Genomic DNA, 54641 nt, shown 5'->3' with positions numbered 1-54641 from the left:
AGCCGGGCGTCGGCGCCGTGACCTGCCTTTACCGCGGGATCGCGGTGCCGGGGATCTGGTCGCGGCTGGCCGTGGGGTGGATCGACCACCACTTCCTGCCCAACGTCGCGGTCGGCATGGCGCTCGGCCTGGCCAAGCCCTGCTTCGGCTCCACCATCGCGCTCCACCGCGACACGCTGGAGCGCATCGGCGGCTTCACCGCCTTCAAGGACCGGCTCGCGGACGATTACGCGGTGGGCGAAGCCGTGCGGGCCCTGGGCCTCGCGGTCGTGGTGCCGCGCGACCTCGTGCTCGGCCACACCTGCACGGCGGCGAGCTTCGGCACGCTGATGCGCCAGGAGCTGCGCTGGTCGCGCACCATCCGCTCGGTCGACCCCGCGGGGTATGTGGGCTCCGTGGTCACCCACCCGATCCCCGTGGCGACGCTGGCGGTGCTGGCCGCCGGGTTCGCGCCCGCCGCGCTGACGATGCTGGCCGCCGCTGTGACATCCCGGCTACTCCTCCAGATTATCGTCAACCGGGCGCTGAAGATGGGAACGAAAGGCCTTATTCTCGGCCCCGTCCGCGATTACGCGGCTTTCCTGGTCTTCCTCCTCGGCTTCTGGCCCGGATCGATCGATTGGCGCGGGCATCGCTTCGCCCTGCAGACCGACGGTTCGATGACGGCGCCCGACAAAGCAGGTTCTTGATGCGCACACTGTTCCTCCAGGCTCCCTCCTTCGACGGCTACGACGGCGGCGCCGGCGCGCGCTACCAGATGAAGCGCGAAGTGAAGTCCTTCTGGTATCCGACCTGGCTGGCCCAGCCGGCGGCGCTGGTCGAGAACTCGAAGCTGATCGACGCGCCCCCGCACAAGCTGAAGTTCTCCGACATCGCGCCCCAGGTGAAGGATTACGACATGGTCGTGATGCACACCTCGACGCCGTCCTTCGATTCGGACATCAGGACCGCGCAGATGCTGCGCGACCTGAAGCCGGACCTGAAGATCGGCCTCGTCGGCGCCAAGGTCGCCGTGGAGCCGATGCAGAGCCTCGAAGCCTGCTCGGCGCTCGACTTCGTGGCGCGCGAAGAGTTCGACTTCACCATCAAGGAAGTGGCGGACGGCCGCGACTGGTCCAAGATCGACGGCATCACCTACCGGAACCGGGAAGGCGTGATCGTCGGCAACGCCGACCGCCGCATCCTCGAGAACATGGACGAGCTGCCCTTCGTCACGCCCGTCTACAAGCGCGACCTGCAGATCGAGAACTACTTCGGCGGGTACCTCAAGCACCCCTACATGTCGTTCTACACGGGCCGCGGCTGCAAGAGCCGCTGCACCTTCTGCCTGTGGCCGCAGACGGTCGGCGGCCACAACTACCGGACCCGCTCCATCGGCCACGTGATGGACGAGCTGCGCTACGCCCGCGCCGCCTTCCCCGAGGTCAAGGAGTTCTTCTTCGACGACGACACGCTGACCGACAACCTGCCCCGCATCGAAGCGCTGGCCAAGGAGATCGGCAAGCTCGGCATCACCTGGTCGTGCAACGCCAAGGCCAACGTGCCGCGCGACACCCTCAAGGTGCTGAAGGACAACGGGCTGCGCCTGCTCCTCGTCGGCTACGAGTCCGGCAACCAGCAGATCCTGCACAACATCAAGAAGGGCCTGCGCACCGACGTGGCGCGCCGCTTCACCAAGGACTGCCACGAGCTCGGCATCGTGATCCACGGCACCTTCATCCTCGGCCTGCCGGGTGAAACCAAGGAAACGATCGAGGAAACGATCAACTTCGCCAAGGAGATCAACCCCCACACCATCCAGATCTCGCTGGCCGCCCCCTACCCCGGCACCTTCCTGTACAAGCAGGCGATGGAGAACGGCTGGCTCTACGACGAGGGGCAGGACCTGCTCACCGCCGGCGGCACCCAGATCGCGCCGCTGTCCTACCCGCACCTCAACCACACCGAAATCTTCACCTCGGTCGAGGACTTCTACCGGCGCTTCTATTTCCGCGCGCCGAAGATCGCCTCCATCGTCGGCGAGATGGTGCGCAGCCCGGAGATGATGAAGCGCCGCCTGCGCGAGGGCGTGGAGTTCTTCCGCTTCCTGCGCGACCGCAAGGAAGCCGCCTGACCTGAAGGCCGCCCTTCCCCGTTCCACGGCGGAAGGGCGGCCCCGCGGCCCATGCCCAAGCGCCTCATCGTCACGGCCGACGATTTCGGCCTCTCGTCCCAGGTCAACGCCGCCGTCGAGCGCGCGCACCGGGACGGCATCCTCACCGCCGCGAGCCTGATGGTGGCGGCCCCCGCCGCCGCCGAAGCGGTCGACCTCGCGCGCCGCCTGCCCCGCCTGCGCGTCGGCCTGCACCTCGCCCTCGTCGAGTGCCGCCCCGCCCTGCCCCCGTCCGAGGTGCCGGACCTCGTCGGGCCGGACGGCTGGTTCCGCCGCGACACGGCGCGCTTCGGCGCCGAGCTGTTCTTCTCGCCCCGCATGCGGCGCCAGCTCGCCCGCGAGGTGGACGCGCAGTTCGCCGCCTACGCCGCCACCGGCCTGCCGCTCGACCACGTCGACGCCCACCAGCACTTCCACCTCCACCCGACGGTGGCGTCGCTGATGATCCGGGTCGGCCGCCGCCACGGCATGCGCTCCGTCCGCATCCCGGCCGAGCCGGCCGGGATCGTGCGCGCCGTCGAGCCGGGCTCGCCCCGCGCGCTGCCGGCCATCACGGCGCCTTGGACCCGGCTGCTCGGGCTGCGCCTGCGCGCCGCCGGCTGCGCCGTGCCGGACCAGGTGTTCGGCCTGAGCTGGACCGGCGCGGTGACGGAGGAGCGGCTCGTCGGCCTGCTCGACCGGCTGCCGGCCGGCACCACCGAAATCTACACCCACCCGGCGCTCGACGGCGCCTATCCGGGCGCCGCGCCGGGCTACCGCTACCGCGACGAGCTCGACGCGCTGGTGTCCCCGCGCGTGATCGCGGCGGCCCGGCGCAGCGGCGCGACGCCCTGCGGCTACGGCGACCTCGTTTGACCCGGCCCTTGCCGGGCGGACCGCGGGCGCTCTATCCGGGGCGACAGCCGTCCAGCTCCGGAGCCCGCCCATGAGCCTCGCCACCGTGTCCGAAACCCGCTGCTTCGGCGGCCGGCAGGTCACCTTCAAGCACGACTCCCGGAGCACCGGGACGGCGATGCGCGTGGCGGTGTTCCTGCCCCCGCAGGCCGAGCGCGGCCCGGTGCCGGCCTTCTGGTTCCTGGCCGGCCTCACCTGCACGGAGGACAACTTCGCCCAGAAGGCCGGAGCGCAGCGCGTCGCGGCCGACCTCGGCCTGGCGTTGATCGCCCCCGACACCAGCCCGCGCGGCGATGGCGTGCCGGACGACGAAGCCTACGACTTCGGGGTGGGGGCCGGCTTCTACCTCGACGCCACGGAGGCGCCCTGGTCGGCGAACTTCCGCATGCGCGCCTACATCGAGGACGAGCTGCCGGCCCTGCTCGCCGCGGAGCTGCCGCTCGACATGGACCGCCAAGGGTTGTCGGGGCATTCGATGGGCGGCCACGGCGCGCTGACCATCGGCCTGCGCAACCCCGGGCGCTTCCGCGCCGTGTCGGCCTTCGCCCCCATCGCGTCGCCGATGAACTGCCCCTGGGGCGAGAAGGCCCTGCCCCGCTACCTCGGCCCGGACCGCGCGGCCTGGCGGGCCTACGACGCCTGTGCGCTCATCGCCGACGGCGCGCGGCTGCCGGAAATCCTGGTCGAACAGGGGACGGCCGACCCGTTCCTGGCCCAGCAGCTCAAGCCGGAGCTGTTGGAAGACGCCTGTCGCGAGGCCGGGATCGGCCTGACGCTGAACAGGCGTGACGGCTACGACCACTCCTACTTCTTCATCGCCAGTTTCATCGCCGATCATCTGAGGTGGCATTCGGCGAGACTGGGGCTGTGATGAACGACCGCGGGTTCCCCTACGGAACCCGCGTCGGCTGATGTCGTTGGGCGTGCACGATCCGCCGGACGACGGCGGAGCACGACATCAGGATCACCCCATGAGAATCGCAACATTGGCCGGCGCGCTCGGCCTCGCCTTCCTGTCCTCGGCGGCCGTCGCGCAGGATCCCGTCCTCGCCTCGCCGTCCGGCGGCGTGGCGTCGCCCCTCGACCGCCAGTTCGCCGGCCGGGCTTCCGCGTCCAACACGTTCGAGATCCGCTCCTCGCGGCTGGCGCTGCGCAAGAGCCGCGACCCGGCGGTCCGCGACATGGCGCGCTGGATGATCGACAGCCACACGATAGCGGAGCGGAAGCTGCAGGGCGCCGCCGCCTACGAGGGATACCAGGGCGGGGCCGACCCGGTGGAAACGCCCGTGACCTCCGCCGCGCTGTCGGACCTCGGCGCGCTCGACGGCGCGGCCTTCGACAAGGCCTACATCGACGCGCAGGTCGAGGCCCACGAGCGCACCGCCCGCCAGATGAGCGATTACGCGGTCCAGGGCAGCTACGCGCCGCTGCTGCGCTACGAGGCCATGACGCTGCCGGAGGTCGACGACCACCTCGCCCATTTCGCGGCCCTTCAGGCCCGCATGCCCCGCGGGTCCTCCGACGGCATGTGAGGGCGCAACTCGGGGCGCGGCGGCCCGCCGCTCCGCCGCCCGGGCCGGCGCCCGTTCTTTGGAACCAATCAAAGCTGCGCCCGGTTTCTCGACCGACGGGGGCAGCGGGTTCCGACGACGAGCCCGGGCGTATGTGACGCTGCGAAGCCTCCCACCACAGCATGATGGACGGCATGAGCTCATCACCCGCACCCCACCCCGTCGGGATGGCGAAGATTCCCGTCAGCTTCAGGCTGAACGGCGCCCCGACGACGATCGAACTCGCCCCCTGGACCACGCTGCTCGACGCGCTGCGCAACCACATGGGCCTCACCGGCACCAAGAAGGGCTGCGACCACGGCCAGTGCGGCGCCTGCACGGTGCTGGTGGACGGCCAGCGCATCAACGCCTGCCTGACCCTCGCGGTGATGAAGGAGGGCGCCGACATCCGCACCGTCGAGGGCTTGGCCGAGCATGGCCACCTCCATCCCGTGCAGGACGCCTTCATCGAATACGACGCCTTCCAGTGCGGCTATTGCACGCCGGGCCAGATCTGCTCGGCCGTCGGCCTCATCGCCGAGGGTCACGCCCACTCGGCCGAGGAGATCCGCGAAGCGATGAGCGGCAACATCTGCCGTTGCGGCGCCTATCCCAACATCGTCGAAGCCGTGAAGCACGTCATCGACGCCAAGGCCGCCCGTCGCCTGGAGGCCGCGAAATGAACCGTTTCGATTACGTCCGCGCCACGACGGTCGCCGATGCCCTCCGCGCCAAGGCGTCGGATTCCCGCTCCCGTTTCATCGCCGGCGGCACCAACCTGCTCGACCTGATGAAATACGACGTCGAGCGGCCCACCACGGTCGTCGACATCACCCACCTGCCGCTCACCGACATCGAGGACGGGCCGGACGGCTCCCTGCGCATCGGCGCCCTGGTGTCGAACAGCCGGCTCGCCTACGACGCGCGGGTGCAGGAGCGCTTCCCGCTGCTGTCGTCCGCCATCCTGGCCGGGGCTTCGGCGCAGCTCCGCAATGCCGCCTCGACCGGCGGCAACCTTCTGCAGCGCACGCGCTGCTATTATTTCTACGATACCGGCACGCCCTGCAACAAGCGCGAGCCCGGCACCGGGTGCCCCGCCATCGAGGGCGTGAACCGCATCCACGCCATCCTCGGCACCAGCGACAAGTGCATCGCCACCCATCCGTCCGACATGTGCGTCGCCTTGGCGGCGCTCGGCGCGACGGTTCGGGTCGAGGGCCCGTCGGGCGAGCGGTCCATCGCCTTCGCGGATTTCCACCGCCTGCCCGGCGACACGCCGCAGGTCGAAAGCACGCTGAAGCCGGACGAGATCATCGTCTCGGTCGACCTTCCGGCGGCTGACTACGGCCCGCACCATACCTACCTGAAGCTGCGCGACCGCCAGTCCTACGCCTTCGCCCTGGTGTCGGTGGCGGCGGCGCTGAAGATGGACGGCGGCACCGTGGCGGAAGCCCGCATTGCGCTCGGCGGCGTGGCCCACAAGCCGTGGCGCGACGAGAGCGCGGAAGCGCTGCTGGTCGGCCGCGCGGCCGGCGTCGACGCCTTCGCGGCGGTGGCCGACCACATCCTCGCGCCGGCGGTGGGCCGGAGCGAGAACGCCTTCAAGATCGGCCTCGCCCGCAAGGCCATCATCCGCGCCCTGTCCCAGGCGGCTGCCGGCACTCCGCAGTCCCAGGTCGACAAGCGCGTGCAGTGAGATCCGCACCATGAGCATGACCCAGAAATACGTCGGGACCGCCCAGCGGCGCGTCGACGGCCACGCCAAGGTGACGGGCGGCGCGCGCTACGCAGCCGAGTTCGCCGCCGCCGACCTCCTGCACGGCGCCGTCGTGTCGGGCGCCATCGCGCGGGGCACGATCACCAAGATCGACACCGCGGCCGCCGAAGCGGTCCCCGGCGTCGTCAAGGTGTACACGCACGAGAACCGGCCGCGCACCGCATGGCTCGACTCGTCCTACCGCGACGACGTGGCGCCGCCCGGCCATCCCTTCCGCGCGCTCCATTCCGCGAAGATCATGTTCTCGGGCCAGCCGGTCGCCCTGGTGGTGGCCGACGATTTCGAGACCGCCACCTACGCGGCCTCGCTCGTCGAGGTTTCCTACGACGCCGAGGTGCCGAAGACCGACCTCGACGCGCAGAAGGGGCAGAGCTACGACCCGCCGAAGAAGCGCTCGGGCGTCGAGCCCCCGCCGAAGCCCCGCGGCCATGCCGAGAAGGCCTATGCGGCGGCGCCGGTGAAGGTGCAGCAGGAGTATCGGGTCGCGGTCGAGCACCACAACCCGATGGAGCCCCACGCCACCACGGTGGTGTGGGACGGCGACGGCGCCATCACGGTGCACGACAAGATCCAGGGCGTCACCAACACGCAGGGCTACGTCACCGGGGTGTTCGGCCTGTCGAAGGACAAGGTGCGCTGCATCTCGCCCTTCATGGGCGGCGGGTTCGGCTCGGGGCTACGCCCGCAGTACCAGCTCTTCCTGGCCGTGCTGGCCTCGCTCGACCTCGAGCGGTCCGTCAGGGTCGTGCTGACGCGCGACCAGATGTTCACCTTCGGCCATCGGCCGCTGACGATCCAGACGCTGTCGCTCGGCGCCGAGCCGGACGGCCGGCTGACCAGCATCATCCACGATGCCGTGCAGGAAACCTCGCACTTCGAGGACTACCAGGAGAACACGGTCAACTGGTCCGGCCTCCTCTACAAGTGCGACAACACGAAGTTCTCCTACGAGCTGGCCAAGCTCGACACCTACACGCCCGCCGACATGAGGGCGCCGGGCGCGGTGCTGGGCCTCTACGCGCTCGAAGCCGCGATGGACGAGCTCGCCTCGGCCACGGGGGTGGACCCGGTGGAGCTGCGCCTGCGCAACTACATCGCCGACACCGACCAGAACACAGACAAGAAGCTGACCAGCAAGGCGCTGCGCGAGTGCTACACGCAGGGTGCCGAGCGCTTCGGATGGTCGAAGCGGGACGCGCGCCCGCGTTCCATGACGGATGGGCGTGAGCTCGTCGGCTGGGGCATGGCGACCGGCGTGTGGGAAGCCATGATGCAGAAGACGTCGGCGCGCGCCACGCTGACGGGGGACGGCAGGCTCGAGGTGGCCACCGCTTCGGCCGACATCGGCACCGGCACCTACACGATCCTGACGCAGCTCGGCGCCGACGCGCTCGGCCTGCGGATGGAGGACGTCACGGCGCGGCTGGGCGACTCGTCGCTGCCCTATTCACCGATCGAGGGCGGCTCGTGGACGGCCGCTTCGGCCGGCACCGCCGTGCAGATGGCCTGCGAAACCGTGCGCGAGAAGGTGTTCAAGCTCGCACGCCAGCTCGACGGCTCGCCGCTGGCCAACCAGGACCTCGACCACGTCACCTTCCGCGACGGGCGCATCGTCGTCACCAACGACCCGTCCCGCTCGGTGTCGCTGATCGATGCCATCAAGTCCTCCAACGAGGGCAAGGTGGAAGCCGAGGAGACGGCGGCGCCGTCGACCATCCAGGCGCGGCGCTTCGTGTCCTACACGCACAGCGCCGTCTTCGTGGAGGTCAAGGTCGACGAGGAGCTGGGCGTCGTGCGCGTCACCCGCGTGGTCAGCGCGGTGGCGGCCGGCAAGATCCTCAACCTCAAGACCGCGCGCAGCCAGATCCTCGGCGGCGTGGTGATGGGGATCGGCTCGGCCCTGCACGAGGAATCGATGCTGGACCACAACATCGGCCGCTTCATGAACCACAACCTCGGCGAGTACCATGTGCCGGTGAACGCCGACATCGGGCCCATCGAGGTGATCTTCGTCGACGAGCCGGACGACAAGGCCAGCCCCATCGGGGTGAAGGGCCTGGGCGAGATCGGCATCGTCGGGACGGGTGCCGCCATCGCCAACGCGGTCTATCACGCCACCGGGGTGCGCGTCCGCGACCTGCCGATCACCATCGACAAGCTGCAGGGCGCCTGAACGCGCGGAGGGGGCGGCCGTCGGGCCGCCCCCGTCCCCTCAGTCCACGCGCTTGAGCTCGGCGCGGAAGCGGCGGAGGTTGTCGACGTAGGTTTGGGCGGAGCGGCACAGCCCCTCGATCGCGGCCTCGTCGAGCTGCCGGACGGCCCTGGCGGGGCTTCCGACGATCAGGCTGCCGTCCGGGAACACCTTGCCTTCGGTGACGAGGGCGCCGGCGCCGACGAGGCAGTTCGAACCGATCCGGGCGCCGTTGAGCACCACGGCCCCCATGCCGATCAGGCTGCCGTCCCCCACCGTGCAGCCGTGGACGATGGCGCGGTGGCCCACCGTGACGCCCTCGCCGACCGTGAGCGGGAAGCCGGGGTCGGCGTGCAGCACCGCCCCTTCCTGCACGTTGCTCCGGGCGCCGATGCTGATCGGTGCCCGGTCGCCGCGGATCGACGCGTTGAACCAGACGCCGACGTCCTCGCCGAGCGAGACGTCGCCGACCACATGGGCGCCGGGCGCGATCCAGAACCGGCCCTCGAACGGCAGGCGGGGGGTGTGGGGCCCCAGCGCGTAGATCGCCATGCGGCCGCCCTCCCCGCCGTGCCGCCCTGTCAGGCCATGTTGGCCGGCGGGGGGGCGCCCTCGCCCATGCGCTGGCGGTACAGGCCGGCGAAGTCGATCGGGTCGATGTAGAGGGGCGGGAAGCCGCCGTTGCGGACCGAATCGGCGACGATCTGGCGCGCGAAGGGGAACAGAAGGCGCGGGCACTCGATCATGACGACGGGGTGGACCTGGTCGTTCGGGATGCCGGCGACGCGGAACACGCCCGCGTAGTCGAGCTCGAACTTGAACAGCGTGCCGGCGCCCTCGCCCGCCGAACCTTCGAGCGACAGGCTGACCTCGAAGTCGGTCTCGCTCAACTGCTTGGCGTTGACGTTGACCTGGATCGAGATGTTGGGGCCGTTCTCCTGCGGGCCCAGCGAGTTCGGCGCATTGGGGTTCTCGAAGGACAGGTCCTTGATGTATTGCGCGAGGGCGTTGAGCTGCGGGCCACCGGCGCCTGTGCCGTTCCCATTCCCGTTCTGTTCGGCCATCGCTGTCATCCTCCGCGGCCGCGCGGGCCGGTTTCGCGCCGCGGGTAACACGCTTTCACCCGCCCCGACAAGCGAGCGCGACCGTGCCGCTCAGGACGCCGACAGCCAGTCCATCACGTCGGGGGCGCCCCTGTCCGGTGGGAACACGGGGTAGAAGACACGGACGATGCGGCCTCGCTCCTCACTTCGGCCGCGAGCGGTCGAGCCGCGTCCAGTCCTGGGCTTCGAGGTCGATGGTGCGCGGGCCGCCGGCGGGCCGGCGCGCGGTCGGCGACAGGGCGGTCACGCCGATGCGCCCCATCACCCATTCGCGCGCGGTCGGCGCCATCAGGGCCAGCCCGATCGCGTCGGTGATGAAGCCGGGCAGGATCAACAGCGCCGCCCCGGCGGTGCTGAGCGCGCCGTCGGCGAACCCGTCCTCCCGCGGCGGGCGACCGGCCGCGGCGGCGCGCAGCCCCGCCATCGACGACAGGCCGACCTGCCGGAGGCGGGCGAGCCCGAGCAGGGTCGAGCCGATGCCGAGCAGGACCGCGGGGCCGGCGCCGATCCAATCCACCACGGCGACGAAGGCCACCACTTCGGCGACGAGGCCCAGCAGCAGCAGGGTTCCGATGTTCTGGCGGCGCAGCATGGCGGGAAGCCTTCGGAAAGGGGGGCGAAGCCGCGCCGTCCACACATCTCCGCGGGGGCAGGCGTGGACATCGGGGGCGGCACACCCACATTCGGAGGTGAATATGGGCGCGCCGTCGCGCCTGCGCAACGCGCGTCCCGACCCGCCGGCAAGGCCCGAACCCATGCACCAGTCCTTCGACCCGTCGATCGTCATCTTCGCCGTGCTGGCGATCTTCGTCGTCTGGAAGCTCCGCTCGGTGCTGGGCACCCGCACCGGCGCCGAGCGGCCCCCCTTCGACCCGTTCGAAGCGCGCCGCAAGCTGCGGGAAGGCAAGCCGGGCCGCGACGCCGCGCCGCCTGAGCCCGGCCGCGGGGCCGGCCGACGGACCGGCGAGGTGATCCCGCTGCAGCGCGGGGAAGCCCGCGCGGCGGACGCCACCGCTTCCGCGGCCGACCCCGCCGCGGCGTGGCGCGACCTCGTGGAGCCGGGCTCCCGGGCGCTCGACGGCCTCGGCCGCATCGCCGCGGCCGACGGCGGCTTCGAGCCGAACGGCTTCATGCAGGGCGCCCGCGGCGCCTATGAGATGATCGTCACGGGGTTCGCCGCCGGCGACCGCGCGGCGCTGAAGCCGCTGCTCGCCAAGGATGTCTACGACGGGTTCGACGCCGCCATCTCGGCCCGGGAAGAACGGGGCGAGAAGAACGAGACCACCTTCGTGTCCACGGAGAAGTCCCTGGTGCACGACGCCCAGCTCCGCGGCCGCACCGCCCAGGTGACGATCCGTTTCCAGTCCAAGATGATCACCGTGACGCGGGGCCGCGACGGCGCCGTGGTCGACGGCGCGCCCGACCAGGTGGCCGACGTGTTCGACCTGTGGACCTTCGCGCGCGAAACCGACGCGCGGGACCCGAACTGGCGCCTCGTCGCCACCGAAGCCGGCGCCTGAACCCCCGTCGGCCGGCGCCATGCGCATCCGCCGCCTGTCCGGGGCCGAAATCGAGATCTGGCGCCGCGTCGCCGCGACCGTGACGCCCCGCGACGGCTCGGCCCTGCCCGAGCCGCCCCTCGGCCGGCCCGACGCCGCGCCGCCACCGCCGCCCGCCGCCGATGCGGCGCCCCGGCCCAAGCCGCGCGTGTTCCACGCGCCGAGCTACGTGCCGCCGGTGTCGGTGCCGAAGCCGCCCCCGATCGGGCTCGAGCGGCGCTACAAGCGCAAGGTCGCGATCGGCCGCGTGCCGGTCGAAGGGGTGCTCGACCTGCACGGGATGACGCAGGCCCAGGCCCATGGCGCGCTGAACCGCTTCCTCGTGACGGCGCAGCGCGACGGGTCTCGCCTGGTGATCGTGGTGACCGGCAAGGGCATGCGCGAGCGCTACCACCGCACCGATGCGGTCGAGCCCGGGGTGCTCCGCCGCGCCGTGCCGTCCTGGCTGCGCGATGGCATCCTGCGCCAGATCGTGATCGGCTTCGAGGAAGCCTCGATCGGCCACGGCGGTGCGGGCGCGCTCTACGTCCGCCTGCGGCGCCCGTCCGCCACCGAATAGCCCACCGCGACCACCACGCCCGTCGCCAGGATCAGGCAGGCCAGGGCGACCCGGAGCCCGGCCGCCCCGGACAGGAAGCCGATGACGGGCGGGCCGAGCAGCAGGCCCGCGTAGCCGACCGTCGCCACGGGCGCCACGCCGGCGGCCGGATCGGCGCCGCCCCGCGCCGCCGCGCTGAACGCCACCGGCGCGACGTTGCCGAGCCCCAGCCCCACGAAGGCGAAGCCGATGGCGGCCGCGAGCGGCAGCGGCACCAGCACGGCCAGCGCCAGGCCGGCGGCCGCCACGGCGCCCCCGCCGCACAGCACGGCCCGCGCCCCCACCGCCGCGACGGCGCCGTCGCCGGCGAAGCGGACCGCCGCCATGGCGATCGAGAACCCGGCATAGCCCGCCGACGCCAGGGCGAGGCCGCTCCCCGCGACCGTGTCGAGGTAGATGGCGCTCCAATCGCCGACTGCGCCCTCGATCACGAAACAGGATGCCGCCACGACGCCGAGCCCGAGCATCCGCCGGCTCGGGAGGGCGAGGGCGGGGCCGCGTCCGGGAACGGCCGGCGCGTCGGGTCCCAGGAACGGCATGGCGGCGACGCCGACCGACCCCGCCAGGGCGGCGGCGACGGTGAGCTGGCCCGCCGCGCCGAAGCCGGCCCCCGCCAAGGCGCCTCCCAGGGCGGCTCCGCCGAGCCCGCCGAGGCTGAACGCGCCGTGGAACGAGGACATCAGCGGCGCGCCCCAGCGCTCCTCGAGGGCGCCCGCGGCGCCGTTCATCGACACGTCCAGCAGCCCCATGGCGACGCCCATCGCGGCGGCCGCCAGGGCGAGTTCCGGCAGGGTGTGGGCCAGGGGCGGCAGGAGCAGCGTCGCCGCCGTGGCGAGGACGCCGATGCAGATGGCCCGGCGCGTCCCGAGCCGCGCCGTCACCGCCCCCATGGCCAGCGTGGAAGCGATGGAGCCGCCGGCGAAGCTCAGCAGCGCCAGCCCGAGCGCGCGGTCCGACAGCGCCAGGCCCGACTTCACCGCCGGCAGAGCCGCCGCCCAGGCCCCGGCGAAGACGCCGAGCTGCAGGAAGACGGCCAGGATGGCGGCGCGCTCGCTGGCCCGCACCGCGTTGGAGGACAGGGCTGTCATGGGCGAACCTCAGGCGGCGTCGGCGCGGTGGACCCGCGATCGCGGCCCGGCGAGGCCGTCGAGCGCGGCGTCGGGCGTGCCCGCCTCGACGACGATGTGGTGCAGCGCCGCCGCGGGGCCGACCACGAAGGGCGCCGCGGTGCCGAGCTTTTCGGCCGTCACCGCCACGGCGGCGCGGGCGCTGACGACGAGCAGGCGCCGCTTGAACTCGGCTTCCTCCGGATCGAACACGGTGAGGCCGGGCCCGGCGGCGAGGCCGCAGGCGCCGATGAAGGCAAGGTCGGCCCAGATCCCGTCGAGGTCCCGCAGGGTGCGCGGCCCGAAGGCGGCGCCGACCGTGGGGTGCACGCGGCCGCCGAGGACCACCAGGGTGCAGCGGGGGCGCCCGGCGAGGGCCGCCGCCACCGCCGGCGCGTTGGTCACGACCGTCACGTCCCGGTCGGCCGGCAGCGCTTCGGCGATGCGCAGGTTGGTCGAACCCGAATCGATCAGCACCGTCCAGCCGGGCGCGACCAGCGCCGCGGCGGCATGGCCGAGCGCCCGCTTGGCGTCGCGCGCGACCCCGTTCCGGCGCGACACCGGGCCGATGTCCGGCGCGGGCGGCAAGGCGCCGCCGTAGACGCGGCGGCAGCGTCCCGCGGCGGCGAGGTCGCGCAGGTCGCGACGGATCGTGTCCTCCGAGGTGTCGAACTCCGCCGCGAGGTCGGCGGCGAGGACGCGGCCGTCGCGCAGCAGGCGATCCAGGATGGCGGCGTGGCGTTCGTCGGGGAGGATGGGCATGGCGGGGCTCCGATCGCGCTGAAACATGCACGATCGGGCAGCATCAGGCAAGGACGCGAGTTCCGGTCAGCGCCGGATCACGGCTTCCGCGGGCGGGCGGCGGTGCTCCCAATCCGAGCGTTCGAGTTCGGGCGTGTCCGATTCGCGCTCCGGGAAGCCGATGCACAGGTGGCCGATGAAGCGCCAATGGCTCGGCACGTCGAGGATGCCCGCCACGGCGGCGGGCTCGAGGATCGACACCCAACCGAGCCCGATGCCTTCGGCGCGCGCGGCGAGCCACAGCGTGTGGATCGCCGTGACGACGGAGAAGTCGGCCATCTCCGGCATGGTGCGCCGCCCGAGCCCGTGACCGACCGCGGTGGACCGGTCCGCGAAGACCGCCACCTGCGCCGGCGCATCGTCGAGCCCGGCGAGCTTCAGGGCGGCGTAGCGCTCCGCCCGCTCGTCCGTGTAGCCGGAAGCCGCCTCGGCGTTGCACCGCGCGAAAAGGTTTCGCAGGGCGGTGCGGCGGCCAGGGTCGTCGACGACGACGAAGCGCCAGGGCTGGCTCAGCCCCACGGAAGGCGCCAGGCAGGCCGTGGCGAGCAGCCGGTCCAGCGCGCCATCGGGCAGGGTTTCGCGTCGAAAGCGGCGCACGTCGCGCCGCCAGCGCAGGAGCGCCCGCAGATCGTCACGGAAGGCGTCGTCGAAGGGCAAGCGGGGAAGTCCGGCGCGTCGTGGAACTTGCGCTCCCCTATGCCCGAGCGGGGCCGCGGCGGCCAGCGGGCGACGGCGCCGGGTTCACCGCGGCGCGATGTGCCACGTCACCGTCACGTTCCCCGAAAACGCCAGCGCCCGCGGGGCGACGATGCCGACCGAGGCCGTGCGGGCCATGCGGACCGGCAGGTCGAAGGCGCCGTCGCCGCGCGATGCCGCCTGGCCGTCGACGATGTGGTCGATGCCGTCGAGGCGGAGCTCGCCGGCGTCGGCGTAGACCTTGGCCTGCCGCAGGGCATCCGCCATCGCGGCACGGCGGGCGTCGTCGAGCGCGGCGCGCTCGTCCGCGACGGAAAAGCGGATCGACCCGATCTCGAACAGCCCCGCGGCGGCGATGTCGGCCACGACGGCGTCGACCCTGTCGACGGGGCGGAGCGTGAGCCCGTAGATGGTGTCGGCGCGGTAGGTCGGCGGGTCGGCGGCGGGACGGGTGCCGACCGCCACGGGCGCGCGCTCCTCCGTCAGGCTGAAGCTGCCGTCGTCGACCGCGGCGCCCGCCGCCCTGAGCCGCTCCAGCACCGGCGCCGCGCGGGCGACACGCTGGCGGTGGTCCCGCGACGTGCCGTCAAGCGTCGGGCCGCGCGTCTGGATCGAGATCGAGATCCGCGCCGTGTCGGGCGGACGCGACACCTCCCCGGCGCCCGCCACCACGAGCGTCGCGCGCTCCGCCGCCGGCCCCGGGCATTGGGCCGCGGCAGGCCGGGCGGCGACAGTCAGGGCCGCAAGGGCCAGGGCGAAGGTGGCGCGCATCGATCTCATCCTCCAGGTCGCGGGAGCACGGGCCGGGCCCCGGGCGAGCGACGGTTCAGCGGCGGCCGGGGGGCCGCCTTCATCCGGCGCCGGGCGGCGCCGGCCAGGGCGGCATCTCCACCACGCGGTAGGGCACGGACGCGACCCGGATGCCGGCGCGGTCCAGCCCGTCGAGCACGTCGCGCGCGATCAGGTCCTTGATGGCGCGGGTGCCGTGGTCGCGCGACATGAAGCGCAGGTTCATTTCCAGCCAGTTCGACGTCAGCCGGTAGAAGACGCGCGGCTCAAAATCGAGGCGCTGCAGCTCGAAGCGCCGCTCCAGCGTGCGGGCGGCCTCGGCCGAGATCTCGGCGGGGTCGACGGCGTGGCGGCGCGCCGCGTCCATCACGATGCGCTCGACGGCGGCGCGGTCGTCCTCGTAGCGCACCGTCACGCTCATCTCTTCCCAGATGAAGGGGAAGTCCCGCGTGTAGTTGTAGACGGGCTCCTCGAAGATCTTGCTGTTGGACACGGTGACGATGCGCCCGGTGAACTGGCGGCTCTTCACCCACACGGAGGGGCCGGCGTCGCTGCCGGGCGCCACGCCCATCTCCATCAGGGTCGTCTGGATGAAGCCCAGCGCCAGGACGTCCCCCCGCACGCCGCCCATGGAGATGCGGTCACCCACGGTGAAGTTGTTGCCGCGCAGGATCACGATGTAGCCCGCGAAGGCGGTGACGACGCGCTGCAGCGCGAAAGCCAGGCCGGCGCTGAACAGGCCGATGGCGGTGGCGAGCCGGGCGGGGTCGTCGAACCAGATCGACATCAGCCCGAAGACGACCACGAGCGAGGCCAGGAGGTTGAGCCCCTGGTGGGTCCAGAACCGCGCCTGGCGGGCGCCCTCGCCCGTCACGAGGCGACGCACGCCGCGGCGCAGCGCGGCGCGGACCGCGAGCACGGCGGCGACGAACAGGATCGACAGAACGAGGCGCTTGCCGTTCTCCGCCGTCACCCCGACCCAATGCACGCCCAGGAAATCCACCGCCGCCCCGCCGTCCGCCCGAACCGCCCGTGTATAGCATCCGGCACCGGCGATGGCGCGCCGCCGTCGGGCCGCGCCGGGACGGCGGTCATCGCGGTGCCGCTTCGAACTCCGTCCCCGCCGCGCTTCCGGCCTCGTAGGCGCCTTCGGCGATGAAACGGCGCGGGCCGCCCTGCCCTTCCACCATCGTGAGCCCGAGCCTGTCGAAGGCCTCGTCGACGGCCGACGACTTGACCACGGCGAGGTCGCGACCCGTGCCGCGGTGGCGGGCGTCGCGCGCCGCCTTGAGGGCGTCGAGCTTGTCGGCGATGCCCGTCACCATGCCGAGCACGAAGGACGCGTTGACCATGTGCCGGTCGCGCGTGTCGAATCGCGCGTAGTCGCGGCTCGTCTTGTAGCGGCCGAGCTCGGCCCGCACGGCGCCGTCGACCGTATCGGCGAGGTCGCGTGCCGCCGCCGCGTCCTCCGGCAGGCCGAAGAAGACGTGGGTCGCGGCGCCGTCGGTGCCCTTCTGGCGCCACACCCGGCAGTCGCAGAAGGCCGCGATCGCGCCGATGCAGGAGTCCAGCGGGACGCGCTTCCTGTGGCGGGACGCGAAGGCGCGTTCCTCGCAGGGGGAATCGCGGATCTCCACGTCGGTCAGCGACAGCGCGTGACGGTCGAGCAGTTCCGCCACCTTGGCGGCAGCCGACAGCGCTTCGCCTTCGGTGCAGCCGTTCTGGACGGTTTTGGCCAGCAGCGCCGCGATGCGGGCCCTGAGGCGGTCTCGGTCGTTCGACATCGGGACTCCGGCGGAGGTGCGCGGCGCGCGGCGGCCCCGGCCCGGACGGCGGACAGGATGCCAGAATTGCACAACCCACACGTAACTTCGTGTCGCAAACTTGCGAAGGGAGGGGTGCGTCTTTAACGTAAAGTCATGCGAAGAAGCGCTGAGATCATCGACGCGCCCCACGGCAATCGCCGCTGGCCAGCGATCGCACGTGAATGGAAGGGACAAGGCGAACATGATGGAAGATAGCGACGGGACCCGCCTGATCGAGCTCGCGACGGATATCGTGGCGGCCTATGTGGCCCACAATGCCGTCCCGGTGGCCGACCTTCCGTCGCTCATCAAGGCTATTCATGGCTCGCTGGACCGGATGCAGTCGGGCCCCGCGCCCGAACCTGTGGTGGAAGCTCAACAACCGGCAGTTTCGGTGAAGAAGTCGATCACCGACGACTACATCGTGTGCCTGGAGGACGGCCGCAAGTTCAAGTCTTTGAAGCGGCACCTGCAGTCGGCCTATGGCCTGTCGCCCGAACAGTATCGGGCCAAATGGAGCCTGCCGCGCGATTATCCGATGGTGGCGCCCGCCTACGCAACCAAGCGCTCCGAACTCGCCCGCCGCATCGGCCTCGGCCGCAAAGCCGAGGGCTGATCGCGGCCCACCCTGGAAAGCCGGCGCGGGCGAAGGCGCGCCGTCAGCGCGGACCCGCGAAGTGCCGCGCCAGCGCGGTCGCGGCGGCCCCGAGGCCGCCGGCGCGGTGCGGCACGCCGAGCGCCGCCAGGGCCACCTCGGTGGCGCCCAACGTGCCCATCACCATGGGGGCGTTGGCGTAGCCCATGTGGGCGATGCGGAACGCCTTGCCGGTCAGGTCGCCGATGCCCGAGCCGAGGACCAGCCCCAGCTGTTCGCGGGCGAAGGCCCGGAGCCGCTGCGGGTCGAAGCCGGGCGTTAGGATGGTGGTGACGGAGGCCGCGCGCTGGGCGGGGTCGAGGATGTTGAATTCCATCGCGCCGCCTTCCGCCCAGACCGCGACGGCGGCCTGCACGGCGTCCGCCAGCGCGGCGTGGCGGGCCCAGGCGTTCTCCAACCCTTCCGCGAAGAGCAGCCCCAGCGAGGCCTGCAGTCCGAACAGCATGTGCTCGGGCGCGGTGCCGCAGAACTTGCGGTAGTTCTCCGGCATGTCGCGGGACGTCCAGTCCCAGTAGGCGGTGCGCAGCCCCGCCGTGGCGTGGGCCGCCATGGCCTTCGCGGACGCCGCCGCGAAGGACAGGCCCGGCGTCATCATCAGGCCCTTCTGCGAACAGGTGAGCGCCACGTCGACCGACCAGGCGTCCATCTCGAACGGCATGCAGCCGATCGACGCGATGCCGTCGACCATGAAGAGCGCCGGGTGGCGGGCCGCGTCGATCGCCGCGCGGATGGCCGGAATGTCGTTGACGACGCCGGACGCCGTGTCGATCTGCACCACCAGCACGGCCCTGATCTCGTGGGCCCGGTCGGCCCTGAGCCGCGCTTCGACGGCCGCGGGGTCCACGGCGCACCGCCAGCCGCCGGGCAGCACCTCGACGGCGAGCCCCAGCATGTCGCCCTGGTCGCCCCAGCCCTTGGCGAAGCGGCCGCTTTCCAGCACCAGCACGCGGTCGCCGCGCGACAGGGTGTTGGTGAGGGCCGCTTCCCAGGCGCCGTGGCCGTTGGCGATGTAGATGTAGGTCGAGCCTTCGGTGCGGAACACGGCCTTCAGGTCCTGAAGGGACCGGCGCGTCGTGTCGAGGAGGTCGTCGTCGTAGATGTCGACGGCGGGCCGGTGCATGGCGCCCAGCACGGATTCGGGCACGTTGGTGGGCCCGGGGATCGACAGGAACTCGCGCCCCCGCGCCAGCGATGCCGGGCCGGCGGCGGGCCGGGCCGGCGATGGGGTGCGGGGCTGCGAAGCGTCATCCTGGAACATCGGACGGGGTGCTTTCGGTTCGGGACGGGCGGCGGGCGGGTTCCGCGTCACGGTATGCCGAGAACGGCCCGGCGCGACAAGCGCCCCGCGTCCCGTCGAGCGAAGGGGTCCGCGCGCCCACCGCGCGGGGTGGGGGCGTCCCCCCGCCCGGGGCTCGCACCGCGCCCGGCGTGGTGACATGGTGCGGGCTCCACCACGGAGCCGTGCCATGACCGAACCCTGCGATCTTTCGGCCGTCGACCTCGTCGACGCCATCGCGCGGAAGCGCGTGTCGCCGGTGGAAGCGCTCGAGTCGTGCCTCGCCCGCATCGCCGCGGTGGATCCGGCCGTCAACGCCGTGCCGCTGGTCGACGCCGAAGGCGCGCGCCGCGCGGCGCGGGACGCCGAAGCCGCGGTGATGCGCGGCGACGCGCTCGGGGCGCTTCACGGCGTGCCGGTCGCCATCAAGGACACGCAGGACACGGCGGGGCTGCGCACGACCTACGGCAGCCCCCTCTTCGCCGACCACGTGCCGGCCGCGGACGCCGGCTGCGTGGCGCGGCTGCGCGCCGCCGGCGCCGTGATCGTCGGCAAGACCAACACGCCGGAATTCGCCGCCGGCGCCAACACCCGCAACAAGGTCTACGGCGCGACCGGCAACGCCTTCGACCCGTCGCGCTCGGCGGCGGGCTCGTCCGGCGGTTCGGCGGTGGCGTTGAGCTGCGGCATGGTCCCCCTCGCGTCGGGGTCGGACACCGGGGGCAGCCTGCGCAACCCCGCCGCCTATGCGGGCATCGTGGGCATGCGCCCGTCTCCCGGCCTCGTGGCGAGCGAAGGGCGCGGCCTCGGCTGGAGCGCGCTGCCGGTCGACGGCCCCATGGCGCGGGGCGTGGCCGATGCGGCGCTGATGCTGTCCGTGCTGGCCAGCGACGACGCCCGCGACCCCCTGGCCTACACGCTGCCGGGCGAGGCCGTGCGGGGACGGGCCGCGCGTTGGTGTCCCCCGCGCGCGCCGGCGCTGAAGGACCTGCGGCTCGCCTTCACCGAGGATTTCGGCTTCGCCCCGACGGAGCGGCACGTGCGGCGCGTGTTCCGCAGCCGCGTCGAGGCGATCGGCCCGCTGTTCGCCCGGGCCGAGGAGGCGACCCCGGATTGTTCGGGCGCCGACGACGCCTTCGCGGTGCTGCGCGCCTCGCATTTCCTCGCGCAGCACGGCGAAGCCTACCGGGCACGGCCGGCGATGCTGGGATCCAACGTGCGCGCCAACGTCGAGGAGGGGCTCGGCTACGGCCTCGCCGACTACGCCCGCGCGGCGACGGCGCAGACGCGCATCTACCGCGCGTGGCAGACCTTCTTCGCCGACCACGACGTGCTGGTCAGCCCCGCCGTGACGCTGAGCCCGCGCCCGTGGGCCGAACCCTTCCCGACCGCGATCGACGGCACCCCCACCCGCTCGTACTTCCATTGGCTGGCGCTCGCCTATGCGGTGACGCTGGCGGGACACCCGGCGCTGAGCCTGCCGCTCGGCCTCGACGAGGCGGGGATGCCGTTCGGGCTGCAGATCGTCGGCCCGCGCGGGGGCGATGCCCTGGTGCTCGGCACCGCCGCGGCGCTGGAACGCGCGGTCGCGGGCGACGCCGCACTCGGCCGGCCGGCGCCCGACCTCGCGCGCTTGGCCGCCGCCCGGCCCATCGCCGAAGCGCCGGGATTCCTCGATTGGGAGTGACGGCGTCCCGCCCCGCCCGTCACCGGTAGCCGGCCGCCTGCAGCTCGAACAGGGCGGCATAGCGGCCGCCTCGCGCCAGGAGTTCGGCGTGGGAGCCCGCCTCGGCGACGCGGCCGTCCTCCAGCACGAGGATGCGGTCCGCCATGCGCACCGTCGAGAAGCGGTGCGAGATGATGAGGCAGGCCCGCCCGAGGCTGAGGTCCCGGAACCTGCGGAACACGTCGTATTCGGCGCGGGCGTCGAGCGCCGCCGTGGGCTCGTCGAGCACCAGCACGGCGCCGTCGCGCATGTAGGCGCGCGCGATGGCGACCTTCTGCCATTCGCCGCCCGACAGCTCGACGCCGTCCTTGAAGCGCCGGCCGAGCGGCTGTTCGTAGCGGAGCGGCAGCCGGGCGATCACCCTGTCGGCGAGCGCACGCTCGGCCGCGTCCACCACACGGTCCCGCTCGCCGGCGCGGCCGATCAGCCCCACCTCGATGTTCTCCGCCGCCGTGAAGGAATAGCGCACGAAGTCCTGCAGGATGAGGGCGATCCGCGTCCTGAGGTCGTCCAGCGCGAAACGGCGCAGGTCGATGCCGTCGACGGTGATGCGCCCCTCGGTCGGGTCGTAGAGGCGCGACAGGAGCTTGACGATCGTGGTCTTGCCGGCGCCGTTCTCGCCCACCAGGGCCACGACTTCCGCGCCGCCGATCTCGAAGTCGAGCCCCCGCACGGCCCAGCGCTCGGCTTCGGGGTAGCGGAACCCGACGTTCTCGAAGCGGATGCCGGTGCGGATCGGCGACGGGAAGGGCACGGGGTCGGGCGGCGTCGCCACCTGCGGGACGATGTCGAAGAAGGAGAACAGGTCGTCGAGGTAGGCGGCCTGGGAGGCGAGCTGCGACAGCCCGAGCAGCAGCCCTTCCAGCAGGGAGCGCAGCCGGAGCAGCGAGCCGGCGAGGAAGCCGAGGTCGCCGATCGTCACCTGCCCGTCGAGCGCCCGCCACAGGATCACGGCGTAGCCGGCGTAATAGGACAGCGCGCTCAGCGTGGCGAAGGACCCGCCCCACAGCGCGCGCCGCGTCGCGAGCCGGCGCGTGTCGCCGTACATCAGCTCGGACAAGGCGGCGAAGCGGGCGGCGAGGAAGCCCTCGAGCCCGAAGAGCTTGACCTCCTTCGCGGTTTCCACGCTGGCACCGAGGTAGCGGAGATAGTCGACCTGCCGGCGTTCGGGCGTGCGGGAAAAGTTGAGCCGGTAGCCTTCGCGGTTGAAGTGCAGCTCGCCGTAGGCCGCCGGCACGAGGGCGAGGGCGAGCAGCAGCAGGAGCCACGGCGCATAGGCGGCGAAGCCGAGCGCCAGGGCGACGACCGTGACGAGGTCCTGCGCCTGGCCGAAGACGAGCTGCAGGACCGACGACCGGCCCGTCACCTGCCGGCGGGCGCGGTCGAGCCGGTCCTGCTGGTCGGAGGACTCGAACTGTTCGAGGTCGAGCGTCGCGGCGTGGCGCATCAGCCTCAGGCTGGCCGAATCGCTGTAGCGCTGGCCGAGCAGGTCGCCGACGAGCGAGGACGCGCGGCCGAGCAGGTCCGACAGGATGCCGAGCCCCGCCTCGGCCAGCACCAGCAGCGCCACGTGGGTCAGGCGGCCCGCCGCGATCCAGTCGCTCAAGGCCGGGCCGGGATGCGGCAGCCGGGCTTCGGCCACAACGGCGTCGACGATCAGCTTGCCCACATAGAGCGCGGCGGTGGGCAGCAGCGCGCGGAGGAGCCGAAGCGCGACCGTGAGCAGCGCCAGGGCGGGGCTCGTGCCCCACACGAGGCCGAACAGGCGCGGTAGGTTGCGCAGCGTGCCGAGGCGGTCGCGGAGGGGTGCGAGGTCAATCAGCAGCCGCTTCCAGATCATGGGACTTGAATTACCTTGCGAGGATCCCCGGGTCTCCCCACGGGGCCACGGATTCATTCACGACTGGACAGCTTATCAAAGCGGCGTTCCCGGCGTCATGGCACGGTGCCTTTACCTTAAACCCTCCCATATTGCATGACGTTCCAGCTCACAACGATTTCGAAAGAGGTCGTCGTCAAAGGTCGGTGACATTCTAAGCCCTTAGCCCGATGATGTCAGTGTCCGCCTCTCCCACCTCGCCCCGCGCATCCCTCCTGCGGCGCCTCCTCGACGACGCGGGCGGCGCGACCGCGGTCGAGTTCGGACTGGTCGCCCTGCCCTTCCTGGCCTTGCTGGGCGCCATCATCCAGTTGGCATTCATGATCTGGGCTGCCCAGAATTTCGACTTCGTCTTTCAAACGGCCACGCGATCGCTGTTTACCGGATCGTTCCAGCAGAACAACGACCAGACCGCTCAACCATCTGTCATCCTTGCAGCGCTGCAGAAGAAAATGTGCGGATCGGGCACCACCGCAACGGTGACGATCTTCAATTGCTCGGGCGTCAAGATCGACATCTCGCTCGGCACCAACTTTTCTTCGAGCAAGGCCGCCGTGCCGATCGATCCGACAACCCGGAACTGGTCATCGAGCTTCGGAACGCATTATGCCTGCGCAGCCCCGGGCTCTATTGTCATCGCCACGGCGGCCGTGAAGTTTCCAGTGTTTTTCGGTCTCCTCGACGCAGGCCTCGCCAACTTCGCCGATGGGTCGACCCTGCTCGAGAGTACGGCGGTTTTCCGCACGGAGCCCTATTCTTCGTCTCAGAACTCTCCATGCCCGAATTGAGCTTCGTGGAAATGCGTCGACGAGCCCACCCGGCGATGACCTTCGTGGGGAGCACGGCCGGCGCCTCTGCCGTGGAATTTGCCCTGGTCCTGCCCGTCATGCTCACGCTTCTGGTCGGCATGAGCGAGATGGCTCATGCCATAGACAATTGGAGAAAGGTGACCCTGCTCGGGCGCACGGTGGCGGACCTCACTTCGCAGGGGGACTCGAGCGACCCGATCGCATCGACGACGATGACCGACATCATGGGCGCGTCGTCGGCCGTGCTGAGACCCTTCGGCACCGCCAACGTCAAGATCGTGGTAAGCGCACTCGGCGTCGATACCACGGCGTCGGTGACCAGCCCTCGCGTGTGTTCGAGCATCGCCACGAGCAACGCCAAGGCCAGGGTTACAGGTATCGCGTCCGACCTCACCATACCGGTCGGCTTCAACACCAACGGCAACCGATACGTCATTGCCGAGGTCACCATGCCCTACTCGCCGATGGTGGGCGCTTCGCTAGTCAAATTCGCCACCGGCAGCGGCACCATTACGGTGAGCAGCGTCTTTCCGTGGCCCGTCCGCAACGGCGCCATCCACAACAGCAAGACCAGCACGCCGGAGGTCACGATGCCCGGCGGCGCGCCCTGCCCTTGATGTTTGGCTTTCCTCCTTCCTCCGACGATCGGAACGCGACGATGACCTGGGCTGGATCGCTCTCTCGTTTCGCGGGGTCGAAGGGCGGCAACGTCGCCATTACCTTTGCTCTGGCGAGCCTGCCGTTGCTGGCCTTCACAGGCGCTGCGATCGACTACGGTATGGCTACCCGTATGCAGGCCAAGCTCCAGGCCTCTGCCGACGCCACTGCTCTCGCCCTCTGCCAGACGCCCCTGAGCACTACGAATGTGGTGCTGCAGGCGCAGGCGAGTACACTGTCGCTGGACTACATGGGCAAAACCTCGGGCGTGATTGTCGACGCGCTGGGCATTACCAGCAATCCGCGCAAGATCACTTTGACGACGCATATCAATTCCAAGACTTTCTTCCCTAGGTTCACCGGCGTGAGCTCCCCCCTCGTATCCGCCTCCTCGCAATGCGCGACGCCACTGCCCAAAACGTTCGAGATCGCCATGGTGCTCGACAACACGGGCTCGATGTCGGAGTCGAGCGGCTCGCAGACCAAGCTGCAGGCCGTGCAGCAAGCGGCATCGAACTTCGTCGACTACGTTCAGACCAACGGCGCTTTTTCGTCGTCGAGCCGCATCTCCATCGTGCCTTTCGCGGCCGCTGTGGCGATCGACCCCGTCGTGTCAGGAACCGCGACGGCGAGTTGGGTCGACACCAAGGGCCTGTCGGCCTACCACTGGACTAACGTCGACCAGTCCTCTGCACGCGCCCTCGGCTTCACGAGCCGCTTGTCGATCTTCAACGCCCTAAAGCTCGTCAACTCAAGCTGGGGATGGGCAGGATGTTTTGAGGCACAGCCTTATCCGGAAAGCGTGCAGGATGGAGCACCGAGCAGCGCGTCTACGCAGGCTGGCTTCAACTCGCTCTATGTACCGCTCTTTGCCCCAGATGAGCCGGGCAGCGGGTCGACAGGCTACGCCGCGTGGAACCCAAGCAACAATAATTCAAATGCCGCTACTAACTACAGCTTCAACAGTTACATTAACGACTCCAACGGATTTAATTCCTGCTCAAACTCAGCGACGAGCTTCGCCACCGTCGAGAAGCAAGCTTGCAAATACTATAACGCAAGCGGCGCTCAATCAACGGCGTACAATCAGTACACAGGCTTGCCAAATGGGCCCAACTTCCAGTGCGTCAGCAAGCCGTTGCAGCGGCTTACCACCAGCGGGACGACGTTGAAGGCGCTGATCAACAGCCTGACGGCAGCGGGATCGACTAACATCCACGACGGTATCCTGTGGGGTTGGCGCACCCTGTCACCACTCAGCGTCTTCGCTGACGGTGCGGCCTACTCCCCCGCGAATTCGACTAGTTCGACCGCCACCACCAAGGTCATCATCTTGATGACAGACGGCACCAACAGTTGGCCGGACAATCCGTACACGAACTACAATCAAACTCTCTACTTCTCGCACGGGTACCTAACCAACGCGGATGGCAGCGACCCGACTCCCACGATGCCGACCAGTTACCAGACGATCTCCAGCATTTCGACCACCGCGCAACAAAGGAACGCTTTGGACGAATTAACGCTCGAAACATGCACGAACGCCAAGACGGCTGGCGTGTCGATCTACACCATAGGGTTCAGCGTGCCATCGGATCCGATCGACAGCCAGGGTGTAACGCTGCTGAAGAATTGCGCAACATCGAGCAGCCAAGCCTTCATAGCCAACGACTCGAACAGCCTTATCGCAGCGTTTGGTCAGATCGCAGCCAGCATCGGAGCATTGCGCATCAGTCAGTGATGCACAGCGCTTCGACGCTGTCAGCGCGCCGCCGTCGCCGTTCGGACCGGGGCATCTCCCAAGGGAATGTTCTCCAGCAAGCGATGTGCGAACGTTCCAAATCCCAGGCCGATCGTGCTCCAAATAACGGCCTGAATGCCCAGCGCCGTCATGCGGAACTGCCACAGCAGCACCGCCGAGAAGTGCTCCGGCACTTCGTCGACCGCCGGCATGAACCACAAGGCGGCGGCGACCAGCGCGGCGAAGAGCGCGATGCCGGCCAGGTTGGCGTCGAACACGCCCCGGGCGGACGCCAGGAGACGCGCCAACGCCGTCCCCAGCGCGCCCGCGGCGAGCGAAAGGGCGATCAGTTCGAAATACAGCGCCGTGCGCAGGCCGATGGTGTCGGGATCGCCGATCGAGGGCGGGTTCGCGGGGTATTTGATCAACGGCACGACGGCCAGGACCACGAAGCCCGCCAGGGCCAACAGCGCCGCCGTTTCGCGGGCGTTCGACGAGCCCAGGCGCCCGTGCAGGAGGGCGAAGGCGAGGGCGAACAGGCCGCCCAGCGCCGTGCCGACCACGACCGTGCCCGTGAGCAGGCCCAGGCCCGCCTGGGTTTCGCGGCTGACGACCTCGTGTTCGGGGGCTTCGCCCTTGGCCTGGTCCATCGCGGTCTCGAAAGCGATGGCCCGCTCGACGAGGGGTTCGCCGAACAGCCGCGCGAAACCGAAGGCGAGGAGGCCGGCGACCAGCCCGCAGAGCAGGCCTCGCAGGATCAAGCGTCCGACCATGATGGATGTCCTGAAGACGGCGCGAGCGACGGCGTTCGCGCGGCGCGGAGGCACATGCGCGGCCGGGCGGCCGGGGATGGGAAGCGGAGGGGCCGGCGCCGCGGCGCCGGCGTCAGCGAATCAGTGGCAGGGGAAGCCGAGCAGGTGGCGCCCATCGTGCACGAACTCGTGCACGGACGTGCCGGAGATCAACGACGTCGCGCCCTCTTCGGCGCCGACGAAATAGATAGCGATCAGGCACAGCAGCCCGCACAGCACCGCCCAGGGCAGGATCTCGCGGACCGGGATCGCGCGGGGCGCGCGGGCGGGATGAAGGACGGCATCGGACATGGAAGGACCTCCCGGGATCACGCGTCCCGTGCGGGGTTGAACCGAGGGGGCCAGGGTCTGGCTCGCCGGACGTGACCGTCCGGACCACAGTGGCGCGACCGCGCCGGTGTCGCACCGGCTTCCCGTCCCCGCGTCGGACCTTAGACGGCACCGGGTCCGTGTCAACGCTCCCTCCGAGTTCGGCCGGGCCGTGATAAACGTCCCGGCGGGCCGGATGCGGCGTTCCGGAGGATCGAACGGATCTCGCATGACCGCCCGCCTCACCCTGATCTGCCACGCCCCGACGGCGTCGACGCGCGTCGCGCGGTTCCCGCTCGACGAGCCGCCCGATGCGGACTGGGCCGCCGCGCTGGCGCATGCGGAGCCTGGGCTCGCCGCCGCGACGCTCCTGACCGCCCCCGAGCAGCGCGCGCGGGCGACCGCGGCGGCGCTCGACCCCGCCTTCGCGGTCGACGCGGCCCTGCGCGACCAGGATTTCGGGCGATGGGCCGGGCGAAGCCTCGCCGACCTGGCCGCGGAGGAGCCGGACGCCGTGGCGGCCTGGATGGGCGACCCTGCCGCGGCCCCGCACGGCGGGGAAAGCCTGCTCGGCCTGCTGGCGCGGGTGGCGGCTTGGATGGAGGCCTGGGCGGCCACGGGCGGCCGCGTCGCGGCCGTCACGCACCCGGCCTGGGTGCGGGCCGCAGTCGTGACGGCGCTGGGGGCCGGGGCGGCAAGTTTCTGGCGCGTCGAGGCGCCTCCCCTGGCGCGGGCGGCGCTCAGCCACGACGGCCGGCGCTGGACGCTCGCCGGGCTGGTGTCGCCGCCCCGGAGCTAGGCACTGCGGCGCGAGATCGGGCCGGCCGGTCAGCCCTGCCGCCCCGGCCCGTCCCAATCCACGGCGGGGCCGAGAGGCACGATCCCGGTCGGGTTGATGCCGCGATGGCTGCCGTAATAGTGCCCCTTGATGTGCCGGACATCGACGGTGTCCGACACGCCCGGCCAGCGGTACAGGCGGCGTGCGTAGTCCCACAGCGCCGGATAGTCGACGAGCCGCCGCAGGTTGCACTTGAAGTGCCCGTGGTACACGGCGTCGAAGCGCACCAGCGTGGTGAAGAGGCGCCAGTCGGCTTCCGTGACGGCGTTGCCGCACAGGTAGTCCTGGTGCGCCAACAGCCGCTCGAGCCAGTCCATCGTGTCGAACAGCGGCCGGACCGCGGCCTCGTGGGCCTCCTGGGTGGTGGCGAAGCCGGCGCGGTACACGCCGTCGTTCAGCGTGTCGTAGATGCGCGCGTTCACGGCGTCGATCTCCGGCCTCAGCGCTTCGGGGTAGAGGTCGCCCGGCAGCGCCCCGACGGCGTCGAACCCCGCGTTGAACATGCGCATCACGTCGGCGGACTCGTTGTTGACGATCGTCCCCGCTTCGCAGTCCCACAGGACCGGCACCGTGACGCGCCCGGTGTAGTGCGGGTCGGCACGGCGATACACCTCGTGCAGGAACCGCGCGCCACCGGGATCCGGCACCACGCCGGGGCCGTCCGCGAAGGTCCAGCCCTCCTCCCGCATCAGCCAATGCGTGACGGACAGCCCGACGATGCGCTCCAAGCCTTTCAGCCGGCGGACGATGAGGGCCCGATGAGCCCAGGGGCACGCGAGCGACACGTAGAGACGGTAGCGCCCGGCCGCCGGGGGATGCGGGCCGCCGGCCGCGATCGTGCCGCGGAACCGCGTAGGCGGCCGCTGGAACCGCCCGTCCTCCGCATGGGCGAGGTCCTCGTCGCGGCGCCAAACGCCGTCCACCATTTGGCCCATGGAAGCTCCCTTCGCGACAGGTCCCGCCCCCTCAGGGGATCTCGCCGAGCGCCGTCTCGGCGGTGAGCGGCATCTCGATCCCGCACACGAGCCGACCAGGCTCGATACGGATCCGCGTGGTCGCGCCCAGGTCGTAGGGCAGGCCCCGCTCGATCAGCTCGGTGCCGAAGCCGCTGCGGCGCGGCGCGAGGCTCACCGCCACGATGCCGGTCTCGCACCAGGTCAGGTGCAGCCTCGGTCCGGGCCCCACGGTCCACAGCACGGATACGGCCCCGCGCGGCGACGAGAAGGCGCCGAACTTCACGGCGTTGATCACGAGCTCGTGCACGGCGAGGCCGAGCGACTCCGCCGCCCGCGCCTTCAGGGTCACGGCCGGGCCCTCGACCACGACGTCGCGGACGCGATGGGCCAGCAGCTCCTCGCCGATCAGGCTTTCGAGGTCGACGCCGCCCCACGGGCTGCGGATCACGGCGACCTGGACGCGCGCCAGCGCGTCGATGCGGCCTTCGAAATGGGTGGCGTAATGTTCGACGCTGTCGCTGGTCAGCGCGGTGCGCCGCGCCACGGAGCGGATGACCGACAGGGCGTTGCGCAGGTAGTGCTGCAGCTCCCCGTCCGGGCGACGCGGCTCGGGGGGCGAGGCCGGGCCGAGCGTGCCGATCCATTCCCGGAGGCCGCCAGCGGGGTCCCGGGCCGATGCCGCGACGGGCTGCACCGGATGATATCGCCCGTCGCCCCGGCTCCGGATGCGCAGCCGCGCCCGCCGGCAGCCGGCATCGTCCCGATCCCCCCAGGGCGCGAGGGCGAGGGCGCGGTCCTCGGGATGGACGGCGTCGACCCAGCCGTCGCCGGCGCTCGCCGTCCCGGACAGGCCCGTGCGGGACGTCCATGCGGCGCAGCACCAGACCCATCCACCTGAGGCGTCGGCGCGCCAGAAGAGCGGCAGCGCGAGCGGGCCGCCGGGGGCCGGCGTCACGCCGGCCACGGCGGTGTTCCGCGAACCGCCGCCCAGGGCGCCGGCGCGCGCACCGCGCCCCTGTCCCGTCCCGCGCCCCGCATCCTCGGCCCCGTCAGGCCAGGGCCGGCGCGCGGCGGCCCACCATGCCGCGACCGCCGCCGCCGCCCGTCTCGGCGAAGAGTTCGGCCAGCTTCTCCGTCATGGCGCCGCCGAGCTCCTCGGCGTCCACGATGGTGACGGCGCGGCGGTAGTAGCGCGTCACGTCGTGGCCGATGCCGATGGCGATGAGCTCGACGGGCGAGCGCGTCTCGATCTCCTCGATCATCGCCCGCAGGTGCTTCTCCAGGTAGTTGCCGGCGTTGACCGACAGGGTGGAATCGTCGACCGGCGCGCCGTCCGAGATCATCATCAGGATCTTGCGCTGCTCCGGCCGGCCGAGCAGGCGCTTGTGCGCCCAATCGAGCGCTTCGCCGTCGATGTTCTCCTTCAGCAACCCTTCGCGCATCATCAGGCCGAGGTTGCGGCGTGCACGGCGCCAGGGCGCGTCCGCCGACTTGTAGATGACGTGGCGCAGGTCGTTGAGGCGGCCGGGGGTGGCGGGCTTGCCCGATTGCAGCCACGCTTCGCGCGACTGGCCCCCCTTCCACGCCTTGGTGGTGAAGCCCAGGATCTCGACCTTGACGCCGCAGCGCTCCAGGGTGCGGGCCAGGATGTCGGCGCAGGTCGCCGCCACCGTGATGGGGCGACCGCGCATCGAGCCCGAATTGTCGAGCAGGAGCGTCACCACCGTGTCGCGGAAGTCCGTGTCCTTCTCGCGCTTGAAGGAGAGGGGCTGCTGCGGGTCGATCACCACGCGCGACAGGCGCGCGGGGTCGAGCATGCCTTCCTCCAGGTCGAACTCCCAGGCGCGGCTCTGCTGCGCCATCAGGCGCCGCTGCAGCCGGTTGGCGAGGCGGGCCACAACGCTCGACAGGTTGTTCAGCTGCTTGTCGAGGTAGGCGCGCAGCCGCTCCAGCTCCTCCGCGTCGCAGAGCTGCTCGGCCGGCACCACCTCGTCGAACTTCGCCGTGAAGGCCTTGTAGTCCTGGCCCCGGGTGTCGGTGACGGGGGGCTGGGGGCGGCGGCTTTCCGCGGCCTCCTCGGCTTCCCCGTCGTCCTGCTCCTCGAGGGTCTCGCCGGCGGGAGCGTCGGGGCTTTCCATCGCCCCCTCCTCCATGTCGTCGGCGGACGATTCGGCGGTGTCCATCTCCAGCGTTTGGCCGGTTTCGGATTCCTGCCCCTCGCCTTCCGACTGGTCGGCGTCGTCCTGCGCCTGGCTTTCGTCGTCCTCGTCGCTCTCCTCCTCGCGGTCGAAGGAGGACGGATCGGCCATCTCCAGCGACTGCAGGAGCTTGTGGATCGAGCGGCCGAAGGCGCGCTGGTCTTCGAGCAGCACGTCCAGTCGGTCGAGGTCGGGGCCGGCGCGCTCCTCGATCCAGGGGCGCCACAGGTCGACGATGGTTTGGGCGTTCGGCGGCGGGGCGCGCCCGGTCAGGCGTTCGCGCACCATCAGCGCCACGGCGTCCTCGATGGGGGCGTCGGCGCGGTCGGTGATCTCGGCGTAGTTGCCGCGGTGGTAGCGGTCTTCCAGCATGGCGGACAGGTTGATGCCCACGCCCTCCATGCGGCGCGCGCCGATCGATTCCACCCGCACCTGCTCGACGGCCTCGAACACCGTGCGGGCCGCCTGGGCTTCGGGCAGCAGGCGCCGGTGGGTGGCGGCGTCGTGGCAGGCGAGCTTCAGCGCCATGGAATCGGCGTGGCCGCGCACGATGGCGGCCTCGCGCGGGCTGAGCTTGCGGGCGGGCTCCGGCAGGCGCGCCTTAGCGCCCTCGCCGTGGCCGATCACGCTCGGCTTGTCGGGGGCATAGGTCACCTCCAGCTCGGGCGTGCGCGACATGGCCCGCATGCAGGCGGCGACGGAGCGCTTGAACGGCTCCTGCGGGCTCTCGGCCGGGGCGCCGGGCTTGCGATTGGACAGCGGGCTCATGGGATCTCGGAACGTTTCAGGCGGCGGGGCGGATCGTCAAAGTTCAGGCCAGGCGATGGGGCGGGACATCGCATCGTCCCAGGAATAGGGGTTGGCACCCGGGATGGCTTCATCCGGCAGGCCGGTCTCGTTCAAGGCCGAGACGCGGCCCTGTCGATAGGCCGTCTCGCTCAGCTCATCCAGCTGCTGGCGGAGGCTTCGATTGTCGCCGAGGACCTCACCGACCTGCGTCCGCTGTTCTCGGATCGTGCGCGCCCAACTCGCGCTGCGGCGAGCTTCCTGAAAATCCCACTTGAGCAGATGCTGGTAGACGAGGTCGAGCCGGCTGATCAGCTCCCTCCGTTCCCGGCGCGCCACGTCCTCGACCTCGTCGGCTAGGTTCTCGATGTCCAGTTCATGGAACCGGCCCCGTCGGATGAGTTCGGCCTGCTCCATCGCCCAGGCGTGGGCATCGTCCTCGTAGCGGATGAGGGGACGCCCCGCCCGTTCGTCCCGGCTTCGGGTCGAAACGAAGGTCGCGTGGTCCAAGGCGCGTCTCCTTTCCGAAAGCCGGGCCGTCGGGCGGGGCGGCGCTTCAGCTCAGCGCGACGTTGACGGCGCTTTCCGGCAGCTCCTTGCCGAAGCTCCGCTGGTAGAACTCGGCCACCAGCGAGCGCTCCAGCTCGTCGCACTTGTTCAGGAACGTCAGGCGGAAGGCGAAGCCGATGTCGCCGAAGATGTCGGCGTTCTCGGCCCAGGTGATCACCGTGCGGGGGCTCATCACGGTCGACAGGTCGCCGGCCGTGAAGGCGTTGCGGGTGAGGTCGGCCACGCGCACCATCTTGTTGACGATGTCGCGACCCTCCTTCGATCCCTGGTAGTGGGGTGCCTTGGCCTGGACGATGTCGACCTCGCGGTCGTGCGGCAGGTAGTTCAGGGTGGTGACGATGGACCAGCGGTCCATCTGGCCCTGGTTGATCTGCTGCGTGCCGTGATACAGGCCCGACGTGTCGCCGAGCCCCACGGTGTTGGCGGTGGCGAAGAGCCGGAAGGCGGGGTGCGGCTTGATCACGCGCTTCTGGTCGAGCAGCGTGAGCCGGCCGGACAGCTCCAACACCCGCTGGATCACGAACATGACGTCGGGTCGCCCCGCGTCGTATTCGTCGAAGCACAGCGCCACATTGTTCTGCAGCGCCCAGGGCAGCATGCCGTCGCGGAATTCGGTGACCTGCTTGCCATCCTGCAGCACGATCGCGTCTTTGCCGACGAGGTCGACGCGGGACACGTGGCTGTCGAGGTTGATGCGGATGCACGGCCAGTTCAGCCGCGACGCCACCTGCTCGACGTGGCTCGACTTGCCGGTGCCGTGGTAGCCGGTGATCATCACGCGGCGGTTGCGGGCGAAGCCGGCGAGGATGGCCAGCGTGGTGTCGCGGTCGAACAGGTAGTCGGAGTCGCGGTCCGGGACGTGCTCGCCGGCCTGCGAATAGGCCGGCACGTGAAGGTCGGAGTCGATGCCGAAGACGTCCCGCACGGAGATGCGCGTGTCGGGAAGGGACTGCGTGTCTGACATGGGGTTCTGCATCGATCCTCCGGGTCCGCCCCGGGGATCGAGGCGGCGCCCGCTCCTGGGCTCTCGTGGCTGCGTCTGGCCGCGATGCGGCCGGGGTGTCTCGTCAGGCCGCGAAACGGCCGTTGTGTGTCACCGGGCCGCGCCGGCGGCCGGGGGCGACAACTTGATGGTCTTGAGGAAGTTATAGGCGCGGATGATGTCGCGCAATTTGTCCTCGTTCGACCGGTCGCCGCCGTTGGCGTCCGGATGCAATTGCTTGACCAGCTGCTTGTAGCGCGCCTTCACGGCCGCGGCATCCGCCATCTCGTCGAGACCCATGGCGGTCAACGCCTTGGTGGTGGCGATGGAATAATAGGGCCGGCGCGGCGCATCGGCGCGGCCCTGCCGGGCCCGGGCCTTGAAGATGCCGAGCGAGTCGGGATGGAGGTCGTCGGGCGCGGACGGCTCGCCGGCGGCGCGGTTGACGCCCATGTTCCAGGTCGGCCGGTGGCCGACCAGCGCTTCCTTCTGGTATTTCTGCACGGCATCGTCGCTCATGCCGCTGAAATAATCATACGTGGCGTTGTATTCCCGCACGTGGTCGATGCAGAAGCAGAAATACTGCCCTTCCCGGTCGCGGCCCTGAGGGGCGCGGTAATCGCCGGCCTCGGTGCACCCCGGGTGATCGCACGGCGTCTTCGACGGCACGGCGGCCGCCTTGCCGCTCTTGCCCGCGCTTTTGGAGCGGATGCGATCGAAATGGTGCGAGTTCAGGTTCATCACCGGCCTATTATGGGGGAGTTCGCGGGCGTCGCAAGGCGGCCCGCGGCGCATCCCTGCCCCGCCGGGGTGCCCGGCCGGGACGGCGTTCCCGTCCGGCCGACCCGGGCCCCCTTGCCTGCCGAGGAGATCGTATCATGAGCGTTAAGGACAGAATCGTGGCCGCCCTGACGCAGGGGCTGCAGCCGCAGGCGCTCGACGTCATCGACGAGTCCCACCAGCACGCCGGCCATATGGGCTCGCGCGCCGGAGGCGAGACGCATTTCCGCGTCCGCATCACCGCGGACGCCTTCGCGAACCGCAGCCGCGTCGACCGCCACCGCGCCGTCAACGCGCTGCTGGCCGACGAGCTGCGGCCGGACGGCGTCCACGCCCTCGCCATCGAGGCGCGGGCGCCGGGCGAAGCCGGGCGGTGACGCCGCGCCGCCGCGACCAGGCGCGCGCGCCGCGGCGGGGCGGCGGCCGGTAGCCTTCGGCGTTCCTAAATCCCGCGGAGCCGGCTACGAGGGGCGCCACGGGCCCGCGGGGCGGGGCAGCGGAGGAGCGAAGCGATGTCGGACATGAAGCTCGTCGTGACCGGCGCCGGCGGGCGCATGGGCCGCATGCTCGTCGCCGCCGTCCACGCCACCCCCGGCGTGGTGCTGTCCGCCGCGCTGGAGCGGGCGGGCGCGGCGGCGATCGGCGCGGACGCCGGCACGCTGGCGGGCCTCGGGCCCATCGGCGTGCCCGTCACCGAGGACGCGCTCGAAGCCTTCGTGGGCGCCGACGGCGTGCTCGACTTCACGGGCCCGGCGGCCACCACCCATTTCGCCATGCTGGCCGCCCAGGCGCGCATCGCCCATGTGGTCGGCACGACGGGGCTCGACGAGCAGGACCTGGCCAAGCTCGACGCCGCGTCCCGCCACGCGCCGATCGTGCGGTCGGGCAACATGAGCCTCGGCGTCAACCTGCTGGCCGCCCTGGTGCGCCGCGCCGCCCGCGCGCTCGGGACCGAGTGGGACATCGAGATCGTCGAAACCCACCACCGCATGAAGGTGGACGCGCCGTCCGGCACCGCGCTGCTCCTCGGCGAAGCCGCCGCCGAGGGACGGGGCGTCGGGCTCGGGCAGAGCGCCGTCCGGGGGCGCGACGGCGTCACGGGCGCGCGGGAGCCCGGCACCATCGGCTTCGCCAGCCTGCGCGGCGGCACGGTGATCGGCGACCATTCGGTGATCTTCGCCGGCGCCGGCGAGCGCATCGAGCTCGGCCACCGCGCCGAAGATCGCTCGCTCTTCGCCCGCGGGGCCGTGACGGCGGCGCTGTGGGCGCGCGGGCGCCGGCCCGGCCTTTACAGCATGGCCGACGTGCTCGACCTTTCCGATTCCTGAACCCCCGTCCCGAGGAGCCCCCATGGACCGCCTGCTCGTCCTGATCCGCCACGGCCAGTCCGACTGGAACCTGAAGAACCTGTTCACCGGCTGGAAGGACCCCGAACTGTCGCCGAAGGGCGTCGAGGAGGCCAAGGCGGCCGGGCGGGCGCTGAAGGGCGTCGGGCCCTTCGACGTGGCCTTCACCTCGGCGCTCACCCGGGCGCAGCACACCTGCAGCCTGGTCCTCGGCGAGGTCGGCCAGGACGGCCTGGAAACCATCCGCGACGAGGCCCTGAACGAGCGCGATTACGGCGACCTGTCGGGGCTCAACAAGGACGAGGCGCGCGAACGGTGGGGCGCCGACCAGGTCCACACCTGGCGCCGCTCCTACGCGGTGAACCCGCCCGGCGGCGAAAGCCTGCGCGACACCGTCGCGCGCGCCCTGCCCTTCTACAACCAAAGGATCCTGCCCCGCGTGCTCGGCGGCCAGCGGGTGCTGGTGGCGGCGCACGGCAACTCGCTGCGCTCGCTCATCATGGTCCTCGACGGCCTGTCGCCCGACGGCATCGTCGGCGTGGAGCTCGAAACCGGCGTGCCGATCGTGTACCGGCTCAAGGCGGATTCCACGGTGGACAGCAAGGAGGTCCTCAAGCCTTGACGCCACGTCAGGTCTGCCATGCCGACGCGGGCGCCGCCTGATCTGGTATCGCTCCGTGCGGGTGGCGGGTGACCCTTCGCCCCCGCCACGGGAGCACCGCACTTGGCCGACCTCTTCGAACCGCTCACCCTCGGCGACCTCACGCTGCCGAACCGCATCTTCATGGCGCCGCTCACGCGGTGCCGCGCGGACGGCGGCGGGCGCGTGCCCAACGCCCTCATGGCGGAATACTACCGCCAGCGCGCCAGCGCCGGCCTCATCCTGAGCGAGGCCACCAGCGTCACCGACGAGGGCGTGGGCTACCCAGACACGCCCGGCATCTGGTCGGACGAGCAGGTGGAGGGCTGGAAGCTCGTCACCGACGCCGTCCACGCGGCGGGCGGGCACATCTTCATGCAGCTCTGGCACGTCGGCCGCATCTCGGACCCGAGCTACCTCGGCGGCCGCCTGCCGGTGGCGCCGAGCGCCATCAAGCCCGCCGGCCACGTCAGCCTCGTCCGTCCCACGAAGGACTACGAAACGCCGCGCGCCCTGGAGATCACGGAGATCCCCGGCATCGTGTCCGCCTACCGGCGCGGCGCCGAGAACGCCAAGCGCGCGGGCTTCGACGGGGTCGAGGTCCACGGCGCGAACGGCTACCTGCTCGACCAGTTCCTGCAGGACAAGACCAACCGCCGCGAGGACGACTACGGCGGCCCGGTCGAGAACCGCGCCCGCCTGATGCTGGAAGTCACGGACGCCTGCATCGCGGTCTGGGGCGCGTCGCGCGTCGGCATGCATCTCGCCCCCCGGCGCGACGCCCACGACATGGGGGATTCCGACCCCGAGGGCACCTTCGGCTACGTGGCGCGCGCGCTCGCCGACCGGAAGATCGGCTTCATCTGCTCGCGCGAGAAGGTCGGCGACGACAGCCTCGCGGCCCACATCAAGCGCGAGTTCGGCGGCCTCTACGTCGAGAACGAGCTGTTCTCTAAGGCCGACGCCGTGCGGGTGCTGGAGAACAACGAGGCCGACGCCGTGGCGTTCGGCAAGCTGTACATCGCCAACCCGGACCTCGTGCGCCGCTTCCGCGAGGACGCGCCGCTGAACGCGCCGCGGCCGGAGCTGTTCTACGCGCCGGGCCCCGAAGGCTACACCGACTATCCGTCGCTCGACGCCGCGTGACCGACGGCGCGACGGGAAGGGGTTGATCGCGGGCGCCCGATGGGGCATAGGACGCTCCGACGCGGCGGGCCTTCCCGCCGCCTTTCTTTTTGATCGGGTGCAGTGATGAAGGTCCGCAATTCCTTGAAGTCGCTCCGCGGACGTCACCGCGACAACCAGCTCGTGCGCCGCAAGGGCCGGGTCTACATCATCAACAAGACGCAGAAGCGCTACAAGGCCCGCCAGGGCTGAACGCCGCCGTCCGCGTGAAAAGCCCCGGGACCCAGTCCCGGGGCTTTTGTCGTCGGGTCCTGCTTTGACGGGGTGCCGAGGCGCCGCTATCCTGCGGCCATGCGGAACCGTCCATCCTGCGCCGCCGCCCTGGCGGCGCTCGCTTTCTTCGGGGTGCCTCTGCACGGGGCCATTCCGGCCGCCTCCGCGGCGACCAGCCTCGACGGCGTGCCGCCCGATGGCGAACCCCGATCGCCCGTGCCCCTGCCCTTCTTCCATCGCAGCCCCGACGGCGTCGACCCGTTTCCGGGCTTCCCGGGCCTGAAGGGGCCCGCCGTGCCGCTCCGCCCCGGCCCCGACGGGTCGCGCGCCGACCAGCCCGCCGCCGACGCACCGCCGGCACCGCCGCCGAAACCCCCGACCCGCGCCGAAACGCTCGACCGCCTGATGGACCGGCTCGCCAAGGCCCAGGATCCCGACGAGGCCACGGGGATCGCCGCGCTGGTCGAGCGCCTGTGGCTCGACTCCGGCTCCGATACGGCGGACCTCCTCATGACGCGGGCGGTGGCCGCCATGGGCGACAAGCGCGAGGACGTCGCCGCGGCCCTGCTCGACAAGCTCATCGAGCTCAGGCCCGGCTGGGCCGAGGCCTGGAACAAGCGCGCCACGCTGCGCTTCCTCGACGGCGACGACGCGGGCGCGATGGAGGACATCAGCCACGTCCTGGCGCTGGAGCCGCGCCACTTCGGGGCGCTGAGCGGCATGGGCTTCATCCTGGCGCGGCACGGCGAGGAGGCCGCGGCGCTCCGGGCCCTGCGCCGCGCCCTGTCGGTCTATCCGGGGAACGCCGACGTGAGGAAAGCGGTCGACAAGCTGGCCCCCTCGGTGGAAGGACGGGATCTTTGACGGCTGGGGGAGCGGGCGGCGGGCGCGGGACCGCGGAGGCTTGAGGTACGCCTGGGGATCGGCCGCGGGCGTCGCCGTGCTGGTGGCGGCCCTGGCGCTCGGCGGCTGGCTCTACACGCTGTGGCAGACCGGCGTCATCTCGCGCCGCTTTCCGCCGGGCGGGGCCTTCGTGGAAATCGGCGGCGGCGCCCGGCTCCACTACACCGAGCGGACACCGCAGGGCCGGCCGCGCGGCACCGTGGTGCTGCTGCACGGCGCCAGCGGCAACCAGGCCGACATGATGGTGCCCCTGGGCGCCCCGCTCGCCGAGCGGGGGTTCCGCGTGCTGGCCTTCGACCGTCCGGGCCACGGATGGAGCGACCGGCCCGACGGCGAGGAGGGCGACGCGTCGCCCGCCCGGCAGGCCGCGCTCATCGCCGACGGGCTGCACCGCCTGGGGGTGGCGGATGCGGTGGTGGTGGGGCACAGCTGGAGCGGCGCCCTGGCGGCGGTCTTCGCGCTCGACCATCGCGACGTCACCGGGGGCGTCGTGCTGCTGTCGCCGGTCGTCTACCCCTGGCCGACCGGCATCGAATGGTACTACGCCCCGGCGGCGTCGCGCTGGCTCGGGCCGGCCTTCACCCACATCGTCACGCTCCCCGTCGGGCAACTCCTGTTGCCGGCCGGCATCGCGTCCGTCTTCGCCCCCGAGCCCGTGCCGCCGCGTTTCGCCGAGCGGACGGGCGTGGAACTGGTGCTGCGGCCGGACGAGTTCGAAAACAACGCCACCGACGTGTTCCACCTCCATGCCTTCGTGACGGGGCTCGGGCCGCGGCTGCCGGACATCGCCATCCCGACCGCGATCGTGGCGGGCGACAGCGACACGATCGCGCCGGCCTTTTTCCACGGCGAGCGCATGGCCCGCGAATTGCCGGGCGCCACGATCGCGCTGCTGAAGGGGCGCGGGCACTCGCCGCAATGGTCGGACCCGGACGTCGTCGTCGCGGCGATCGGCTCCGTGGCCGACCGCATGGGCCTGAAGGGCACCGTGGCCCCGTCGCCGGTGGCGGCGCAGTGACCCGCCGCCCGGCGTCGGACCGTCATTCGATCGCGGCGGTCCCCAGCGGGCACAGGGCGCCGTCGGCCAGTTCGGCATAGGCCTGCAAGGCGCTCCCCGGCCCCCCCGTGCCGTAGGCGGACCACAGGCGGGACGGCCGGGACGGCAGGGAAGCCGAGCCGAAGCCGACGACCGTGCCGGTGCCGTCCGTCACCACGATGCGACGCGGGGCGCCGCGGGTGCCACCGTCCCGCGCCGTCCCGTCGAGCCTGACGCCGCCCGGGCCGAGCGCCGGATCGGCGCGGGCCGCGACGGTCCCCTCGCAGGCGTCCCGCGGGGCGATCCGCCCGAGCGTCGCCACCGGCTGGCCGAGCGCCGCGACGGTCGGATCCGCGAAGGCAGCGAGGCGGTGCTGGCGCAGGAAGGGGACCACCGGGCGGATGTCGTCCCACGGCGTGGTCTCGTAGACGCCCGCGGCGGCGCCGTCGTAGAGGCCGGAAACGAGGCTGTCCGACACGCGGCGCAACGCGGCCGAGCGCTCCGCCAGCGCCGGCCAGGCCGTCGCTTCGGCGGCGAGCGCCGCGACGGCGAGCAGCGCCACCAGCGCGCCCAGCGCGAAGGCGCCGGCCGGGCGGCGGCCCGGGCGGACCGCGACGGGAAACCAGAACAGCACCAGCGCGCACCAGAACAGCAGCGACGGCGTGGCATAGCGGCTTTCCGAAGCCTGTTCGACGCCGAGCGCGATGCGGCCGTAGGCGGTCGCGGCGGCGCTCGCCAGCACGAAGCCCGCGAGGATCAGGAGCTTGAGGCTGGCGGGGTCGCGCGCCGCGCCGTCGCGGACCCGCCACGCCGCACCCGCCGCGAGGGCCAGCCCCACCGACCCCAGGGCGGTGGCGGCCGGGCTCCCGAGGTCAAGGGGATTGCCGAGATAGGCGGCGACGTAGACGGCGTAGGGCAGCGGGTGCGTCAGGGCCTGCGACAGCGGCTGCCCGTCGCCGCCGGGCGCGTATCCGTGGACGAACAGCGCCGCGAGGCTGACGGAGGCCGCCGCCGTGGCGGCCGAAACCCACCACGGGGCGCGCCGCAACACGGCCGCGACGGCCAGGACGGGCCCCACCAGCAGGCCGTTGGCCATGGTGTAGGTCGACACCGCGCAACCGAGCGCCGCCAGGGCGAAGAAGGGTGCGCTGCCCCGGCGCGCGTCCCGCAGGCGATCGAGCGCGGCGACGTAGGCCGAGCCCGCCAGCGCCGCAGCGGTGAAGACGCCGACGAACTGGAGCTGGAAACCGTTGGTGAAGTTCTGCTCCTGCCGCAGCGTGAAGAGCAGCACCACCACGAGCCCCGCCAGCAGGGCCCGATGGGCGGCCCGAGCGACGAGGCACCTCATCCAGGCGATCAGCAGGGCGGCGTTGACGGCCTGGAGGACCAGGGTCACGGTGGCGTCGAGGACGCCCGAAAACCCGAACAGCACCTCGTCGGCGAAGAAGAACAGCCGCGGAAACAGGAGCCTGTGCTCGTTGTGCTGCGCGGCGAGGTCGGCGATCCCGTAGCCGCCCTCGGCGAAGTGGCGGAAATGCGCGATCGTGTACCACTCGTCCCAGTAGGGCAGCGGCACGTGGAGGCGGTACACCGCCGCGACCGTGACGGCGGCCGTGCCGGCCGCCCCCGCGCAGAGCAGAGCGGCGGCGGCAGCGGGCCAGGCCGCCCCCACGCGCCGCGGCAGCCCCGGCCGGACCCGCACGGCCGCGGCGCTCAGCCGGCCATGTGACGCGCGAAGGCGTCCTTGAAATCCGGGTGCCAGCGCGACAGGGCCGGGCGGTTCTCGATCACGTCGCCCATGGCCCAGGCCATGCGCTTCTCGTCGGTGGCGCGATCGACATCGTTGTCGGGGCACAGGATGTAGAAGTCGCCGCTCGCCATGGCGTCGAGCATGAAGGCGACGACCTGCTCGGCCGTCCAGGCCGCGGCGGGCTTCTCGGACGCGTTGGTCAGGCCCGTGAAGGTGAAACCGGGGATGAGCAGGTGTGCCGTCACGGCGCAGTTCGGCGTTTCCCGCAGCTCGTAGGCGGTGGCCTCGGTGAAGGCCTTCACGCCCGCCTTGCTGACGTTGTAGGCGGCATTGCCGGGCGGCGTGGTGATGCCCTGCTTCGAGCCCGTGTTGACGATGGCGGCGGGCTTGCCGGCCTCCAACAAAGCCGGCGCGAAGGCCTGCACGCCGTTGATGACGCCCCACAGGTTGGTGGCCAGCAGCCGCTGCCAGTCGCCGTAGGCGTCCCACGGCTTGCCGACGGGGCTGATGGCCGCGTTGTTCATCAGCACCGCCACGTCGCCGAAGGCCTCGTAGGCGGTCTCCTTCAGGACGCGCATGTCGTCCATGCGGCCCACGTCGGTGGGCACGGCGCGCACCGCCGCCGACGGATCCGTCGCCCCCGCGGCCGACGCCGCCATCATCACCGCGGCGCGCGCGGCGTCGAGGGCGTCGCCGGCGAGGTCGGCCAGCACGACGTTGAGGCCGAGCGACGCGAACCGCTTGCCGGCCGCGAGGCCGATGCCGCTGGCGCCGCCCGTGACGACGGCGGTGCGGCCGGGGGCGATGGCGGGATGGTGCTGCATGGTGGGCTCCTCGAAGGTCGACATCGCTTCGTCCTCGGTTTGCGAAGCGGCCCGCGCCGCGTCAAGGGCCGCGTCGCCCGGCGGGGACGGGCGGCGGCGGGCACGGATCCTTCAAGCTTCGCGCCCAGGATGGCGTCGCGCAGGGGCTCGTCGGGCGCGGGGCAGCCCCGACCGCGGCGCGGGACGGGCAACCACCTTCCGATCGGTGCATTGCAATATGGACGTTGCATATCCATTGTGCAGCGCAACAAAAGCCGCGGCGGCCATCGCCGTGGAAGGGGGCGGCGTCGCGTCGCCCTCGACAGACGGGCCGCTCCAGGTCCGCATCACCGGGACGGCCGGCGGGCCGCGCCCCGCCTCCCTCCGTCGCGACGGACCAGCAGGACACGACGCCATGACGCAGCTGTTTCGAGCCGGGATGATCGGCGCCTCCAGGATGCCGCGGGCCGGCCGCGGCGGCGACGCGGGGACCTTCGTCCAGCGGACCCTCAAGGGCGACACCGCCGACGTGGTTCCCCGCCGCCCGCCCCCGTCGAGCCTCTTCGACGGCATGATGTCGGACTTCCAGGACGCCTTCGACAGCTTCCAATATTTCAACCCGTTCACGGTCGCCCAGCCCGTGCCGGCCGCGGCGGCACGCGGGACCTTCACGGAGGTGCCCTTCGCCGACGGGGCCGGCCGGCGCGCCTACAAGCTCTACGTGCCGGCTTGCGCCGAGGCGGGCGTCGCCCTGCCGCTGGTCGTCATGCTGCACGGCTGCACCCAGTCCCCCGACGACTTCGCGGCCGGCACCCGCATGAACGACTGGGCGGAGCGCGACGGCTTCCTCGTCTGCTACCCGGCGCAGACGTCCGCCGCCAACGGGCAAAGGTGCTGGAACTGGTTCAAGGGGACCGACCAGAAGCGGGACAGCGGCGAGCCGGCGCTGATCGCCGGCATCACGCGCGACGTGATGGCGCGCCGGCTGGTCGACCCCGCCCGCGTCTACGTGGCCGGCCTGTCCGCCGGCGGCGCGCTCGCCGCCACGATGGGACAGCGCTACCCGGACCTTTACGCCGCCGTGGGGGTGCATTCGGGCCTGGCCTGCGGCGCCGCCCACGACGTCAACTCCGCCTTCGCGGCGATGCGCGCCGGCGCGGGCCCGCATGTGTCCGACACCGGCGCGGCGGCGGTGCCCGCCATCGTGTTCCACGGCGACCGGGACTCCACCGTGCATCCCGTCAACGCCGACGAGGTCGCCGCCCAGGCCGTCCGGGCCGCGGCGGTCGACACCACCAGCGAGGACGGCGCCGTGCCCGGCGGGCGGGCGTACCGCCGGACGCGCCGCGTCGACGCCGCGGGGCGGACCGTCGTCGAGCAATGGATCGTCCACGGTTCCGGCCACGCCTGGTCGGGCGGCAGCACCGCGGGATCCTACACCGACCCGCAGGGGCCGGATGCGTCGGGCGAGATGCTGCGCTTCTTCGCCGAACACGTCGGCGTGGCGCCGCTCGCCTCGTCTTGAAGCCGCGGACCCACAAGTCACCGCGGCGTGATGTCGCAAAAAGCGTCCCCGGGGAACTGTGCTTCATCGGTGGTTCGTCGCCCGCCGGGGCGGACTATTCTCCCGCGATCTGCATTTGACCTATCCCATGTGAATGCCGTCCGCCGCTGCCCTTGCTCCTATGCGGTCAGCGGGGCGGCCTCGTCGCGGCCCCGCGTCGCCGCGGGCGCGGCAGGCTGCGCGGCCCCGGCCGGATCAGGCCCGGCGGCCGCGATGGACGAGGGTAGGATCGATGCCGACCTGTGAGAAAACGAGGCGCCACTTCACCGAAGCGGCGCGGGAAGCCGCCGCCCTGGCGCGGCAACGCAAGCGGGACCACAAGACGCAGTTTCCCGAGGAGCATCAGCTCGTGATGGTGGTGGTGCGGGCCGCCGACCGTCCCCGGGGCTTCGCGTGGCAGATCCGCCGGTTCGGCCACATGGAACCCGTGGCGCAGAGCGCCGACACGTTCGTCGACCCCGCCGATGCGGGGCGCTCGGGCCAAGCGGTGCTCGACGGCATGCGGGGCCGGCTCGCCGCCGCGGAGTGACGCGACCGCGGATCGCTGGAACACCGGAGTGGGCCGCCGCCGGGGTGGAACCGAGCTCCGCGTCGCGGAGCGATGGACCGCAGGCCGCCCTTGACCGGTCCGCCGTCAGCCGTCGGAAACCTCGGACGGGCGGACGCGCCGCACCTCGATCTCCTCGGCGGCGACGAGCGACAGAACGAGCAGCACCGAGAAGCCGATCGCCAGCATGGATGGCGACGCCTGCAGGGACAGGTGGGGGACGAGGCCGGCGGGCACGAAGCCGGCTGGGATGAAGCTCATGGGCGCGATCTCCTGGCCACGAGAGTGCGACGGGGATCTGAACGAACCCTTGCCGTCGGCCCGCCCCACCGCTGAAGCGTTGGGGATGCCCGGCTCCGCCCCCTGCCCCGCGGCCCCGTTTCGCGCTAGGGTGGGACCGATGAAGATCGAAATCGACATGGGGGCCACGGCCGCGTCGGGCGCCGTCCCCGGACCCGCCATGCTCGACCTCGAGGAGCTGCTGGCCACGCGCCTCCTCGTCCAGGGCAATTCCGGCTCGGGCAAGTCGCACCTTCTGCGCCGCCTGCTGGAACAGAGCGCCCCCCACGTGCAACAGGTCGTGATCGACCCCGAGGGCGACTTCGTGGGCCTGGCCGAGCGCTTCGGCCACGTCGTGGTCGACGGCGACAGATCCGTGGCCGAGCTCGAAACCATCGCGGCGCGGGTGCGCCAGCATCGCATCTCCGCCGTGCTGACGCTGGAGAAGCTCGACGCCGAGATGCAGATGCGCGCCGCCGCGGTCTTCCTCAACGCGCTGTTCGACGCCGACCGCGACCACTGGTTCCCGGCGCTGATCATCGTCGACGAGGCCCAGCTCTTCGCCCCCGCGGTGTCGGGCGACGTCAGCGAGGAAGCGCGCAAGCTGTCCCTCGGCGCCATGACGAACCTCATGTGCCGCGGGCGGAAGCGCGGCCTCGCCGGCGTCATCGCGACGCAGCGCCTGGCCAAGCTCGCTAAGAACGTCGCGGCCGAAGCCACCAACTTCCTCATGGGCCGCACCTTCCTCGACATCGACATGGCGCGCGCCGCGGACCTGCTCGGGCTCGAGCGCCGGCAGGCGGAAGTGTTCCGCGAGCTGCAGCGCGGCCATTTCGTGGCGCTCGGCCCCGCCCTGTCGCGCCGCCCGCTGCCCATCAGGGTCGGCAGCGTCGAAACGGCGCCGCGCGGCGGCACCCCGAAGCTGACGCCCCTGCCCGAGCCCGCGGGCGCCGACGCCCGGGACCTCATCCTGGCCCCCGTGCCCCTGGGACCGGCGCGCGCCAGCGCGGCGGAGCGCCGCGCCGCCGCGCCGCCGGCGCCCTCCGTCAACCAGCTCCTGGAGGAGATCGTGCGCAACCGGCCGACCGCGGTGCCGGCCGAGGAAGCGCCGGCCCTGCCGCCGGAGGAACGCGAACGGGCGTTGAGGGCGATCGCCCGCGAGATCATGGCGGACCCGGACAGCTTCTTCCGGCCCGAGCCGGTGCTGTTCGGCGATTTTCAGGTGCGGTGCCGCATCGGCAAGGTCGGCGCGGTGGCGCCGGCGGAGTTCCGGCTCCACATCAACGCCGCGCGATCCGGGCTCGACCCCGAACTCGCCTCGGGTGCCGACTGGGACCGGGCGCTCGGCGTCGCCCGCGCGATCCCCGACGACCTGCAGGCCGTCTACCTCATCGTCGCCGCGGCGGCTTTGGCGGGCGCTCCCTGCCCGTCCGACAGCGAGGTGGCGCGGCGCTGCGGCATGCATTCGGCCGGCCGGGCCCGCTCGCGCGTCAAGCACCTCGACAAGGGCGACCTCGTGGTCACGCGCTCCGACATGTCCGGCAACCGCGTCGCCGCCGTGCCCGAGCTGGGATGGGAAACGGCGCCCGGCGACCCGAACGCCCCCGCGCGGATACCCGACGAAGCGCCCCGACCGGAAACTCTCGACCTTTTCGGCACGCCCGAGCGCTCCGCGGCCGAGTAGGACCACGCCATGACGGAAACCCGCCCGACCGACCGTCCCAAAGGCCCCCCGGTCGACCCTGCGCCCGCGCCCCGACCCGAGCGGAAGGTGCTCGACGGGCGCTTCGTGCGGCTGGAGCCGCTCGACGCCGCCCGCCACGGCCCGGCACTGTGGCGAAGCGTCGCCGGCGCCGACGCGGTCTGGGACTACCTGTTCGACGGGCCCTACGCCGATGAAGCCGGCTTGGCCGCCGACCTCGCCGCCAAGGCGGCCTCGTCCGATCCCCTGTTCTGGGCCATCGTCGACGCGGCGTCGGGACACGCCGTGGGCTATGCCGCGCTGATGCGGCAGGAGCCGGCCCATCGGGCGATCGAGGTCGGCAACGTCCTGTTCACGCCGGCGCTGCAGCGGCGGCCGGCCGCCACGGAAGCCATGGCGCTGCTCGCCGGATACGTGTTCGACGGCCTCGGCTACCGCCGCTACGAGTGGAAATGCAACGCGCTGAACGCGCCGTCCCGCGCCGCCGCTGAGCGGCTCGGCTTCACCTTCGAGGGCGTGTTCCGCCAGCACATGATCGTGAAGGGCCGAAGCCGCGACACGGCCTGGTACGCGATGACGGACCGGGACTGGCCGGCGGCGCGGCGCGCCTTCGACCTGTGGCTGGCGCCGGACAATTTCGACGAGAACGGGCGGCAGCGCCGCGGGTTGGCGGCGCTGCGGACGCCGGCCCCCTGACGGCTGGCGCATCGCGGATCAGCCTGCAGCTCCCGCGCGACGGGTTCCCGATCGCGCTCCGTGCGGCCGGGCGCCGGGCCGCCCGGGCCGGCGCGTCGCCGCGGCGGCGCTTGACGAGCGACCCCCGGCCTGAAATCTGACAAGCATGCTGACACAGTCTGCCGCGCGGGGGCCGTCCCTTGGCTGAGCCGAAGGTCGTGGGACAAGTGCCGTCGGGCGCGGCGGTGGCCGCGCCGCCGCCGCTGTACGACCTGATCGAGCTCTTCTTCTTCGCTTATCGCGATTTCACCGCCGACGCCGACCGGCAGCTCGCGGGGCTCGGCTTCGGGCGCGCGCACCATCGCGTGCTCCATTTCGTCGACCGCCATCCCGGCCTCACGGTCGCGTCGCTGCTCGACATCCTCAAGATCACCAAGCAGAGCCTGAACCGCGTCATGAAGGACTTGACCGACGGCGCCTTCATCGAAGTGCGGACGGGCACGAGCGACCGCCGACGCCGCACGCTCCACGTCACCCCGACGGGGGGCCGGCTCGCCGTCGACCTCGCCTATCTCCATTCCGCCCGGTTCGAGCGGGCCTTGTCGCCCCTGCCTCCCGAAGTGCGGCGCCAAGCGGTGGAGTTCCTGCTCGGCATGATCGATGCCGGCGAGCGCGACCGCGTGGTCGACCTCGTGTTCGGCGAGCCGGCGCTTCCCGCCGCCGAGGCGGCGGTCCGGCGGGACGACGCGTCGCGGGAGCACGCCGCGTGAACGGCGCTTCCCTCGACGAGCGCCCGGCGCCGCTGGCGGACGACGCCGCCCACCTCCTCCTGGTCGACGACGACCGGCGCATCCGCGAACTGCTGTCGCGCGTGCTCGGCAAGAACGGCTACCGCGTGACCCTGGCCGCCACGGCCGCCGAAGCGCGGGGGCACCTGCGCTCGCTCGCCTTCGACCTGCTGATCCTCGACGTGATGATGCCGGGTGAGACGGGCGTGGATTTCGCCGCCGACGTGCGGCGCACGTCCGAAGTGCCGATCCTGATGCTCACCGCGCTCGACGGGGCCGACGACCGCGTGCGCGGGCTCGAAGCGGGGGCGGACGACTATCTCGCCAAGCCCTACGAGCCGCGCGAGCTGCTGCTGCGCATCGCCTCCATCCTGCGCCGCGCCGCGCCCCGCGCGCCGAAGCCGGACGGCGTGGCGCGCTTCGGGCCCTTCGCCTTCCATCCCGAGCGCGGCGAGTTGCGCCAGGGCGACGAGCCGATCCGCATCACCGAGCGCGAGCGCGACATGCTGTGCCTGCTCAGCTCGGCCGCCGGCGCCACGGTGTCGCGCGAGGAGTTGGCGGGGCTCGCCGCAGCCGAAGGCGGCAACGAGCGCACGGTGGACGTCCAGGTCAACCGGCTGCGGCGCAAGATCGAGAGCGACCCCGCCAACCCCGCCTACCTCCAGACCGTGAGAGGGCTCGGCTATCGCCTCCTCCTCGATCCGTGACCTGACGGCCGCTCGCTTCTCGGACGGGGACGCGGCGCCGACCGCTCCCGCCCCGGAAGCCGCCCCCGCTTCGCCGACCCCGGCCGGCGCCGCGCGGGGGCGCCGCCGCTGGGGCTTCCGCGTGATGCGCGCCGTCGCCGACGCCCTGCCGAAGCGGCTCTATTCCCGCGCGCTGCTGATCCTCATCGTGCCGATGCTGCTGCTGCAGTGCGTGATGAGCTACTTCTTCCTGGAGCGGCACTGGCAGTCGGTGACGTTTCGCCTCAGCCAGGCGCTGGTGCAGGACGTCGCCGCCACCATCGACCTGTACCGCGCCCTGCCGGCCGGCGAGGGCACGGAAGCCCTGGAGCGCATCGCGTCGAACCGGCTCGGGCTCGACATCGACTTCCTGCCGCCCCAGCCCCTGCCGCCGGCGCTGCCGAAGCCCTTCCTTCAGCTCCTCGACCGTTCGCTGTCGGGCGAGATCCGCAAGCAGGTCGGCCTGCCGTTCTGGATCGACACGGTGGGGCGCTCGAACTTCATCGAGATCCGCATCCAGCTCGACACCGCGGTGCTGCGCGTCATCGCGCGGCGCTCGGCCGCCTACGCGTCGAACTCCTACATCTTCATCCTGTGGATGGTGGGCACCTCGGCGGTGCTGATCATCGTGGCCACGGCCTTCCTGCGCAATCAGATCCGCCCGATCCTGCGGCTCGCCATCGCGGCCGAGAACCTCGGCAAGGGCCGCCTCATCGAATACCGGCCCAACGGCGCCACGGAAGTGCGCCGGGCGGGCTACGCCTTCCTGGAGATGCGGCGGCGCATCGAGCGCGCCGTGGAACAGCGCACCACCATGCTGAACGGCGTCAGCCACGACCTCAGGACCGTGCTGACGCGCTTCAAGCTCAGCCTCGAACTCTTCGACGACGGGCCGGACGCGGAAGCCATGCACCGCGACATCGACGAGATGGGGCGCATGCTCGAAGCCTACCTCGCTTTCGCGCGGGGGGACGCCGGCGAAACCTCCGTGATGATGGACATGCGGGCCCTGCTCGAGGAGCTCCGCTCGGATGCCGAGCGCCACGGCCACGCCACGGGCATCGCCGTCACGGGCGAAACGGGGGTGATCGTGCGGCCGGACAGCTTCAAGCGCTGCCTCGCCAACCTCGTCGGCAATGCCGGGCGCTACGGGAACAGGATCGAGATCGTGGCGCGGCGCGACGACCGCTTCTTCACCGTCCACGTCGACGACGACGGGCCGGGCATCCCGGCCGACAAGCGGGAAGACGTGTTCCGCCCCTTCTTCCGCCTGGACCCCGCGCGCAACCAGGACCAGGGCGGCACGGGGCTCGGCCTCGCCATCGCGCGCGACATCGCACGCTCGCACGGCGGCGACATCCAGCTCAGCGAGAGTCCCCTGGGCGGGCTTCGCGCGACGGTGCGCGTGCCGGTCTAGACCTCCACCCGCAGAAGCCCGTTCACGCCGCAACGGGGCCGGGCCGGGCCGTCACAGCGCCGCCGGCGGCTCGTTGGCGAGGATCGAGCGCGCCATCTGCTCGAGGACGGGGGTCGGCAGGTCGAGCCCACCGAGCTTCCAGGTGAGGCCCACGAGGTGCATGTGGACGCCGTAAAGGTCGTCGGGTCCGTGGCCTCCGTCGACCGGGATGACGAAGTCCTTGAGCTGGTCGAAGTAGGATCCCGTCACGGCGGACAGGAGGTGCTCGTCGAGCAGCCGCGAAAACTCGGGCAGGTCGGCCTTCACCGCCACCGGGCGGCCGTCGAGGGTCACCTGGTTCACGTGCCCGCTGGACAGCAGCGCCATGACGTTGTCGGGCGTGAGGAGCTGCGCCACGTAGGGGTCGGCCACCGTGGTCACGGCCGCGCCCGCGAGGCTTCGGCCGAAGGCGCCCATCTTCTTGCCCTTGCCGGACACGTCGAGATAGGCGCCGGCGATCTGCCGGGCGAGGGAGCGCCGCAAGCTGTCAACGTCGACGCGATCGAACACCTGGCCGGCATCGCCGCCCCGCGCCGTGCTGGCGAGCTGTGCCGCGCCCGCGAGAGGCCAGGCCCAGTAGGCCGCACCCAGCACGACGACCGCGCCGACGATCCACAACCAACGCCGCATCGGGCCACCCTCCTGAACGAGGACGGTTCCCTGGGCGACCGGTGTGGAGGAAACAAGGCTGGTGGGGCGAAAGCTTCCCGCCGTGCGGCTTTCGCCGGCCGTCCGCTCCGCCCGTCGGGCCAGGGCTCAGCCCTGGCCCGCGCCCTCTTCGAGTTGCTTCATCAGGGCGAGGAAGCGATCGGGGATCGGCTGCTTGACCACGTCGTCGTAGACGGCCCGCAGCTGGCGGCCGATGTAGGCCTGGACGTCGGTGACGCCCGGCCGGGCAGCGTCCTCGGACCCCGAAGTCTCGCCGCCAGCGTCAGCCGATCCGCTCGTGTCCTGCTTCGACGGCATGGCGCGTTCGTTCTCTTCTTCTGGGTTCATCGTCGATTCACTCGCCCCGGCCCACTCTAGTTCCACGGCTTGCGGTCCAGCAGGCCGGGGATTAATCTCCGGACAACCGCATGGGGGTATCACCCGAGGGTCCGCAACGGCCGTCGCGGTTCGAGAACGCCGCGGTAAAATTAATGTTCCAGCTCCCGAAACTATTTTCGGATTCGCGCGTTTTCCTGCGCAGCGCTGTGCGCTTCGCGACGTTGGACTGAGGTTAGAATGTCGATTTCACAGGCGATCGCTCCGCACCTGCCGCAGCTGCGGCGCTTCGCGCGGGCCCTGACGGGAAGCCAGAAGGGTGGCGATGCCTACGTGGTCGAGACGCTCGAAGCCATCGTGGCGGACCCGAGCAACCTCGATGCCGGCGCCGACGTGCGCTGCAGCCTGTACAAGCTGTTCCTGAACCTGTGGCGCTCGGTGTCGGTCAACACCGTGACGGACGGCTCCGCGTCGTCGACCGACGAGGTCGGCACCGTCCGGCGCCTCGAAGCCATCTCCATCATGCCGCGCGTGGCCCTGCTCCTGACCGCGCTCGAAGGCTTCGACATCGGTGAAGTGGCACGAACCATCGACTGCTCCGTCGACGATGCCCGCGCCCTGCTGGAATCCGCCAATTCCGAGATCGCCGCGCAGATCTCGACCGACGTCCTCATCATCGAGGACGAACCGTTGATCGCCCTCGACCTGCAGAACGTCGTCGAAGACCTCGGCCACAAGGTGGTCGACGTGGCCCGCACGCACCGCGAAGCCTTGAAGGCGGTGCAGCACCACCAGCCCGGCCTGATCCTCGCCGACATCCAGCTCGCCGACGGCTCGTCGGGCCTCGAAGCCGTGAACGAGATCCTGGGCGCCTTCGAAGTGCCGGTGATCTTCATCACTGCCTATCCCGAGCGCTTCCTCACCGGCGCGCCGCCCGAGCCGGCCTTCCTGATCGCCAAGCCCTTCTCGGTGGAAACGCTGCGCGCGGTCATCAGCCAGGTGCTGTTCTTTGACCGCAAGTCACACCGCCGGGGCGGCGGCGTTTCGGCCTCCGCCCGGGCCTGACCTTCTCCACAAGCTGCATCATTTATCCGCAGGGATGTCGGGGTGCCGCGGGGCGCCCCAGGTTCTTTCGGGTGGACCCGGAGTCTATAGTTGGGACGAGGGTGATTCGCCCGCGCCTGCCCGCCGGCATTCGGTGGGCCGCCGCGGTCGGACGGAAGGGGAGAGTGCGGGGCAAGGTCCCGGCGCCATCCTCGGTGCCCAAAGAACGATGAGTCCCCGCATGTCGCTTCTCCCCTTCGAACCTTCCCGCGACGAACATCCCGTCGACGTCGTGGAACGGCTCGCGTCGTCACGCGAATGGTCGTTCGACCGCGAGGACGAGGACGAAATCTCCATCTCGGTCGAGGGCAAGGCGGCCGACTACCACGTCGCTTTCACGTGGCTGTCGGACCTCGAAGCGCTCCACGTCGGCTGCGCCTTCGACCTGAAGGTGCCGGAGCGCCGCCGCGTCGAGATCCAGTCGCTCGTGGCGATGATCAACGAACAGCTGTGGATCGGCCACTTCGACCTGTGGAGCAAGGAGCACGTGGTGATGTTCCGCCATTCGCTGCTGATATCGGGCGGCGCCGACCCGGACGGTCGCCAGTGCGAAGCCATCCTGACCATGGCCGTGTCGGCTTGCGACCGCTATTTTCAGGCTTTTCAGTTCGTGCTCTGGGCCGGCAAGTCCGCCCGCGAAGCCCTCGACGGCGCCATGTTCGAAACGCAGGGCGAAGCGTGAGCGCGGACATGGACAGCGCGGACGTGGCCGGCGCGAACGTGGCCCACGTGGGCACGGGTGACGCCGACGACACCATCCTGCTCGTCGGCGCGGGCCGCATGGGCGGCGCGATGCTCGATGGCTGGCTGGCGCGGGGCGTGGCCGGATCGCGCATCGCCGTGCTCGACACCCAGCCTTCCGACGCGCTTCTCCGATCGTGCCGCCAACACGGCGTCGCGCTGAACCCGCCCGTCGCGCACCCCGTGAATACGCTGCTGCTGGCCGTAAAGCCTCAGGGGCTCGACGCCGCGGCGCCCGGGATCGAGCCCTGGGCGGGCCCGAACACCGCCGTCGTGTCGATCCTGGCAGGGCGCACCCTGGCCGACCTCGCGGCGAAGTTCCCGCGCGCGGCGGGCTGCGTCCGCGCCATGCCGAACCTGCCGGCCTCCGTCGGCCGCGGCGCCACGGGGATCGCCGGCGACGGCCGGTTGCCGGAACCCGCCCTGACGCGCGTCGAGCGCTGGCTCGGCGCCGTGGGGCTCGTCGAGCGCCTGGACCACGAGGACCAGATCGACGTCGTGACGGCGATCTCGGGTTCGGGGCCCGCCTACGTGTTCCTGCTCGCCGAAGCGCTGGCCGAGGCCGGCGTGCGACTCGGGCTCCCCCCCGACCTCGCGGCCCGGCTCGGCCGCGCGACGGTCGAGGGCGCCGGCGAGATGATGCACCGCCACGCCGACCTCGCGCCCGCGGCGCTGCGGCAGAACGTGACGTCGCCGGGCGGCACCACGGCGGCGGCGCTCGCCGTGCTGATGGCGGACGGCGCGCTCGCCGACCTCCTGGCCGCGGCAGCCGGGGCGGCCCACCGCCGCGCGCGGGAGCTCGCCGGCTGAAGCCTGGGGGGCGTCGCGCGCTTTCGCCGCCGTTCGCGCCTTTGGCCCCGGCGTGTCGCCACCCCAGATGGGTGGGAGGACCCCGTCGCCGTCCGGTGCGTTTGCGCCCGTGACGGCCCGAGACGGGCGATGAGGAGAGGCAGCATGACCCCCGACGAGCGCAGCGACGACGTCGCCGGCCCCGACATCACCCCGAAGCCCGCCGGGCCCGCGCCGTCGACCAAGGACCGGATCATCGAGGCGCTGATGGAGCTGTCGGCCGAGCGGGAATGGGACGACTTCGGCCTGACCGACGTCGCCACCCGCGCCGGCGTGTCCCTGTCGGAGTTCCGCGACGCGTTCCCGTCGAAGGGCGCCGTTCTGGCGGGCTTCGCCCGCAAGATCGACCACATCGTCCTGAAGCAGGAGAACCAGGTGCTCGCCGACGAGGCGCCGCGCGAGCGCGTGTTCGACGTGCTGATGCGGCGGCTCGACGCCATGGCGCCCTACAAGCTCGGCCTCCAGGGCATCATGGAACACGTGCGGCGCGATCCGCTGACGGCGGCGGCGCTGAACGGCGTGGTGGTGAACTCGATGCGCTTCATGCTGGCCGCCGCGGGCGTGGACGTCGACGGCAAGATGGCGGGCTTCAAGCTGCAGGGCATGGCCTTGTCCTGGGGCCGGGTGCTCGACGCGTGGTTCGCCGACGAGGATCCCGGCCAGGCCCGGACCATGGCGGCGCTGGACCGCGAGCTGACCAAGGGCGAGACCTGGGTGGCGCGGCTCGACGACCTCGACCGCCTCGTATCGCCCCTGCGCATCATGGGCCGCGCCATGATGGACGCGCGCCGACGGTCGCGCGACCGTCGCCCCGACGCCGCGACGCGCGCGAGCGACATCGACGGGGTCGACGCCGAGACGGCGCTCTGATCGGCGGGTCCGGCCCCGAGCCGGTCGCGGCGGTCGCCGCTTTCGACGATTTCCGCCGCATCGACGTGCGCGTCGGCACGGTGGTGAAGGCCGATCCCTTCCCGGACGCGCGCAAGCCCGCCATCAAGCTCGTCATCGACTTCGGGCCGGAGATCGGCCGCAAGACGTCCTCGGCGCAGATCACGCGGCATTACGACCCGGCCGGCCTCGTCGGCCGGCAGGTCTGTGCCGTCGTGAACTTCGAACCGCGGCAGATCGGGCCCTTCATGTCCGAGGTGCTCACCCTCGGCCTGCCGGACGCCGACGGCGAGGTGGTCCTGGCCGTGCCGACCCGCGCGGTCCCGAACGGCGGCCGCCTGTTCTGACGCCGCCCCGGATCCCCCGATCCGCGGGCCGGCCGCCTCCGGGGGCGGCCCCGCCGGTCCGGCGCCTCGCCTTGACGGTGTCGGCGCGGACCCGATACAGGGTCGCGTGGCATCGGCCCGG

At 71.6% G+C, this 54641-nt stretch carries 59 protein-coding genes (1 of these 59 running past the window's edge); 35 read left to right on the top strand and 24 right to left on the bottom strand.

Annotated elements, in window-relative coordinates; all coding sequences use genetic code 11:
- From hpnI to D3273_RS06510, 8 genes are all read left to right on the top strand, one after another.
- Positions 1-689: the 3' portion of a bacteriohopanetetrol glucosamine biosynthesis glycosyltransferase HpnI gene (gene hpnI, locus D3273_RS06545; RefSeq protein WP_129224962.1), read on the top strand. It extends 466 nt beyond the left edge of the window; 689 of the gene's 1155 nt are visible here — the last part of the coding sequence; its start codon lies beyond the left edge, outside the window; it ends in the stop codon at positions 687-689.
- Entirely contained in the window at positions 689-2113 is a 1425-nt protein-coding gene (hpnJ, locus tag D3273_RS06540; protein WP_129224725.1) for a hopanoid biosynthesis associated radical SAM protein HpnJ, read from the top strand. Before hpnI ends, hpnJ begins: the two co-directional genes overlap by 1 nt.
- 51 nt (positions 2114-2164) lie before the next feature.
- Positions 2165-3007, top strand: a complete 843-nt coding sequence (gene hpnK / locus D3273_RS06535) for a hopanoid biosynthesis-associated protein HpnK (protein WP_129224723.1) — start codon at positions 2165-2167, stop codon at positions 3005-3007.
- Positions 3008-3077: 70 nt separating this feature from the next.
- Positions 3078-3917 (top strand): S-formylglutathione hydrolase, encoded by an 840-nt coding sequence (gene fghA / locus D3273_RS06530; RefSeq protein WP_129224721.1) that lies wholly within the window; start codon positions 3078-3080, stop codon positions 3915-3917.
- Between the two features lie 100 nt (positions 3918-4017).
- Positions 4018-4578: a DUF4142 domain-containing protein gene (locus tag D3273_RS06525; RefSeq protein ID WP_165359399.1), complete on the top strand. Its 561-nt coding sequence runs from the start codon at positions 4018-4020 to the stop codon at positions 4576-4578.
- A gap of 173 nt (positions 4579-4751) precedes the next feature.
- Positions 4752-5279 carry a (2Fe-2S)-binding protein gene (locus D3273_RS06520; protein ID WP_129224717.1) on the top strand — a complete coding sequence of 176 codons (528 nt, stop codon included), beginning with the start codon at positions 4752-4754 and terminating at the stop codon, positions 5277-5279.
- Positions 5276-6292 carry an FAD binding domain-containing protein gene (locus tag D3273_RS06515; protein ID WP_129224715.1) on the top strand — a complete coding sequence of 339 codons (1017 nt, stop codon included), beginning with the start codon at positions 5276-5278 and terminating at the stop codon, positions 6290-6292. The genes D3273_RS06520 and D3273_RS06515 overlap by 4 nt, the downstream gene beginning before the upstream one ends.
- A gap of 10 nt (positions 6293-6302) precedes the next feature.
- Entirely contained in the window at positions 6303-8546 is a 2244-nt protein-coding gene (locus tag D3273_RS06510; RefSeq protein ID WP_129224714.1) for a xanthine dehydrogenase family protein molybdopterin-binding subunit, read from the top strand.
- Positions 8547-8585: 39 nt separating this feature from the next.
- On the opposite strand, the gene D3273_RS06505 is transcribed toward D3273_RS06510, so the two are convergent.
- The 3 genes from D3273_RS06505 to D3273_RS06490 all read right to left on the bottom strand — a co-directional run bounded on the left by D3273_RS06505 (position 8586) and on the right by D3273_RS06490 (position 10259).
- Positions 8586-9116 carry a gamma carbonic anhydrase family protein gene (locus D3273_RS06505; RefSeq protein WP_129224712.1) on the bottom strand — a complete coding sequence of 177 codons (531 nt, stop codon included), beginning with the start codon at positions 9114-9116 and terminating at the stop codon, positions 8586-8588.
- A 29-nt stretch (positions 9117-9145) separates the two neighbouring features.
- Positions 9146-9628, bottom strand: coding sequence for a protein-export chaperone SecB (gene secB, locus D3273_RS06500; protein WP_129224710.1), 483 nt, complete (start codon positions 9626-9628; stop codon positions 9146-9148).
- Positions 9629-9809: 181 nt separating this feature from the next.
- On the bottom strand, positions 9810-10259 hold the full coding sequence (locus D3273_RS06490) for an FxsA family protein (protein ID WP_165359398.1): 450 nt from the start codon (positions 10257-10259) through the stop codon (positions 9810-9812).
- Positions 10260-10422: 163 nt separating this feature from the next.
- On the opposite strand from D3273_RS06490, the gene D3273_RS06485 reads away from it, so the two are divergent.
- The gene (locus tag D3273_RS06485) at positions 10423-11187 is read left to right on the top strand and encodes a Tim44/TimA family putative adaptor protein (protein ID WP_129224706.1); all 765 of its coding nucleotides are present in this window, start codon (positions 10423-10425) and stop codon (positions 11185-11187) included.
- 19 nt (positions 11188-11206) lie between these two features.
- Positions 11207-11785 (top strand): Smr/MutS family protein, encoded by a 579-nt coding sequence (locus tag D3273_RS06480; protein WP_129224704.1) that lies wholly within the window; start codon positions 11207-11209, stop codon positions 11783-11785.
- On the opposite strand, the gene D3273_RS06475 is transcribed toward D3273_RS06480, so the two are convergent.
- The 6 genes from D3273_RS06475 to D3273_RS06450 all read right to left on the bottom strand — a co-directional run bounded on the left by D3273_RS06475 (position 11749) and on the right by D3273_RS06450 (position 17000).
- Positions 11749-12912, bottom strand: coding sequence for an MFS transporter (locus D3273_RS06475; protein ID WP_129224702.1), 1164 nt, complete (start codon positions 12910-12912; stop codon positions 11749-11751). The genes D3273_RS06480 and D3273_RS06475 overlap by 37 nt on opposite strands.
- A gap of 9 nt (positions 12913-12921) precedes the next feature.
- On the bottom strand, positions 12922-13692 hold the full coding sequence (locus D3273_RS06470; RefSeq protein WP_129224700.1) for a DeoR/GlpR family DNA-binding transcription regulator: 771 nt from the start codon (positions 13690-13692) through the stop codon (positions 12922-12924).
- A gap of 66 nt (positions 13693-13758) precedes the next feature.
- Positions 13759-14388 (bottom strand): 5,6-dimethylbenzimidazole synthase, encoded by a 630-nt coding sequence (gene bluB, locus D3273_RS06465; protein ID WP_129224698.1) that lies wholly within the window; start codon positions 14386-14388, stop codon positions 13759-13761.
- Positions 14389-14472: 84 nt separating this feature from the next.
- The gene (locus tag D3273_RS06460) at positions 14473-15198 is read right to left on the bottom strand and encodes an SIMPL domain-containing protein (RefSeq protein ID WP_165359397.1); all 726 of its coding nucleotides are present in this window, start codon (positions 15196-15198) and stop codon (positions 14473-14475) included.
- Positions 15199-15277: 79 nt separating this feature from the next.
- Positions 15278-16219: a mechanosensitive ion channel family protein gene (locus D3273_RS06455; RefSeq protein ID WP_129224694.1), complete on the bottom strand. Its 942-nt coding sequence runs from the start codon at positions 16217-16219 to the stop codon at positions 15278-15280.
- Between the two features lie 88 nt (positions 16220-16307).
- Complete coding sequence (locus D3273_RS06450) at positions 16308-17000, bottom strand: DUF2786 domain-containing protein (RefSeq protein ID WP_129224692.1); 693 nt, start codon at positions 16998-17000, stop codon at positions 16308-16310.
- 223 nt (positions 17001-17223) lie between these two features.
- Between D3273_RS06450 and D3273_RS06445 the strand changes: the two genes are divergently transcribed.
- On the top strand, positions 17224-17637 hold the full coding sequence (locus D3273_RS06445) for a Ros/MucR family transcriptional regulator (protein ID WP_129224960.1): 414 nt from the start codon (positions 17224-17226) through the stop codon (positions 17635-17637).
- A 43-nt stretch (positions 17638-17680) separates the two neighbouring features.
- On the opposite strand, the gene D3273_RS06440 is transcribed toward D3273_RS06445, so the two are convergent.
- Entirely contained in the window at positions 17681-18934 is a 1254-nt protein-coding gene (locus tag D3273_RS06440) for a pyridoxal-phosphate-dependent aminotransferase family protein (RefSeq protein WP_129224690.1), read from the bottom strand.
- 208 nt (positions 18935-19142) lie between these two features.
- Between D3273_RS06440 and D3273_RS06435 the strand changes: the two genes are divergently transcribed.
- Positions 19143-20639, top strand: coding sequence for an amidase (locus D3273_RS06435; RefSeq protein ID WP_129224688.1), 1497 nt, complete (start codon positions 19143-19145; stop codon positions 20637-20639).
- Positions 20640-20658: 19 nt separating this feature from the next.
- Here the strand turns inward: D3273_RS06435 and D3273_RS06430 are convergent, their stop codons facing one another.
- Positions 20659-22518, bottom strand: a complete 1860-nt coding sequence (locus D3273_RS06430) for an ABC transporter ATP-binding protein (protein WP_207210716.1) — start codon at positions 22516-22518, stop codon at positions 20659-20661.
- A 218-nt stretch (positions 22519-22736) separates the two neighbouring features.
- Between D3273_RS06430 and D3273_RS06425 the strand changes: the two genes are divergently transcribed.
- From D3273_RS06425 to D3273_RS06415, 3 genes are read left to right on the top strand one after another with little or no spacing between them, the layout of a single operon-like run.
- The gene (locus D3273_RS06425; RefSeq protein WP_245501036.1) at positions 22737-23345 is read left to right on the top strand and encodes a TadE/TadG family type IV pilus assembly protein; all 609 of its coding nucleotides are present in this window, start codon (positions 22737-22739) and stop codon (positions 23343-23345) included.
- Complete coding sequence (locus D3273_RS06420; RefSeq protein ID WP_245501035.1) at positions 23333-23983, top strand: TadE/TadG family type IV pilus assembly protein; 651 nt, start codon at positions 23333-23335, stop codon at positions 23981-23983. The genes D3273_RS06425 and D3273_RS06420 overlap by 13 nt, the downstream gene beginning before the upstream one ends.
- 41 nt (positions 23984-24024) lie before the next feature.
- Positions 24025-25764, top strand: coding sequence for a TadE/TadG family type IV pilus assembly protein (locus D3273_RS06415; RefSeq protein WP_129224684.1), 1740 nt, complete (start codon positions 24025-24027; stop codon positions 25762-25764).
- Between the two features lie 20 nt (positions 25765-25784).
- On the opposite strand, the gene D3273_RS06410 is transcribed toward D3273_RS06415, so the two are convergent.
- Together D3273_RS06410 and D3273_RS06405 are read right to left on the bottom strand one after the other, a co-directional pair.
- Positions 25785-26537: a CbtA family protein gene (locus D3273_RS06410; protein ID WP_129224682.1), complete on the bottom strand. Its 753-nt coding sequence runs from the start codon at positions 26535-26537 to the stop codon at positions 25785-25787.
- Positions 26538-26657: 120 nt separating this feature from the next.
- Positions 26658-26867: a CbtB domain-containing protein gene (locus D3273_RS06405; RefSeq protein WP_129224680.1), complete on the bottom strand. Its 210-nt coding sequence runs from the start codon at positions 26865-26867 to the stop codon at positions 26658-26660.
- A gap of 247 nt (positions 26868-27114) precedes the next feature.
- Between D3273_RS06405 and D3273_RS06400 the strand changes: the two genes are divergently transcribed.
- On the top strand, positions 27115-27684 hold the full coding sequence (locus D3273_RS06400) for a histidine phosphatase family protein (RefSeq protein WP_129224678.1): 570 nt from the start codon (positions 27115-27117) through the stop codon (positions 27682-27684).
- Between the two features lie 29 nt (positions 27685-27713).
- Here D3273_RS06400 and D3273_RS06395 read toward each other — a convergent pair whose 3' ends face one another.
- The 6 genes from D3273_RS06395 to D3273_RS06370 all read right to left on the bottom strand — a co-directional run bounded on the left by D3273_RS06395 (position 27714) and on the right by D3273_RS06370 (position 33956).
- On the bottom strand, positions 27714-28658 hold the full coding sequence (locus tag D3273_RS06395) for a glutathione S-transferase family protein (RefSeq protein ID WP_129224676.1): 945 nt from the start codon (positions 28656-28658) through the stop codon (positions 27714-27716).
- Between the two features lie 31 nt (positions 28659-28689).
- On the bottom strand, positions 28690-29643 hold the full coding sequence (locus tag D3273_RS06390) for an HWE histidine kinase domain-containing protein (RefSeq protein WP_165359396.1): 954 nt from the start codon (positions 29641-29643) through the stop codon (positions 28690-28692).
- 85 nt (positions 29644-29728) lie between these two features.
- Positions 29729-31645 carry a cobaltochelatase subunit CobT gene (gene cobT / locus D3273_RS06385; protein ID WP_129224672.1) on the bottom strand — a complete coding sequence of 639 codons (1917 nt, stop codon included), beginning with the start codon at positions 31643-31645 and terminating at the stop codon, positions 29729-29731.
- Positions 31646-31681: 36 nt separating this feature from the next.
- Positions 31682-32173: a DUF29 domain-containing protein gene (locus D3273_RS06380; protein WP_129224670.1), complete on the bottom strand. Its 492-nt coding sequence runs from the start codon at positions 32171-32173 to the stop codon at positions 31682-31684.
- A gap of 46 nt (positions 32174-32219) precedes the next feature.
- Positions 32220-33197, bottom strand: coding sequence for a cobaltochelatase subunit CobS (cobS, locus tag D3273_RS06375; RefSeq protein WP_129224668.1), 978 nt, complete (start codon positions 33195-33197; stop codon positions 32220-32222).
- Between the two features lie 129 nt (positions 33198-33326).
- Positions 33327-33956 carry a J domain-containing protein gene (locus D3273_RS06370; protein WP_129224666.1) on the bottom strand — a complete coding sequence of 210 codons (630 nt, stop codon included), beginning with the start codon at positions 33954-33956 and terminating at the stop codon, positions 33327-33329.
- A gap of 137 nt (positions 33957-34093) precedes the next feature.
- Here D3273_RS06370 and D3273_RS06365 point away from each other — a divergent pair, with 137 nt between their 5' ends.
- From D3273_RS06365 to D3273_RS06335, 7 genes are all read left to right on the top strand, one after another.
- Positions 34094-34372: a BolA family protein gene (locus D3273_RS06365; RefSeq protein ID WP_129224664.1), complete on the top strand. Its 279-nt coding sequence runs from the start codon at positions 34094-34096 to the stop codon at positions 34370-34372.
- A 144-nt stretch (positions 34373-34516) separates the two neighbouring features.
- Positions 34517-35323, top strand: coding sequence for a 4-hydroxy-tetrahydrodipicolinate reductase (gene dapB / locus D3273_RS06360; protein WP_129224955.1), 807 nt, complete (start codon positions 34517-34519; stop codon positions 35321-35323).
- Positions 35324-35345: 22 nt separating this feature from the next.
- Positions 35346-35963 (top strand): 2,3-bisphosphoglycerate-dependent phosphoglycerate mutase, encoded by a 618-nt coding sequence (locus D3273_RS06355; protein ID WP_129224662.1) that lies wholly within the window; start codon positions 35346-35348, stop codon positions 35961-35963.
- Positions 35964-36065: 102 nt separating this feature from the next.
- Positions 36066-37127: an alkene reductase gene (locus D3273_RS06350; protein ID WP_129224660.1), complete on the top strand. Its 1062-nt coding sequence runs from the start codon at positions 36066-36068 to the stop codon at positions 37125-37127.
- A 105-nt stretch (positions 37128-37232) separates the two neighbouring features.
- Entirely contained in the window at positions 37233-37358 is a 126-nt protein-coding gene (ykgO, locus tag D3273_RS06345) for a type B 50S ribosomal protein L36 (protein ID WP_012590802.1), read from the top strand.
- A gap of 237 nt (positions 37359-37595) precedes the next feature.
- Positions 37596-38243, top strand: a complete 648-nt coding sequence (locus D3273_RS06340) for a tetratricopeptide repeat protein (RefSeq protein WP_129224658.1) — start codon at positions 37596-37598, stop codon at positions 38241-38243.
- A gap of 40 nt (positions 38244-38283) precedes the next feature.
- Positions 38284-39300 carry an alpha/beta fold hydrolase gene (locus tag D3273_RS06335; protein ID WP_165359395.1) on the top strand — a complete coding sequence of 339 codons (1017 nt, stop codon included), beginning with the start codon at positions 38284-38286 and terminating at the stop codon, positions 39298-39300.
- Positions 39301-39322: 22 nt separating this feature from the next.
- Here D3273_RS06335 and D3273_RS06330 read toward each other — a convergent pair whose 3' ends face one another.
- On the bottom strand, positions 39323-41020 hold the full coding sequence (locus D3273_RS06330; RefSeq protein ID WP_129224654.1) for a hypothetical protein: 1698 nt from the start codon (positions 41018-41020) through the stop codon (positions 39323-39325).
- Positions 41021-41031: 11 nt separating this feature from the next.
- Positions 41032-41916, bottom strand: a complete 885-nt coding sequence (locus D3273_RS06325) for an SDR family NAD(P)-dependent oxidoreductase (RefSeq protein ID WP_245501034.1) — start codon at positions 41914-41916, stop codon at positions 41032-41034.
- 370 nt (positions 41917-42286) lie between these two features.
- Between D3273_RS06325 and D3273_RS06320 the strand changes: the two genes are divergently transcribed.
- Positions 42287-43396 carry an extracellular catalytic domain type 1 short-chain-length polyhydroxyalkanoate depolymerase gene (locus D3273_RS06320; RefSeq protein ID WP_129224652.1) on the top strand — a complete coding sequence of 370 codons (1110 nt, stop codon included), beginning with the start codon at positions 42287-42289 and terminating at the stop codon, positions 43394-43396.
- A 271-nt stretch (positions 43397-43667) separates the two neighbouring features.
- A complete protein-coding gene (locus tag D3273_RS06315) occupies positions 43668-43964 on the top strand; it encodes a hypothetical protein (RefSeq protein ID WP_129224650.1) in 297 nt (98 codons plus the stop codon).
- 105 nt (positions 43965-44069) lie between these two features.
- Here D3273_RS06315 and D3273_RS28115 read toward each other — a convergent pair whose 3' ends face one another.
- A complete protein-coding gene (locus D3273_RS28115) occupies positions 44070-44243 on the bottom strand; it encodes a hypothetical protein (protein ID WP_165359394.1) in 174 nt (57 codons plus the stop codon).
- A 139-nt stretch (positions 44244-44382) separates the two neighbouring features.
- Here D3273_RS28115 and D3273_RS06310 point away from each other — a divergent pair, with 139 nt between their 5' ends.
- From D3273_RS06310 to D3273_RS06290, 5 genes are all read left to right on the top strand, one after another.
- Positions 44383-45945 (top strand): ATP-binding protein, encoded by a 1563-nt coding sequence (locus D3273_RS06310; protein WP_129224648.1) that lies wholly within the window; start codon positions 44383-44385, stop codon positions 45943-45945.
- 9 nt (positions 45946-45954) lie between these two features.
- Positions 45955-46659 (top strand): GNAT family N-acetyltransferase, encoded by a 705-nt coding sequence (locus tag D3273_RS06305; protein WP_129224646.1) that lies wholly within the window; start codon positions 45955-45957, stop codon positions 46657-46659.
- Positions 46660-46838: 179 nt separating this feature from the next.
- Positions 46839-47408, top strand: a complete 570-nt coding sequence (locus D3273_RS06300; protein WP_428977758.1) for a MarR family winged helix-turn-helix transcriptional regulator — start codon at positions 46839-46841, stop codon at positions 47406-47408.
- Positions 47405-48133, top strand: a complete 729-nt coding sequence (locus D3273_RS06295; protein WP_129224642.1) for a response regulator transcription factor — start codon at positions 47405-47407, stop codon at positions 48131-48133. The genes D3273_RS06300 and D3273_RS06295 overlap by 4 nt, the downstream gene beginning before the upstream one ends.
- Positions 48134-48257: 124 nt before the next feature.
- Positions 48258-49568: an ATP-binding protein gene (locus D3273_RS06290; RefSeq protein ID WP_129224640.1), complete on the top strand. Its 1311-nt coding sequence runs from the start codon at positions 48258-48260 to the stop codon at positions 49566-49568.
- Positions 49569-49619: 51 nt separating this feature from the next.
- On the opposite strand, the gene D3273_RS06285 is transcribed toward D3273_RS06290, so the two are convergent.
- Both D3273_RS06285 and D3273_RS28725 read right to left on the bottom strand, forming a co-directional pair.
- Positions 49620-50237 (bottom strand): DUF2939 domain-containing protein, encoded by a 618-nt coding sequence (locus D3273_RS06285; protein WP_129224638.1) that lies wholly within the window; start codon positions 50235-50237, stop codon positions 49620-49622.
- A gap of 126 nt (positions 50238-50363) precedes the next feature.
- The gene (locus D3273_RS28725) at positions 50364-50603 is read right to left on the bottom strand and encodes a NepR family anti-sigma factor (RefSeq protein ID WP_129224636.1); all 240 of its coding nucleotides are present in this window, start codon (positions 50601-50603) and stop codon (positions 50364-50366) included.
- Positions 50604-50831: 228 nt separating this feature from the next.
- On the opposite strand from D3273_RS28725, the gene D3273_RS06275 reads away from it, so the two are divergent.
- From D3273_RS06275 to D3273_RS06255, 5 genes are all read left to right on the top strand, one after another.
- A complete protein-coding gene (locus D3273_RS06275; protein ID WP_129224634.1) occupies positions 50832-51656 on the top strand; it encodes a response regulator in 825 nt (274 codons plus the stop codon).
- A gap of 220 nt (positions 51657-51876) precedes the next feature.
- Positions 51877-52377, top strand: a complete 501-nt coding sequence (locus tag D3273_RS06270; RefSeq protein ID WP_129224632.1) for a type III secretion system chaperone family protein — start codon at positions 51877-51879, stop codon at positions 52375-52377.
- A gap of 8 nt (positions 52378-52385) precedes the next feature.
- On the top strand, positions 52386-53246 hold the full coding sequence (gene proC / locus D3273_RS06265; protein ID WP_129224630.1) for a pyrroline-5-carboxylate reductase: 861 nt from the start codon (positions 52386-52388) through the stop codon (positions 53244-53246).
- 144 nt (positions 53247-53390) lie between these two features.
- On the top strand, positions 53391-54155 hold the full coding sequence (locus D3273_RS06260; RefSeq protein WP_245501033.1) for a TetR/AcrR family transcriptional regulator: 765 nt from the start codon (positions 53391-53393) through the stop codon (positions 54153-54155).
- Positions 54155-54520 carry a tRNA-binding protein gene (locus tag D3273_RS06255; protein WP_129224949.1) on the top strand — a complete coding sequence of 122 codons (366 nt, stop codon included), beginning with the start codon at positions 54155-54157 and terminating at the stop codon, positions 54518-54520. The genes D3273_RS06260 and D3273_RS06255 overlap by 1 nt, the downstream gene beginning before the upstream one ends.
- The last annotated feature ends 121 nt before the right edge of the window (positions 54521-54641 follow it).

Origin of the sequence: Lichenibacterium minor (assembly GCF_004137685.1) — a bacterium.
Classification (GTDB): Bacteria; Pseudomonadota; Alphaproteobacteria; order Rhizobiales; family Beijerinckiaceae; genus Lichenihabitans; species Lichenihabitans minor.
Note: the sequence above shows the minus strand (reverse complement) of the source record. Positions and strands in the feature narration are given on the sequence as shown.

Bases quoted from the DNA above. Each gene is read 5' to 3' on its own strand.
- hpnJ (WP_129224725.1), top strand. From the start codon at position 689: ATGCGCACACTGTTCCTCCAGGCTCCCTCCTTCGACGGCTACGACGGC.
- hpnK (WP_129224723.1), top strand. From the start codon at position 2,165: ATGCCCAAGCGCCTCATCGTCACGGCCGACGATTTCGGCCTCTCGTCC.
- fghA (WP_129224721.1), top strand. From the start codon at position 3,078: ATGAGCCTCGCCACCGTGTCCGAAACCCGCTGCTTCGGCGGCCGGCAG.
- D3273_RS06525 (WP_165359399.1), top strand. From the start codon at position 4,018: ATGAGAATCGCAACATTGGCCGGCGCGCTCGGCCTCGCCTTCCTGTCC.
- D3273_RS06520 (WP_129224717.1), top strand. From the start codon at position 4,752: ATGAGCTCATCACCCGCACCCCACCCCGTCGGGATGGCGAAGATTCCC.
- D3273_RS06515 (WP_129224715.1), top strand. From the start codon at position 5,276: ATGAACCGTTTCGATTACGTCCGCGCCACGACGGTCGCCGATGCCCTC.
- D3273_RS06510 (WP_129224714.1), top strand. From the start codon at position 6,303: ATGAGCATGACCCAGAAATACGTCGGGACCGCCCAGCGGCGCGTCGAC.
- D3273_RS06505 (WP_129224712.1), bottom strand. From the start codon at position 9,116: ATGGCGATCTACGCGCTGGGGCCCCACACCCCCCGCCTGCCGTTCGAG.
- secB (WP_129224710.1), bottom strand. From the start codon at position 9,628: ATGGCCGAACAGAACGGGAATGGGAACGGCACAGGCGCCGGTGGCCCG.
- D3273_RS06490 (WP_165359398.1), bottom strand. From the start codon at position 10,259: ATGCTGCGCCGCCAGAACATCGGAACCCTGCTGCTGCTGGGCCTCGTC.
- D3273_RS06485 (WP_129224706.1), top strand. From the start codon at position 10,423: ATGCACCAGTCCTTCGACCCGTCGATCGTCATCTTCGCCGTGCTGGCG.
- D3273_RS06480 (WP_129224704.1), top strand. From the start codon at position 11,207: ATGCGCATCCGCCGCCTGTCCGGGGCCGAAATCGAGATCTGGCGCCGC.
- D3273_RS06475 (WP_129224702.1), bottom strand. From the start codon at position 12,912: ATGACAGCCCTGTCCTCCAACGCGGTGCGGGCCAGCGAGCGCGCCGCC.
- D3273_RS06470 (WP_129224700.1), bottom strand. From the start codon at position 13,692: ATGCCCATCCTCCCCGACGAACGCCACGCCGCCATCCTGGATCGCCTG.
- D3273_RS06460 (WP_165359397.1), bottom strand. From the start codon at position 15,198: ATGCGCGCCACCTTCGCCCTGGCCCTTGCGGCCCTGACTGTCGCCGCC.
- D3273_RS06450 (WP_129224692.1), bottom strand. From the start codon at position 17,000: ATGTCGAACGACCGAGACCGCCTCAGGGCCCGCATCGCGGCGCTGCTG.
- D3273_RS06445 (WP_129224960.1), top strand. From the start codon at position 17,224: ATGATGGAAGATAGCGACGGGACCCGCCTGATCGAGCTCGCGACGGAT.
- D3273_RS06440 (WP_129224690.1), bottom strand. From the start codon at position 18,934: ATGTTCCAGGATGACGCTTCGCAGCCCCGCACCCCATCGCCGGCCCGG.
- D3273_RS06435 (WP_129224688.1), top strand. From the start codon at position 19,143: ATGACCGAACCCTGCGATCTTTCGGCCGTCGACCTCGTCGACGCCATC.
- D3273_RS06430 (WP_207210716.1), bottom strand. From the start codon at position 22,518: ATGATCTGGAAGCGGCTGCTGATTGACCTCGCACCCCTCCGCGACCGC.
- D3273_RS06420 (WP_245501035.1), top strand. From the start codon at position 23,333: ATGCCCGAATTGAGCTTCGTGGAAATGCGTCGACGAGCCCACCCGGCG.
- D3273_RS06415 (WP_129224684.1), top strand. From the start codon at position 24,025: ATGACCTGGGCTGGATCGCTCTCTCGTTTCGCGGGGTCGAAGGGCGGC.
- D3273_RS06410 (WP_129224682.1), bottom strand. From the start codon at position 26,537: ATGGTCGGACGCTTGATCCTGCGAGGCCTGCTCTGCGGGCTGGTCGCC.
- D3273_RS06405 (WP_129224680.1), bottom strand. From the start codon at position 26,867: ATGTCCGATGCCGTCCTTCATCCCGCCCGCGCGCCCCGCGCGATCCCG.
- D3273_RS06400 (WP_129224678.1), top strand. From the start codon at position 27,115: ATGACCGCCCGCCTCACCCTGATCTGCCACGCCCCGACGGCGTCGACG.
- D3273_RS06395 (WP_129224676.1), bottom strand. From the start codon at position 28,658: ATGGGCCAAATGGTGGACGGCGTTTGGCGCCGCGACGAGGACCTCGCC.
- cobT (WP_129224672.1), bottom strand. From the start codon at position 31,645: ATGAGCCCGCTGTCCAATCGCAAGCCCGGCGCCCCGGCCGAGAGCCCG.
- cobS (WP_129224668.1), bottom strand. From the start codon at position 33,197: ATGTCAGACACGCAGTCCCTTCCCGACACGCGCATCTCCGTGCGGGAC.
- D3273_RS06370 (WP_129224666.1), bottom strand. From the start codon at position 33,956: ATGAACCTGAACTCGCACCATTTCGATCGCATCCGCTCCAAAAGCGCG.
- D3273_RS06365 (WP_129224664.1), top strand. From the start codon at position 34,094: ATGAGCGTTAAGGACAGAATCGTGGCCGCCCTGACGCAGGGGCTGCAG.
- dapB (WP_129224955.1), top strand. From the start codon at position 34,517: ATGAAGCTCGTCGTGACCGGCGCCGGCGGGCGCATGGGCCGCATGCTC.
- D3273_RS06355 (WP_129224662.1), top strand. From the start codon at position 35,346: ATGGACCGCCTGCTCGTCCTGATCCGCCACGGCCAGTCCGACTGGAAC.
- ykgO (WP_012590802.1), top strand. From the start codon at position 37,233: ATGAAGGTCCGCAATTCCTTGAAGTCGCTCCGCGGACGTCACCGCGAC.
- D3273_RS06325 (WP_245501034.1), bottom strand. From the start codon at position 41,916: ATGTCGACCTTCGAGGAGCCCACCATGCAGCACCATCCCGCCATCGCC.
- D3273_RS06320 (WP_129224652.1), top strand. From the start codon at position 42,287: ATGACGCAGCTGTTTCGAGCCGGGATGATCGGCGCCTCCAGGATGCCG.
- D3273_RS06315 (WP_129224650.1), top strand. From the start codon at position 43,668: ATGCCGACCTGTGAGAAAACGAGGCGCCACTTCACCGAAGCGGCGCGG.
- D3273_RS28115 (WP_165359394.1), bottom strand. From the start codon at position 44,243: ATGAGCTTCATCCCAGCCGGCTTCGTGCCCGCCGGCCTCGTCCCCCAC.
- D3273_RS06310 (WP_129224648.1), top strand. From the start codon at position 44,383: ATGAAGATCGAAATCGACATGGGGGCCACGGCCGCGTCGGGCGCCGTC.
- D3273_RS06305 (WP_129224646.1), top strand. From the start codon at position 45,955: ATGACGGAAACCCGCCCGACCGACCGTCCCAAAGGCCCCCCGGTCGAC.
- D3273_RS06290 (WP_129224640.1), top strand. From the start codon at position 48,258: ATGCGCGCCGTCGCCGACGCCCTGCCGAAGCGGCTCTATTCCCGCGCG.
- D3273_RS06285 (WP_129224638.1), bottom strand. From the start codon at position 50,237: ATGCGGCGTTGGTTGTGGATCGTCGGCGCGGTCGTCGTGCTGGGTGCG.
- D3273_RS28725 (WP_129224636.1), bottom strand. From the start codon at position 50,603: ATGAACCCAGAAGAAGAGAACGAACGCGCCATGCCGTCGAAGCAGGAC.
- D3273_RS06275 (WP_129224634.1), top strand. From the start codon at position 50,832: ATGTCGATTTCACAGGCGATCGCTCCGCACCTGCCGCAGCTGCGGCGC.
- D3273_RS06270 (WP_129224632.1), top strand. From the start codon at position 51,877: ATGTCGCTTCTCCCCTTCGAACCTTCCCGCGACGAACATCCCGTCGAC.
- proC (WP_129224630.1), top strand. From the start codon at position 52,386: ATGGACAGCGCGGACGTGGCCGGCGCGAACGTGGCCCACGTGGGCACG.
- D3273_RS06260 (WP_245501033.1), top strand. From the start codon at position 53,391: ATGACCCCCGACGAGCGCAGCGACGACGTCGCCGGCCCCGACATCACC.